The sequence below is a fragment of the Geodermatophilus ruber genome (assembly GCF_900114385.1).
GTDB lineage: Bacteria > Actinomycetota > Actinomycetes > Mycobacteriales > Geodermatophilaceae > Geodermatophilus > Geodermatophilus ruber.
This window is the reverse complement of the sequence record NZ_FOSW01000003.1, coordinates 171674-228019: the sequence shown is the minus strand read 5'-3', so window position 1 is coordinate 228019 and position 56346 is coordinate 171674. Positions and strand designations below refer to the sequence as shown.

Annotated in this window: 56 protein-coding genes (2 of these 56 only partly in view); 31 read left to right on the top strand and 25 right to left on the bottom strand. The window is 75.3% G+C overall.

The genetic code is table 11. The annotated features are described in order from the left end of the window. From dop to pafA, 5 genes are all read left to right on the top strand, one after another. A protein-coding gene (gene dop, locus BMZ50_RS06200) for a depupylase/deamidase Dop (RefSeq protein WP_091322384.1) crosses the window boundary here: on the top strand, positions 1 to 1120 show its 3' portion. The gene continues 386 nt to the left of window position 1, outside the view; only the last 1120 of its 1506 coding nucleotides appear in the window; the start codon falls outside the window, past its left edge; it ends in the stop codon at positions 1118 to 1120. A 108-nt stretch (positions 1121 to 1228) separates the two neighbouring features. Then, entirely contained in the window at positions 1229 to 1438 is a 210-nt protein-coding gene (locus BMZ50_RS06195; RefSeq protein WP_091322381.1) for a ubiquitin-like protein Pup, read from the top strand. A gap of 761 nt (positions 1439 to 2199) precedes the next feature. Next, positions 2200 to 3042 (top strand): proteasome subunit beta, encoded by an 843-nt coding sequence (gene prcB / locus BMZ50_RS06190; RefSeq protein WP_091322380.1) that lies wholly within the window; start codon positions 2200 to 2202, stop codon positions 3040 to 3042. 3 nt (positions 3043 to 3045) lie between these two features. After that, positions 3046 to 3915 carry a proteasome subunit alpha gene (prcA, locus tag BMZ50_RS06185; protein WP_091322379.1) on the top strand — a complete coding sequence of 290 codons (870 nt, stop codon included), beginning with the start codon at positions 3046 to 3048 and terminating at the stop codon, positions 3913 to 3915. Between the two features lie 137 nt (positions 3916 to 4052). Beyond that, on the top strand, positions 4053 to 5411 hold the full coding sequence (gene pafA, locus BMZ50_RS06180) for a Pup--protein ligase (RefSeq protein ID WP_091322372.1): 1359 nt from the start codon (positions 4053 to 4055) through the stop codon (positions 5409 to 5411). Positions 5412 to 5459: 48 nt separating this feature from the next. Here the strand turns inward: pafA and BMZ50_RS06175 are convergent, their stop codons facing one another. After that, a complete protein-coding gene (locus tag BMZ50_RS06175; protein WP_177212669.1) occupies positions 5460 to 6593 on the bottom strand; it encodes a DUF3866 family protein in 1134 nt (377 codons plus the stop codon). 55 nt (positions 6594 to 6648) lie between these two features. Here BMZ50_RS06175 and BMZ50_RS06170 point away from each other — a divergent pair, with 55 nt between their 5' ends. The 8 genes from BMZ50_RS06170 to BMZ50_RS06135 all read left to right on the top strand — a co-directional run bounded on the left by BMZ50_RS06170 (position 6649) and on the right by BMZ50_RS06135 (position 14929). Beyond that, on the top strand, positions 6649 to 7617 hold the full coding sequence (locus BMZ50_RS06170; protein WP_091322370.1) for a helix-turn-helix transcriptional regulator: 969 nt from the start codon (positions 6649 to 6651) through the stop codon (positions 7615 to 7617). Positions 7618 to 7690: 73 nt separating this feature from the next. Then, positions 7691 to 8686, top strand: a complete 996-nt coding sequence (locus BMZ50_RS06165; protein ID WP_177212668.1) for a helix-turn-helix transcriptional regulator — start codon at positions 7691 to 7693, stop codon at positions 8684 to 8686. Positions 8687 to 8695: 9 nt separating this feature from the next. After that, entirely contained in the window at positions 8696 to 8893 is a 198-nt protein-coding gene (locus BMZ50_RS06160) for a hypothetical protein (RefSeq protein WP_091322369.1), read from the top strand. A gap of 85 nt (positions 8894 to 8978) precedes the next feature. Continuing rightward, positions 8979 to 9299 carry a Sec-independent protein translocase subunit TatA gene (tatA, locus tag BMZ50_RS06155; protein WP_091322365.1) on the top strand — a complete coding sequence of 107 codons (321 nt, stop codon included), beginning with the start codon at positions 8979 to 8981 and terminating at the stop codon, positions 9297 to 9299. A 21-nt stretch (positions 9300 to 9320) separates the two neighbouring features. After that, entirely contained in the window at positions 9321 to 10289 is a 969-nt protein-coding gene (gene tatC, locus BMZ50_RS06150) for a twin-arginine translocase subunit TatC (protein ID WP_245753417.1), read from the top strand. 7 nt (positions 10290 to 10296) lie between these two features. Then, complete coding sequence (locus BMZ50_RS06145; protein WP_091322363.1) at positions 10297 to 11202, top strand: diacylglycerol/lipid kinase family protein; 906 nt, start codon at positions 10297 to 10299, stop codon at positions 11200 to 11202. Positions 11203 to 11376: 174 nt separating this feature from the next. Continuing rightward, positions 11377 to 14238 (top strand): DEAD/DEAH box helicase, encoded by a 2862-nt coding sequence (locus tag BMZ50_RS06140; protein ID WP_091322361.1) that lies wholly within the window; start codon positions 11377 to 11379, stop codon positions 14236 to 14238. Positions 14239 to 14338: 100 nt separating this feature from the next. Beyond that, the gene (locus BMZ50_RS06135) at positions 14339 to 14929 is read left to right on the top strand and encodes a DUF4333 domain-containing protein (RefSeq protein ID WP_091322355.1); all 591 of its coding nucleotides are present in this window, start codon (positions 14339 to 14341) and stop codon (positions 14927 to 14929) included. A gap of 14 nt (positions 14930 to 14943) precedes the next feature. Here BMZ50_RS06135 and BMZ50_RS06130 read toward each other — a convergent pair whose 3' ends face one another. Then, on the bottom strand, positions 14944 to 15861 hold the full coding sequence (locus BMZ50_RS06130) for a 5'-3' exonuclease (protein ID WP_091322722.1): 918 nt from the start codon (positions 15859 to 15861) through the stop codon (positions 14944 to 14946). Between the two features lie 77 nt (positions 15862 to 15938). On the opposite strand from BMZ50_RS06130, the gene BMZ50_RS06125 reads away from it, so the two are divergent. Together BMZ50_RS06125 and BMZ50_RS06120 are read left to right on the top strand one after the other, a co-directional pair. After that, the gene (locus tag BMZ50_RS06125; protein WP_245753416.1) at positions 15939 to 17078 is read left to right on the top strand and encodes a M24 family metallopeptidase; all 1140 of its coding nucleotides are present in this window, start codon (positions 15939 to 15941) and stop codon (positions 17076 to 17078) included. A gap of 22 nt (positions 17079 to 17100) precedes the next feature. Further along, complete coding sequence (locus tag BMZ50_RS06120) at positions 17101 to 17550, top strand: Lrp/AsnC family transcriptional regulator (RefSeq protein ID WP_281245403.1); 450 nt, start codon at positions 17101 to 17103, stop codon at positions 17548 to 17550. A gap of 251 nt (positions 17551 to 17801) precedes the next feature. On the opposite strand, the gene BMZ50_RS06115 is transcribed toward BMZ50_RS06120, so the two are convergent. Beyond that, positions 17802 to 18659, bottom strand: coding sequence for a hypothetical protein (locus BMZ50_RS06115; RefSeq protein WP_091322352.1), 858 nt, complete (start codon positions 18657 to 18659; stop codon positions 17802 to 17804). A 251-nt stretch (positions 18660 to 18910) separates the two neighbouring features. On the opposite strand from BMZ50_RS06115, the gene BMZ50_RS06110 reads away from it, so the two are divergent. After that, on the top strand, positions 18911 to 20092 hold the full coding sequence (locus tag BMZ50_RS06110; protein ID WP_091322351.1) for a carboxylate-amine ligase: 1182 nt from the start codon (positions 18911 to 18913) through the stop codon (positions 20090 to 20092). 44 nt (positions 20093 to 20136) lie between these two features. Further along, positions 20137 to 21009, top strand: coding sequence for a lysophospholipid acyltransferase family protein (locus BMZ50_RS06105; protein WP_091322718.1), 873 nt, complete (start codon positions 20137 to 20139; stop codon positions 21007 to 21009). Between the two features lie 7 nt (positions 21010 to 21016). On the opposite strand, the gene BMZ50_RS06100 is transcribed toward BMZ50_RS06105, so the two are convergent. Together BMZ50_RS06100 and BMZ50_RS06095 are read right to left on the bottom strand one after the other, a co-directional pair. Next, positions 21017 to 21547: a GNAT family N-acetyltransferase gene (locus BMZ50_RS06100; protein WP_091322350.1), complete on the bottom strand. Its 531-nt coding sequence runs from the start codon at positions 21545 to 21547 to the stop codon at positions 21017 to 21019. A gap of 50 nt (positions 21548 to 21597) precedes the next feature. Continuing rightward, positions 21598 to 22980, bottom strand: coding sequence for a KamA family radical SAM protein (locus BMZ50_RS06095; RefSeq protein WP_091322349.1), 1383 nt, complete (start codon positions 22978 to 22980; stop codon positions 21598 to 21600). 100 nt (positions 22981 to 23080) lie between these two features. Here BMZ50_RS06095 and kdd point away from each other — a divergent pair, with 100 nt between their 5' ends. The 8 genes from kdd (at position 23081) to BMZ50_RS06055 (ending at position 31782) form a co-directional block, all read left to right on the top strand. Next, positions 23081 to 24118 (top strand): L-erythro-3,5-diaminohexanoate dehydrogenase, encoded by a 1038-nt coding sequence (gene kdd / locus BMZ50_RS06090; RefSeq protein WP_091322346.1) that lies wholly within the window; start codon positions 23081 to 23083, stop codon positions 24116 to 24118. Further along, the gene (locus tag BMZ50_RS06085) at positions 24115 to 25629 is read left to right on the top strand and encodes an amidohydrolase (protein ID WP_091322345.1); all 1515 of its coding nucleotides are present in this window, start codon (positions 24115 to 24117) and stop codon (positions 25627 to 25629) included. Before kdd ends, BMZ50_RS06085 begins: the two co-directional genes overlap by 4 nt. A 31-nt stretch (positions 25630 to 25660) precedes the next feature. Then, the gene (gene kamD, locus BMZ50_RS06080; RefSeq protein WP_091322344.1) at positions 25661 to 27256 is read left to right on the top strand and encodes a lysine 5,6-aminomutase subunit alpha; all 1596 of its coding nucleotides are present in this window, start codon (positions 25661 to 25663) and stop codon (positions 27254 to 27256) included. Continuing rightward, positions 27249 to 28019, top strand: a complete 771-nt coding sequence (gene kamE / locus BMZ50_RS06075; RefSeq protein WP_245753414.1) for a lysine 5,6-aminomutase subunit beta — start codon at positions 27249 to 27251, stop codon at positions 28017 to 28019. Before kamD ends, kamE begins: the two co-directional genes overlap by 8 nt. Continuing rightward, a complete protein-coding gene (gene kal / locus BMZ50_RS06070; protein ID WP_091322343.1) occupies positions 28016 to 28417 on the top strand; it encodes a 3-aminobutyryl-CoA ammonia lyase in 402 nt (133 codons plus the stop codon). The genes kamE and kal overlap by 4 nt, the downstream gene beginning before the upstream one ends. Positions 28418 to 28800: 383 nt before the next feature. Further along, positions 28801 to 30438, top strand: a complete 1638-nt coding sequence (gene lnt, locus BMZ50_RS06065) for an apolipoprotein N-acyltransferase (protein WP_245753412.1) — start codon at positions 28801 to 28803, stop codon at positions 30436 to 30438. After that, the gene (locus BMZ50_RS06060) at positions 30435 to 31226 is read left to right on the top strand and encodes a polyprenol monophosphomannose synthase (protein WP_091322341.1); all 792 of its coding nucleotides are present in this window, start codon (positions 30435 to 30437) and stop codon (positions 31224 to 31226) included. The genes lnt and BMZ50_RS06060 overlap by 4 nt, the downstream gene beginning before the upstream one ends. A 40-nt stretch (positions 31227 to 31266) precedes the next feature. After that, positions 31267 to 31782 carry an FxsA family protein gene (locus BMZ50_RS06055; RefSeq protein ID WP_091322340.1) on the top strand — a complete coding sequence of 172 codons (516 nt, stop codon included), beginning with the start codon at positions 31267 to 31269 and terminating at the stop codon, positions 31780 to 31782. Between the two features lie 86 nt (positions 31783 to 31868). Here BMZ50_RS06055 and BMZ50_RS06050 read toward each other — a convergent pair whose 3' ends face one another. From BMZ50_RS06050 to BMZ50_RS06030, 5 genes are all read right to left on the bottom strand, one after another. Further along, complete coding sequence (locus tag BMZ50_RS06050; RefSeq protein WP_091322337.1) at positions 31869 to 32213, bottom strand: RNA polymerase-binding protein RbpA; 345 nt, start codon at positions 32211 to 32213, stop codon at positions 31869 to 31871. Between the two features lie 182 nt (positions 32214 to 32395). Further along, positions 32396 to 33130 carry a thymidine kinase gene (locus tag BMZ50_RS06045; RefSeq protein ID WP_091322336.1) on the bottom strand — a complete coding sequence of 245 codons (735 nt, stop codon included), beginning with the start codon at positions 33128 to 33130 and terminating at the stop codon, positions 32396 to 32398. Then, the gene (locus tag BMZ50_RS06040; RefSeq protein WP_091322335.1) at positions 33127 to 34479 is read right to left on the bottom strand and encodes an MFS transporter; all 1353 of its coding nucleotides are present in this window, start codon (positions 34477 to 34479) and stop codon (positions 33127 to 33129) included. Before BMZ50_RS06040 ends, BMZ50_RS06045 begins: the two co-directional genes overlap by 4 nt. A gap of 64 nt (positions 34480 to 34543) precedes the next feature. Continuing rightward, a complete protein-coding gene (locus BMZ50_RS06035; RefSeq protein ID WP_091322334.1) occupies positions 34544 to 35440 on the bottom strand; it encodes a lysophospholipid acyltransferase family protein in 897 nt (298 codons plus the stop codon). Continuing rightward, positions 35437 to 36213, bottom strand: coding sequence for a glycerophosphodiester phosphodiesterase family protein (locus tag BMZ50_RS06030; RefSeq protein WP_218146120.1), 777 nt, complete (start codon positions 36211 to 36213; stop codon positions 35437 to 35439). The genes BMZ50_RS06035 and BMZ50_RS06030 overlap by 4 nt, the downstream gene beginning before the upstream one ends. 174 nt (positions 36214 to 36387) lie before the next feature. On the opposite strand from BMZ50_RS06030, the gene BMZ50_RS06025 reads away from it, so the two are divergent. Continuing rightward, complete coding sequence (locus BMZ50_RS06025) at positions 36388 to 36807, top strand: hypothetical protein (protein ID WP_245753410.1); 420 nt, start codon at positions 36388 to 36390, stop codon at positions 36805 to 36807. 517 nt (positions 36808 to 37324) lie between these two features. On the opposite strand, the gene BMZ50_RS06020 is transcribed toward BMZ50_RS06025, so the two are convergent. Together BMZ50_RS06020 and BMZ50_RS06015 are read right to left on the bottom strand one after the other, a co-directional pair. Then, the gene (locus tag BMZ50_RS06020) at positions 37325 to 37699 is read right to left on the bottom strand and encodes a type II toxin-antitoxin system VapC family toxin (protein ID WP_091322331.1); all 375 of its coding nucleotides are present in this window, start codon (positions 37697 to 37699) and stop codon (positions 37325 to 37327) included. After that, a complete protein-coding gene (locus BMZ50_RS06015) occupies positions 37696 to 37941 on the bottom strand; it encodes a type II toxin-antitoxin system Phd/YefM family antitoxin (protein WP_091322329.1) in 246 nt (81 codons plus the stop codon). The genes BMZ50_RS06020 and BMZ50_RS06015 overlap by 4 nt, the downstream gene beginning before the upstream one ends. A gap of 129 nt (positions 37942 to 38070) precedes the next feature. Between BMZ50_RS06015 and BMZ50_RS06010 the strand changes: the two genes are divergently transcribed. Both BMZ50_RS06010 and BMZ50_RS06005 read left to right on the top strand, forming a co-directional pair. Next, positions 38071 to 38433: a VOC family protein gene (locus tag BMZ50_RS06010; protein ID WP_091322320.1), complete on the top strand. Its 363-nt coding sequence runs from the start codon at positions 38071 to 38073 to the stop codon at positions 38431 to 38433. A gap of 343 nt (positions 38434 to 38776) precedes the next feature. Continuing rightward, positions 38777 to 39481: a M50 family metallopeptidase gene (locus tag BMZ50_RS06005; protein WP_091322318.1), complete on the top strand. Its 705-nt coding sequence runs from the start codon at positions 38777 to 38779 to the stop codon at positions 39479 to 39481. Positions 39482 to 39490: 9 nt separating this feature from the next. Here the strand turns inward: BMZ50_RS06005 and BMZ50_RS06000 are convergent, their stop codons facing one another. Beyond that, positions 39491 to 41857, bottom strand: a complete 2367-nt coding sequence (locus BMZ50_RS06000; RefSeq protein WP_091322311.1) for a glycoside hydrolase family 65 protein — start codon at positions 41855 to 41857, stop codon at positions 39491 to 39493. A gap of 267 nt (positions 41858 to 42124) precedes the next feature. Between BMZ50_RS06000 and BMZ50_RS05995 the strand changes: the two genes are divergently transcribed. Beyond that, positions 42125 to 42670, top strand: coding sequence for a YbhB/YbcL family Raf kinase inhibitor-like protein (locus tag BMZ50_RS05995; protein WP_091322286.1), 546 nt, complete (start codon positions 42125 to 42127; stop codon positions 42668 to 42670). 246 nt (positions 42671 to 42916) lie between these two features. Next, complete coding sequence (locus BMZ50_RS05990) at positions 42917 to 43750, top strand: serine hydrolase (RefSeq protein WP_177212667.1); 834 nt, start codon at positions 42917 to 42919, stop codon at positions 43748 to 43750. A 4-nt stretch (positions 43751 to 43754) separates the two neighbouring features. On the opposite strand, the gene BMZ50_RS05985 is transcribed toward BMZ50_RS05990, so the two are convergent. Then, positions 43755 to 44564 (bottom strand): GNAT family N-acetyltransferase, encoded by an 810-nt coding sequence (locus BMZ50_RS05985; RefSeq protein WP_091322282.1) that lies wholly within the window; start codon positions 44562 to 44564, stop codon positions 43755 to 43757. A gap of 100 nt (positions 44565 to 44664) precedes the next feature. Between BMZ50_RS05985 and coaA the strand changes: the two genes are divergently transcribed. Further along, positions 44665 to 45627 (top strand): type I pantothenate kinase, encoded by a 963-nt coding sequence (coaA, locus tag BMZ50_RS05980; RefSeq protein ID WP_091322280.1) that lies wholly within the window; start codon positions 44665 to 44667, stop codon positions 45625 to 45627. Between the two features lie 154 nt (positions 45628 to 45781). Here the strand turns inward: coaA and gcvP are convergent, their stop codons facing one another. From gcvP to BMZ50_RS05925, 11 genes are all read right to left on the bottom strand, one after another. Then, positions 45782 to 48763 carry an aminomethyl-transferring glycine dehydrogenase gene (gene gcvP / locus BMZ50_RS05975; protein ID WP_091322278.1) on the bottom strand — a complete coding sequence of 994 codons (2982 nt, stop codon included), beginning with the start codon at positions 48761 to 48763 and terminating at the stop codon, positions 45782 to 45784. A gap of 95 nt (positions 48764 to 48858) precedes the next feature. Continuing rightward, positions 48859 to 49434 (bottom strand): MerR family transcriptional regulator, encoded by a 576-nt coding sequence (locus BMZ50_RS05970; RefSeq protein ID WP_091322276.1) that lies wholly within the window; start codon positions 49432 to 49434, stop codon positions 48859 to 48861. A gap of 268 nt (positions 49435 to 49702) precedes the next feature. Then, a complete protein-coding gene (locus tag BMZ50_RS05965) occupies positions 49703 to 50191 on the bottom strand; it encodes a bifunctional nuclease family protein (RefSeq protein ID WP_091322274.1) in 489 nt (162 codons plus the stop codon). 115 nt (positions 50192 to 50306) lie between these two features. Continuing rightward, positions 50307 to 51032, bottom strand: a complete 726-nt coding sequence (gene ftsR, locus BMZ50_RS05960) for a transcriptional regulator FtsR (protein ID WP_245753408.1) — start codon at positions 51030 to 51032, stop codon at positions 50307 to 50309. A gap of 58 nt (positions 51033 to 51090) precedes the next feature. After that, positions 51091 to 51606 carry an oxoglutarate dehydrogenase inhibitor Odhl gene (gene odhI, locus BMZ50_RS05955; protein WP_091322272.1) on the bottom strand — a complete coding sequence of 172 codons (516 nt, stop codon included), beginning with the start codon at positions 51604 to 51606 and terminating at the stop codon, positions 51091 to 51093. 253 nt (positions 51607 to 51859) lie between these two features. Beyond that, entirely contained in the window at positions 51860 to 52279 is a 420-nt protein-coding gene (gcvH, locus tag BMZ50_RS05950; RefSeq protein WP_091322270.1) for a glycine cleavage system protein GcvH, read from the bottom strand. A gap of 45 nt (positions 52280 to 52324) precedes the next feature. Next, on the bottom strand, positions 52325 to 53293 hold the full coding sequence (locus BMZ50_RS05945) for a DUF881 domain-containing protein (protein WP_091322268.1): 969 nt from the start codon (positions 53291 to 53293) through the stop codon (positions 52325 to 52327). Next, on the bottom strand, positions 53290 to 53622 hold the full coding sequence (locus tag BMZ50_RS05940; RefSeq protein WP_091322266.1) for a small basic family protein: 333 nt from the start codon (positions 53620 to 53622) through the stop codon (positions 53290 to 53292). Before BMZ50_RS05940 ends, BMZ50_RS05945 begins: the two co-directional genes overlap by 4 nt. 3 nt (positions 53623 to 53625) lie before the next feature. After that, positions 53626 to 54558, bottom strand: a complete 933-nt coding sequence (locus tag BMZ50_RS05935) for a DUF881 domain-containing protein (protein ID WP_091322264.1) — start codon at positions 54556 to 54558, stop codon at positions 53626 to 53628. Beyond that, entirely contained in the window at positions 54555 to 55220 is a 666-nt protein-coding gene (clsA, locus tag BMZ50_RS05930) for a cardiolipin synthase ClsA (protein ID WP_091322262.1), read from the bottom strand. Before clsA ends, BMZ50_RS05935 begins: the two co-directional genes overlap by 4 nt. Positions 55221 to 55364: 144 nt before the next feature. Further along, on the bottom strand, positions 55365 to 56346 hold the end of the coding sequence (locus BMZ50_RS05925; RefSeq protein WP_091322260.1) for an elongation factor G-like protein EF-G2. The gene runs 1109 nt beyond the window's last position; the window shows 982 of its 2091 coding nt (coding positions 1110-2091); the start codon falls outside the window, past its right edge; it ends in the stop codon at positions 55365 to 55367.

Sequence of the window (56346 nt, the reverse complement as noted above, 5' to 3'; positions counted from 1 at the left end):
GCGGGCCGCGCGGATCCCGGGTGCCGCGCCGATCCAGCTCTACAAGAACAACACCGACGGCAAGGGCGCCTCCTACGGGTCGCACGAGAACTACCTGATGGACCGGCGGACCCCGTTCCTCGACATCATCCGCGGGCTGATCCCGTTTTTCGTGACCCGGCAGGTCGTCGCCGGCTCCGGGCGGGTCGGGATCGGGGCGGAGGGGCGCTCCCAGGGTTTCCAGCTCTCCCAGCGGGCCGACTTCTTCGAGGTCGAGGTCGGCCTGGAGACGACGCTCAAGCGGCCGATCATCAACACCCGCGACGAGCCGCACGCCGACGCGGACAAGTACCGGCGGCTGCACGTGATCATCGGCGATGCCAACCTGGCGGAGCTGTCGACCTACCTCAAGGTGGGGACGACGTCGCTCGTGCTCGCCATGATCGAGGCGCGGGCGCTGCACCAGGACATGTCGCTGGAGGAGCCGGTCGAGGCGCTGCAGGCGATCAGCCACGATCCGTCGCTCACCCACAAGGTGCGGCTGCGCGACGGGCGGCAGATGACCGCGCTGGAGGTCCAGTGGGCCTACCTGGAGATGGCCCAGCGGTACGTGGACCGGTCCGGCACCGGTGACGAGCAGACCGCCGACGTGCTGCGCCGGTGGGCGGAGGTGCTCGAGGACCTCGGCACCGACCCGATCCGGCTCGCCGACCGGCTGGACTGGCCGGCCAAGCTGCGGCTGCTCGAAGGATTCCGGGCCCGCGACGGGCTGGGCTGGGGTGACTCGCGGCTGCACCTGGTCGACCTGCAGTACTCCGACGTCCGACCGGAGAAGGGCCTCTACCACCGGCTGGTCGCCCGCGGCGCGATGCGGCGGCTGCTCACCGACGAGGAGGTGTCCCGGGCGATGGTGCACCCGCCGACCGACACGCGGGCCTTCTTCCGCGGGGAGTGCCTGCGCCGCTACCCGGCCCAGGTCGCGGCCGCCTCCTGGGACTCGGTGGTCTTCGACCTCGGCCGGGAGAACCTGGTGCGCATCCCGACCATGGAGCCCCTGCGTGGCACCCGCGACCACGTCGGCGAGTTGTTCGAGGCGACCTCGTCGGCCCAGGAGCTGGTCGACACCATCACCGGCGGCTGAGCCCCCGCTCCACCGTTTCCACGGCCCCGTCGGGCGAGCGCCGATCGTCGGCATCTGCGGGTAGCTTTCTGCTCAGCACCACCGTGCAGCAACGACCTGGAGGGATCGATGGCCACGAGGGACACCGGCGGGCAGCAGCGGGCGACCCGGACGCGCGAGGAGACCGACGAGGTCGAGGCCTCGGTCGACACCGAGGCGGCCGAGCGCCACAAGGAGATGACCGAGGACGTCGACTCCCTTCTCGACGAGATTGATGACGTCCTCGAGGAGAACGCCGAGGAATTCGTGCGCAGTTATGTACAAAAGGGCGGGGAGTGAGCAACTTCTACACAACGTGAGTGCAGTCGACGTTCTCCAGGGACTGCCGCGAACACCGGCCCGTTCCTGAGTTCCCCGGGAAGGCGCGTTCACGAGACGGCCCGGCGTTCTGCTGTCGGAAGCACCCGGCCGAGCGGTCGGCGAGGAGTCGCGACGCTCTTCGGACGAAGCCCCGTGTCCATCGCCGGTCGACCGTGAGGTGCCACCCGGCCACCAGTTGTGGGCCGGCGGCGAGCAAGTCGCGCCGCTCGCAGAATTCGTGCGGACCGTGCGCACCAGCAGTGGCGACCACGCGCACTGCACGCCCCGCCAGAACGAGCGGGAAGGATCTCCCGCGACAAGGTCGCCGGCTCCGGGAGGTATCACGTGAGCAACCGTCACGGGATCTCGGCGCACGCAGCGGATCTGCTGGAGGCGCAGGGAGGGTTGTGCGCGATCGGCCGGTCGGCGCCTGCGGTGCACGCCGAACATGACCGCACGACGGGCGCCGTTGGCGCATGGCTGTGCGTCAACGGCAACGGTGGGCGGCCAGTTCCGGGACGGCCCGTTCCTGCTGCACGTGGCAGCTCGCTAGGTGGAGCCTCACCGGGAGGTCAGGAGCTCGAGAAGCTGCACCGGGCCGTTGGCGCGCCCGAGGCGCTCAGCCGGCCGGGGAGCCCGCCGGTAGGGTCGCAGCGACGTCCTGGCAGCTCCCGCCGCACGCGGGGGACCGGGCGGAACAGCGGGTCACGCCGGCACGAGACGGCGGGAGAGGCGGATGGGTGAACGAGTCGTCAGCAGGCCGGAGCGGGTTCCCGCCCGCCTATCTGGACCGTGTGGGCTCCTCGTTCACCGACTTCCTGGCGGCCGCCGCACCCGACCTGCTGCCGGGCCGCCGCCCGCACCCGCAGCTGCCGGTCGGTGACCTCACGCCGCACGGCACCACGATCGTCTCGGTCGCCTACGACCGCGGCGTCCTCATGGGCGGCGACCGCCGGGCCACGATGGGCAACCTGATCTCCAGCCGGGACATCGAGAAGGTCTACCCGGCCGACGCCTGGTCGGTGATCGGCATCGCCGGCGCCGCGGGCATCGCCATCGAGATGGTCAGGCTCTACCAGGTCGAGCTCGAGCACTACGAGAAGATCGAGGGCCTCACGCTCTCCCTCGACGGCAAGGCGAACCGGCTGGCGCAGATGATCCGCGGCAACCTGGGCGCCGCGCTGCAGGGGCTGGCCGTCGTCCCGCTGTTCGCCGGCTACGACCTCGACGCGGCCCCGGGGGCCAGCCCCGGCCGGATCTTCAGCTACGACGTCACCGGCGGGAACTACGAGGAGCGCGGCTACGCCGCCGTCGGCTCCGGTTCGCTGTTCGCCCGCAGCTCGCTGAAGAAGACCTGGCGGTCCGGCCTGTCCGGGGACGCGGCCACCCGCAGCCTGCTCGAAGCGCTCTACGACGCCGCCGACGACGACTCCGCCACCGGCGGCCCGGACCCGGTGCGCAAGCTGTACCCGATCGTCTACCGGGTCGACGCGGAGGGCTCGGTGCGGCTCACCGACGACGAGGTCGCCGCCGTCACCGACACCATCATCGCCGAGCGGGCCGCCGCGGACGGGCAGGGCTGAGCCATGACCATGCCGTACTACGCCTCGCCCGAGCAGCTCATGCGCGACCGCTCGGAGTACGCCCGCAAGGGCATCTCCCGCGGCCGCAGCGTCGCCGTCGTCACCTACGCCGACGGCGTGCTCTTCATCGCCGAGAACCCCAGCTCCACGCTGCACAAGGTGGGCGAGCTCTACGACCGCATCGGCTTCGCCGCCGTCGGCCGGTACAGCGAGTTCGAGAGCCTGCGGGTGGCCGGCGTGCGGCTCGCCGACGTCCGGGGGTACTCCTACAACCGCCGCGACGTCACCGGCCGGGTCATCGCGAACGCGTACGCGCAGACCCTCGGGGAGATCTTCACCCAGCAGATGAAGCCCTACGAGGTCGAGCTGTGCGTGGCCGAGGTGGGCGAGACCCCCGAGGCCGACCAGCTCTTCCGGCTCACCTTCGACGGGTCGATCGTCGACGAGCCGGACTTCGTGGTCATGGGTGGGCAGGCCGAGGCGGTCACCGGCCACCTGCGCGAGCACTTCCTGCCCGGCATGGAGCTGGCCGAGGCGCTGAAGGTCGGCGTGCAGGCGCTCTCGGCGGTCAGCCCGGCCACCGGCGGCGCCAACGGCGGCTCCCCGGCGCTGCTGACCGCCGAGCAACTGGAGGTCGCCGTCCTCGACCGGCGCCGCCCCAAGCGCGCGTTCCGGCGCGTCGTGGGCGCCGCGCTGCGCAGCCTGCTCGACAGCGGGAAGGCGGCCGTGGGCGCCGAGGAGGAGCCCACCCACACCGCCGCGCACGCGCCCAGCGCGCCGGCCCCGGGTACCCCCGCCGGCCTCGGCGAGCCCAGCGCCCCGGACACCGGCGGCACGGCCGGGGGCGGGCAGCACCCCCCGACCACCACCTGACCGGCGGCCGTTCGCCGAGGTCACCGACGACCTCGGCGACGGCCCGGGCCCACGCCGGGCGGGGACCGCGCGGATCGCGGCGCGGCACGAGGCGCCGAGAAGGGGCTGCCGTCGGCAGCCGCGCCTAGGCTCGGTGCGTGGAACGACGGATCTTCGGCATCGAGACCGAGTACGGCGTCACGTGCACCTTCCGCGGCCAGCGCCGGCTTTCCCCGGACGAGGTCGCCCGGTACCTGTTCCGCCGGGTCGTGTCGTGGGGGCGCAGCTCGAACGTCTTCCTGCGCAACGGCTCCCGGCTCTACCTCGACGTGGGCAGCCATCCCGAGTACGCCACCGCCGAGTGCGACGACCTGACCGAGCTGGTCGTCCACGACAAGGCGGGGGAGCGGATCCTCGAGGGCCTGCTGGTCGACGCCGAGCAGCGGCTGGCCGAGGAGGGCGTCACCGGCGACATCTACCTGTTCAAGAACAACACCGACTCCGCCGGCAACAGCTACGGCTGCCACGAGAACTACCTCGTCGGCCGGCACGGGGAGTTCAGCCGGCTGGCCGACGTGCTCATCCCGTTCCTGGTCAGCCGGCAGGTCGTCGTCGGCGCCGGCAAGGTGCTGCAGACCCCGCGCGGCGCCATCTACTGCCTCAGCCAGCGGGCGGAGCACATCTGGGAGGGGGTCTCCAGCGCCACCACCCGGTCCCGGCCGATCATCAACACCCGCGACGAGCCGCACGCCGACGCCGAGCGCTACCGGCGGCTGCACGTCATCGTCGGCGACTCGAACATGAACGAGACGACGACCCTGCTCAAGGTCGCCATCACCGACCTGGTGCTGCGGATGATCGAGGCCGGCGTCCCGATCCGGGACATGGCGCTGGAGAACCCGATCCGCGCCATCCGCGAGATCAGCCACGACATGACCGGACGCCGCAAGGTCCGGCTGGCCAGCGGCCGGGAGATGTCGGCGCTGGAGATCCAGTCCGAGTACCACTCCCGGGCCGCGGAGTTCGTCGACCGGGAGGGCTTCGGCCTGGTGCACCGGCAGATGCTCGAGCTGTGGGGGCGGGCGCTCAAGGCGGTCGACTCCGGTGACCTGTCGCTGATCGACCGCGAGATCGACTGGGCCACCAAGTTCAGCCTGATCGAGCGTTACCGCGCCAAGCGGGACATGCCGCTCTCGCACCCGCGCATCGCCCAGATGGACCTCGCCTACCACGACATCAGCCGCCGGCGGGGCCTGTACTACCTGCTGGAGCGCAACAACCAGGTGGACCGGGTGGCGCACGAGCCGCGGGTCTTCGAGGCCAAGAACGTGCCCCCGCAGACCACCCGCGCCCGGCTGCGCGGGGAGTTCATCCGCCGGGCCCAGGAGAAGCGCCGCGACTTCACCGTCGACTGGGTGCACCTCAAGCTCAACGACCAGGCCCAGCGCACCGTGCTGTGCAAGGACCCGTTCAAGGCCGTCGACGAGCGGGTGGACAAGCTCATCGCCAGCATGTGAGAAAGGGCCCCGCCGCGAGCGTGCGAGGGGTGGGGGGCAGCGGGGCCGTCAGGTCGTCTCGGTCTCCGGCCCGCCGACGGCCTCGGGCAGCGGCACCTGCAGGGCCGCGTACCGGCCCGCGGCCGCGGCGGCCAGGAAGTAGGCGCGCTCCTCGGGGTAGCCGCGCCCCATCGTCGACAGCGGGACGGGGGAGAGGCCCAGCGCCTTCTCCAGGCCCTCGACGTCCATCCAGACCACCGGGTTGCGCTCGGGCTGCCCCGCCAGATCCGCCTCGACCTGGCCGCCCAGCTCCGAGCCCAGCCCGCGCGGGGCCACCAGGGTCACCCCGGCCAGCGCCACCCGGCCGAACGCGGTGAGCGAGTGGTGGGAGACGCCGCGGTGGCGGGGCCGGGGATCGGCGTCGGAGATCCGCAGCGCCCCGATCGGCTGCCCACCGAGCACGCTCACCGCGTTGCAGGCCTCGCCCGCGGCCACCCCGGAGAAGCCCCACGGCGTCCCGGTGCCGAGGTTGCCCGGCCCCTGCGTCACGATCGCCACGTCGGCGCCGAGCACGTGCCGGGCCGCCAGCAGCCCGGTGTGCAGGGTGACCGCCTCGACGTCGCCGCCGAACGCCTGCCCCACGGTGACCACGCCGGCCAGCGACGGGGCCAGCGCCGACAGCGTGCGGGAGAACCCGGCGACCAGGGCGCCGCCGTCGGTCATCACGTAGGCCACCTTCAGGTCCGGGTCGGTGGCCAGCACCCCGATCAGCACCGCCGGCAGCGCCGAGTGCAGGTCGGCGACGACGACCGGCATGCCGGCGAGGTCCTCGGCCTCGGCGATCGTCGCGTGGTGCTCGGTGTCCTGCTCGTCCACGCCCCGCACGGTCACCTGCAGCGGCGTGTACCGGGCCTTGACCAGGTGCCCGGGGCCGGTCGGGTCCGGGGGCAGCCGGTCGGGGACGGCGACCACCAGCGCGTAGCCCCCGGTGCCCAGCCGCTGCGCCCAGGCGGTGGTGTTGAGCAGCACCTCGTCGCCCACCTCCGGGAGGCCGACCAGCGAGGGATGGGCCAGCGCCCGCAGCTCGCCGTCGCCCTCCACCAGCACGGTCAGCTCCTGGGCATCCCGCCAGGACCGGCCCAGGGCCGTCACGGTTCCTCGGCGCCACCGGATCCGGTGCACCGGCGTCTCGTTCTCCCCCACGCGGGCAGGCTAGCCAGCGCGCTCGCCGACCCCGGCACGTGACTAGCCTGGGCGCGTGGCGGCGAAGCGGGCAGAACGGCTGGTGAACCTGGTCATCGCCCTGCTCGGCACCCGGCAGTACGTGACCGCGGCCAGGATCCGGGCCACCGTGCCCGGCTACGAGCCCGACGACGGCACCGCCCGCGCCGACGAGGCGTTCAAGCGGATGTTCGAGCGGGACAAGGCCGAGCTGCGCGAGATGGGCGTGCCGCTGGAGACCGGGCGCACCAGCGTCTTCGACACCGAGGACGGCTACCGCATCGCCCGGGCCGACTACGAGCTGCCCGAGATCACCCTCACCGGCGAGGAGGCCGCCGCCGTGGGCCTGGCGCTGCGGCTGTGGGAGTCCGCCCAGCTGGCCGGCGCCGCGCACAGCGCCCTGGTGAAGCTCAAGGCGGCCGGGGTGGACGTCGACACCGGCCGGGCGATCCCGCTGCAGCCCCGGCTGGACTCCGACGAGCCGGCCTTCGAACCGGCCTACGCGGCGGCCCGCGACCGCCGCGCGCTGGAGTTCGACTACCGCCGTCCCGACGAGGAGGCCCCCGCCCGCCGGCACGTGCAGCCCTGGGGCGTCGTCGCCTGGCACGGCCGCTGGTACCTCGGCGGGCTCGACCTCGACCGTGGCGCGCCGCGGGTCTTCCGGCTGTCCCGGGTGGTCGGCACCCCCCGGGCGGTGGGGCCGGCCGGGGCGTTCGAGCCGCCGCCCGACGTGGACCTGGCCGCGATGGTCGCCGGGCAGATCCGGGGCGAGGAGCAGCTCGTCGTCGTCCGGGCGCGCCCGGGCGCCGCGATCGGGCTGCGCCGGCACGCCGTGCCGCTGGGCCCCGCCGAGGACGGCGACGACCGGTTGCAGCTGTCCACCACCGAGCCGATGCGGCTGGCCGACCAGCTGGCCGCCTACGGTGCCGACGTGCTGGTCGAGTCGCCCACCGCGGTCCGCGAGGCGGTCGTCGAGCGGCTCACCCGGCTGGCGGGGATGACGTGACCGCGCTCGCGAGGTCATGCAGGAGCGGCGCACCGGCGGGCACCGGCCCGACGGGCGCCGGCGAGGAGATCCGGTGACCGCACCCACGACCACCGAGCGGATGACCCGGCTGCTCACCCTCGTCCCGTACCTGACCGCCCGCCCCGAGGGGGTGTCGCTGGCCGAGGCGGCGCGCGACTTCGGCGTCCCGGAGCGGCAGCTGCGCCGCGATCTGGAGCTGCTGTGGATGTGCGGCCTGCCCGGCTACGGCCCCGGCGACCTCATCGACCTGTCCTTCGAGGGCGACCGCGTGCGGGTCACGTTCACCGCCGGCATGGTGCGGCCGCTGCGGCTGACCACCGACGAGGCCGTCGCCCTGGTCGTGGCGCTGCGCACGCTGCTGGAGCTGCCCGGCCTCGCGGAGCGGGAGGCGGTCAACCGGGCGCTGGCCAAGGTCTCGGCCGTCGCCGGGCACGCCGGGGAGCGGGTCACCCCGGTGGCGCTGTCGGTCGACGCCCGGGAGCAGGCGCTGGCCGTCGTCCGGGAGGGGCTGGAGCGGCGGCGGGCGCTGCACCTGCACTACTACGTCCCCACCCGGGACGAGCGCACCGAGCGCACCGTCGACCCGATGCGGCTGCTGCTGGTCGACGGCAAGTGGTACCTCGAGGCGTGGTGCCGGCGGGCCGAGGGCGTGCGGCTGTTCCGGCTGGACCGGGTCGACGACGTCGTCGTCCTCGGGGAGCCGGCCGCCCCGCCGCCCGAGGCGCACGAGCGCGACGTCGACTCCGGCCTCTACCAGCCCGCGCCCGGCGCCCCGGTGGTGCGGCTGCGACTGGCCCGCAGCGCCCGCTGGGTGGCCGAGTACTACCCGGTCGAGGACGTCCGGGAGATCCAGGACCCGCCGGGCGGCCTGGCCGTGGCGGTGCGCACCGCCGACGTGGCCTGGGCGCGGCGGCTGGTCGCCTCCCTCGGCGGCGCGGCCACGGTGGAGGAGCCGGCCGGGCTGGCCGCCGCGGTCGCCGCCGAGGCCCGCGCCGCGCTGGCCCGCTATTCATCCGCCGATCACCCGGACGTCGGCTCCGGCGGCTAGGGTCGGCCCGTGCTGCTCCTGGTCGTGTGGATCGCCGTCGTCGTGCTGGCCGTGGTCGTCCTCGCGGCGCTGGCGCACGGGCTCCTCGGCGCGCTGCAGCGGCTGAACCGGGAGAGGCAGGCGCTGGACCGCGAGCTGCGGCCGGTGCTCGCCGAGTTCCGGGCGGCCGCGGCGCGGGCGGCGCCGCCCGGCGACCCGGCCCGCTGAGCGACGCCCCCAGTTCCGGGGGACGCCGCCGGGCCGACTCGGCACGTAGCATCGACGACGCCACCCCTGACTTCGGAGGACCGCCATGGCCGGACTCGGCCCGCTGGAGATCGGCCTGATCATCCTGGCCATCCTGCTGCTCTTCGGGTACAAGAAGCTGCCGGACGCCTCACGCTCCCTGGGCCGCTCGCTGCGGATCTTCAAGGGCGAGATGAAGGGCATGAAGGACGACGACGTGCGCACCAAGGACGCCGCGAAGACCACCCCGGTCCGCGGTGAGGTGCTGCCGCCGGCCGGTCCGGACGCCGCGGCGCTCGAGGCCGAGGCGCGGGCGGCGGAGGCCCGGGCCGCCGAGCTGCGGGCGCGCGCCGGCGGCCGACCCGGCGCGACCGACAGCACCCGCTGACCCGCTCTCCCCGGCACCACGATGAGCGACACCGGTCAGCGGCGGCCCCGCGTGCGGCGACGGCGGCCGCCGCGGGACGCCGAGGCGACGATGACGCTCATCGCGCATCTCACCGAGCTGCGCAACCGCATCGCCAAGTCGCTGCTCGCGCTGCTGATCGCCGCCGGCTTCGCCTTCTGGTGGTACGGCCACGGCCTCGGTGAGTTCATCCGGGCGCCGTACTGCGGACTGCCCGCCGACCTGCGGTTCGGGCAGGGGGCCGAGGACACCTGCGGCCTGCTGATCACCGACGTCTTCGGCGGGGTGTTCATCCGGCTCAAGGTCAGCCTGCTGGCGGGCGCGGTGCTGGCCGCCCCGGTCTGGCTCTACCAGCTGTGGGCGTTCATCACCCCGGGGCTCAAGCGCAACGAGAAGCGCTACGGGCTCTCGTTCGTCGCGGTGTCGACGGCGCTGTTCGCCCTGGGCGCCGTGCTCGCCTACGTCTCCCTCGCCAAGGGGTTGCAGCTGCTGCTCAGCCTGGCCGGGGACGGCGTCGTCGTCGCCCTCACCGCGCAGGACTACATCGGGTTCGTGCTCTCCCTGCTGGTCGCCTTCGGGGTCAGCTTCGAGGTGCCGCTGATCGCGATCGCGTTGAACCTGGTCGGCGTCCTGTCCTACGAGGCGCTGCGCACGGCCCGGCGGTGGATCTTCTTCCTGACCATCGTCTTCGCCGCGTTCATCACGCCCACCCAGGACCCGTTCACCATGCTGCTCATGGCCGGCCCGATGATCGTGCTGTTCGAGCTGGCCATCCAGATCGCACGGTTCGTCGACCGGCGCCGGGCCAAGCGGGCGGCCGCCGAGCACTTCCACGACCTGGCCGACGACGAGGCGTCCCCGCTGGACGCGAGCCCCTCGCAGCTGGACGCCACCCCGACGCCGGTCGACGACCTGCGCCGGCAGGACGCCCCGGCCCCCGTCGACGGCCCCGCCGCGCGTTCCCGCGGCTGAGCCGGGGGTGGCCACCCACGCTGCCGGGGACGTCGCGGTCCTCGTGAGCCCCGCCGCGGGCCGCGGTCGGGCCCGCGCGGCCGCCGCCACCGTCCTCGCCACCCTGCGCGCGGCCGGGCTGACCCCGGAGGTGCTGCCCGCGACCACCCGGGCCGATGCCGAGCGGCAGGCCGGGAAGGCGGTCGCCGCCGGCACCCGCGCCGTGGTCACCATCGGCGGGGACGGCGCCGCGCACGCCGGCCTGCAGGCGGTGGCCGGGACACTGACCCCGCTGGCCGTGGTGCCTGCCGGCACCGGCAACGACCTGGCCCTGGCCCTGGGCTGGCCGCGCGACCCGCTCGCCGCCGCCCGCGCGGCGGTCGAGGACCTGCTCTCCGGCGCGGTGCGCACCGTGGACGCCGGCCGCACCGGGGATCGCTGGTGGGCCACCGTGCTGTGCTGCGGCTTCGACTCCGCGGTCACCGACCGGGCCAACCGGCTGCGCTGGCCGCGCGGGCCGCGCCGCTACGACGTGGCGATCCTCGCCGAGCTGGCCCGCCTGCGCCCCCGGGAGCTGACCCTGGTCGTCGACGGCGTGGCGCACACCCTCCCGGTCACGCTGATCGCCGTCGGCAACACCCCCTGGTACGGCGGCGGGATGCGGGTCTGCCCGACGGCAGACCCGGCCGACGGGCGGTTCGACGTCACCGTCGTCGGGCCGGTCACGCGCCGGGAGCTGGTGCGCACCCGGCCCCGGTTGACCGCAGGCACGCACGTCGAGCACCCCGCGGTCTCGGTGCACCGGGCCGCCCGGGTCGAGCTGACCGGGGAGGGGCTGAACACCTACGCCGACGGCGAGCCGGTCGCGCCGCTGCCGGTGACCGCCGAGTGCGTGCGCGGCGCGCTGGGCGTCGTGGGCACCGGCCGGGCCTGAGCCCGGCCGGGCCGGCTCGCCTCCGGTCGACGCGCCGGCCACGGCCGCGATGCATCGGCCGCGGCCGCCCTGCACCGTGGACTCGGCGGATGCATGGCGGCTGTCGCCACCAGGCGGAGGACGCGCGGGAGGGCAGAGGGGCAGCGGTCGCCTGCCGGGCCTAACGTGGGAGGCATGTCCAGCCCCGCGGAGCGTTACGCCGCCGCCCGGCGACGGATCGCCCACCCCACCCTCGCGGAGTTCGCGGCTGAGCTCGGTTTCTCCCTGGACCCGTTCCAGGTGGAGGCCTGCGAGGCACTGGACGAGGGCGCCGGCGTCCTGGTGTGCGCGCCCACCGGGGCCGGCAAGACCGTCGTCGGCGAGTTCGCCGTCCACAAGGCGCTGGCCGAGGGGCGCAAGGCGTTCTACACGACGCCGATCAAGGCGCTGTCCAACCAGAAGTACGCCGACCTCGTGGAGCGCTACGGCGAGGGGAAGGTCGGCCTGCTCACCGGCGACAACGCCATCAACGGAGACGCGCCCGTGGTCGTGATGACCACCGAGGTGCTGCGGAACATGCTCTACGCCGACTCCCCGGCGATCCACGGGCTCGGCTACGTCGTCATGGACGAGGTGCACTACCTGGCCGACCGGTTCCGGGGCGCGGTGTGGGAGGAGGTGATCATCCACCTGCCGCAGTCGGTGACCCTGGTGTCCCTGTCGGCCACGGTGAGCAACGCCGAGGAGTTCGGCGACTGGCTGGTCACCGTCCGCGGCGACACCAAGGTCGTCGTCAGCGAGGTGCGGCCGATCCCGCTGTGGCAGCACATGCTGGTCGGCAGCCGCGTCTTCGACCTGTTCTCGCTTCGCCCGGCCGCGCACGCCGCCGAGCAGGAGGAGTCCCCGCGGGGGCGGTCCACCCGTGAGCGCGGCGCCAGCGTGGTCGACCCCGAGCTGGTCCGGTACGTGCGCGAGTACGAGCGGCGCGTCGACAGCTGGGGCGGGGGCAACGGCGGCTCCCGCCGGGACCGGGACTGGCACAAGCCCCGCTACCGGCCGCCCGCGCGCCCGGACATCATCGAGCGGCTCGACCGGGCCGGGCTGCTGCCGGCCATCACGTTCGTGTTCAGCCGCAACGGCTGCGACGCCGCGGTGAACCAGTGCCTGCGCTCCGGGCTGCGGCTGACCGACGAGCGCGAGCGGGCCGAGATCGCCCGGATCATCGACGAGCGCACCGGCTCGCTGCCGGACGAGGACCTGCACGTCCTGGGCTACTGGGAGTGGCGGGAGGGGCTGCTGGCCGGCCTCGCCGCCCACCACGCGGGCATGGTGCCGGCCTTCAAGGAGGCCGTGGAGGAGTGCTTCGTCCGCGGCCTGGTCAAGGCGGTGTTCGCCACCGAGACGCTGGCCCTGGGCATCAACATGCCCGCGCGCACCGTCGTCCTCGAGCGGCTGGTCAAGTGGAACGGCGAGGCGCACGTCGACGTCACGCCGGGGGAGTACACCCAGCTCACCGGGCGGGCCGGGCGCCGCGGCATCGACATCGAGGGGCACGCCGTCGTCGTCTGGGCGCCGGGCATGGACCCCTCGGTGGTGGCCGGACTGGCCAGCACCCGCACCTACCCGCTGAAGTCCTCCTTCCGGCCCAGCTACAACATGGCGGTCAACCTGGTCGGCTCCTTCGGCCGGGCCCGCGCCCGCGAGCTGCTCGGCTCCTCCTTCGCCCAGTTCCAGGCCGACCGGTCCGTCGTCGGGCTGGCCCGCGCCGCGACCCGGCACGAGAAGGACGCCGAGCGCTGGGCCGCGGAGATGCATTCGGAGCACGGGGACGTCGGGGAGTACGCCGCGATCCGGCAGCAGATCTCCGACCGGGAGAAGGAGCTCTCCCGCGACACCCAGGCCAAGCGCCGGATGGAGGCCGCCGACGCGCTGGCCGCGCTGCGGACCGGTGACGTCATCCGGGTGCCGTCGGGACGGCGGCAGGGGCTGGCCGTCGTCCTGGACCCGGGGGTGTCCGACAGCGGCATCGGGGGTGGGGCCGAGCCGCGGCCGCTGGTGCTCACCGAGGACAAGTGGGCCGGCCGGCTGAGCCCGGTGGACTTCCCGACGCCGGTGAGCGCCCTGTCCCGGGTGCGGGTGCCGAAGAACTTCAACCACCGCAGCCCGCACGCCCGCCGCGACCTCGCCTCGACCCTGCGCAACGCCCGCGTCGAGAACGACCTGGGCGCCCGGCGGGTCGGTCGGCGCTCGGCGGCCGCCGACGACCCGGTGCTGCAGGACCTGCGCGCGGCCCTGCGCGCGCACCCGGTGCACACCCTGCCCGACCGGGAGGAGCGGGTGCGCGCCGCCGAACGCTGGCTGCGGGCGGTCCGCGAGGCCGACGCCACGCAGCGGCGGATGGCCGACCGCACCGGTTCGCTGACCCGCCAGTTCGACCGCACCTGCGACGTGCTGGAGGAGCTGGGGTACCTCGTGCCCGAGGTGGCCCCCCTGGTGCCGGCCGACACCGAGGTGGCCGGCGCGGTCGACGACGTCCCGGTGGTCACCGACGACGGCCGGCGGCTGGCCCGCATCTGGTCCGAGGGTGATCTCCTGGTCGCCGAGTCGCTGCGGGCCGGCGCCTGGCGCGGGCTGACCCCGGCCGAGCTGGCCGCCGTCGTCTCCACGGTGGTCTTCGAGGCGCGGCGGGAGACGCCGGGGCAGCCGGCGGTGCCGGCCGGCAAGGTCGCCGCGACGATCGCCGAGATGCGCCGGATCCGCGGCCGGCTGCAGGACGCCGAGCTCGACCACGGGGTGCCGGCCACCCGCGACCTGGACCTCGGCTTCGCCTGGGCGGCCTACCGCTGGGCCGACGGGCAGAGCCTGGACCGGGTGCTGGCCGGCGCCGAGCAGGCGGGCACCGAGCTCTCCGGCGGTGACTTCGTCCGCTGGACCCGGCAGCTGATCGACCTGCTCGACCAGCTGGCGAAGCTGGACGACGAACCGGTGGCGCCGGTCGCCCGCAGGGCCGTCGAGCGACTGCGGCGGGGCGTGGTCGCGGCCGCGGTCAGCGGCTGACCTTCGGCGCGCACCGGCGTGCCGGCCGCGCCCGTGGGGCACAATCCCCACCGCCGCCGTGACGGGCGGTCACGGGGGCCCCTTCCGACCGGGAGCGACGATGATCCACCCACCGCACGGCGGCGACCAGCCGGGGCAGCAGCACGGGCAGCCGGGCCCGTACGGCCAGCCCGGGTACCCCGGCCGGCCCGCGCCCGGGGGGTACGGCGCCCCGCAGGCGCCGGTGCCCGGCCAGCCGGTCCCGCAGTGGGGCCAGGCCCCCCAGCAGTACGGCCCGCCCTACGGGCAGCCGCCGGGCCCGTACGGCCCGCCCTACGGGCAGCAGCCGTACCCGTACGGCCCGGGCGCGCAGCCGTACCCGTACGGGCACGGGCCGCAGCCGACCCGGTCGCGGACCGGCCTGGTCGTCGGTCTCGTGGCGCTCGCGGTCGTCGTGCTGGCCGCGGCGATCACCCTGCCGATCCTGCTGGGCGGGGAGGTGCTCGACCGCGGCGCCGTCGAGCGCGACGTGGCCACCCAGTTCGAGGAGGCCCACGACATCGGTCTCGACCTGTCCTGCGACCAGGAGATGGCCGTCGAGCACGGCGCCAGCTACGAGTGCACCGGCACCACCGAGGACGGCGAGGGGGTCACCGTCCGGATCGCCATCACCGACGAGGACACCGCCGCCTACACCTGGGAAGAGGTGTAGGCCGGCCGGCGGGCTCAGCCGACCGCGTCGGCCGGCCAGCCCAGCGCCGCACCGAGCCGCTTGAGCGAGGACTCGATGCCGTGCGCGGCGGCCAGGGCGGCGAGCGCGCCGGGGTCGGCCGGGCGGCGGGGGAGGGCGTCCTGCAGCGGCGGCAGGTCGATGTCGCGCGCGACCGCGACCACGACCGGGGCCGCGTCGAGGTACTCCGCCCCGGCGTGCAGCTTCTTCAGCACCGCCGCGGTCAGCGGGGCCCGCGGGACGACGGCGCGCCCCGCGGCCGCCCGGATGCCGGCGAGATCGCCGAACTCGCAGATCAGCGCCGCGGCGGTCTTCGCGCCGATGCCGGCCACACCGGGCAGGCCGTCGCTGGGGTCGCCGCGCAGCACGGCGAAGTCGGCGTAGGAGCGCCCCGGGATGCCGTACTTGGCGGTCACCGCCGCCTCGTCGACCCGCTCGATGTCGGTGATGCCGCGGGCGGTGTAGAGCACCCGCACCCCGCGCGCGTCGTCGACGAGCTGGAAGAGGTCCCGGTCGCCGGTGACGACGTCCACCGGGCCGGCGGCGCGGGTGGCCAGCGTGCCGATGACGTCGTCGGCCTCGTAGCCCGCCGCCCCCACCCGCGCGATCCCCGCGGCGGCGAGCACGTCGACGAGGACCGGCACCTGCGGGCCCAGCTCGTCGGGCACCTCCTCGCCGCCCTCCGGCGCCACCCGGTGCGCCTTGTAGGAGGGCAGCGCCGTCACCCGGAAGGCCGGCCGCCAGTCGTCGTCCCAGCAGGCGACGAGCCGCTCGGGGCCGTGCGCGGTGATCAGCCGGGCGGTCATGTCCAGGAAGCCCCGGACGGCGTTGACCGGCCGGCCATCGGGCGAGGTCACGCTGGTGGGTACGCCGTAGAAGGCCCGGAAGTAGAGGCTGGCCGCGTCCAGCAGCATCGTCGTCACAGCCGGGCACGGTAGCCGTGCGGCCGGGCGGGCGAGCAGCCCCGCCGGGCCTGGATAGTCTGCGGACCGTGCCGACCTCACCCTCCCCCCTGGTCACCCTCGATCGCGTGCACGCCGCGCGGGAGGGCGCCGCGGAGCTGGGGATCGACCTGCTGGTGGTGACCCCGGGGTCGGACCTGCGCTACCTCTGCGGCTACAACGCCCACGCGATGGAGCGGCTGACCGCGCTGGCGGTGCCCCGGCGCGGCGAGCCGTTCCTCGTCGTCCCCCGGCTCGAGGCGCCGATGGTCGCGGCCGGCCCCGCCGGCGCCCTGGGGCTGCAGGTGCTGGCCTGGGACGAGACCGACGACCCGTTCGCGCTGCTCGCGCGGACCGCCGTCGACCGGCTGGGTGCCGCGCCGGCCCGCGTCGCCGTCGGCGCCCGCACCTGGGCCGAGCACGCCCTGGGCGTGCAGCGGGCCCTGCCCGGGGCGGCGCTGGAGCTGGCCGGCCCGGTGGTCGACCGGCTGAGGATGGTGAAGTCCCCGGCCGAGGTCGCCGAGCTGGCCGCCGCCGGTGCCGCCATCGACCGGGTGCACGCCCGGATGGGGGAGTGGCTGCGGGTGGGGCGCACCGAGCGGGAGGTCGGCGCCGACGTCGCCGCGGCGATCCGCGCCGAGGGGCACGTGGGGGTGGACTTCACCATCGTGGGCTCGGGGCCCAACGGCGCCAGCCCGCACCACGAGCTCTCCGACCGGGTGATCGAGGCCGGCGACCTGGTCGTGGTCGACATCGGCGGGGAGACCGCCACCGGCTACCGCTCGGACTGCACCCGCACCTACGCGGTCGGCCGGGCACCCGGCCCGGACGTCGCCGACTGGTACGGGGTGCTGCACGAGGCGCAGCGGGCCGCCACCGCCGCCGTCCGCCCCGGGGTGACCGCCGAGCAGGTGGACGCCGCCGCCCGCGACGTCATCGCCGGCGCCGGCTGGGGGGAGTACTTCATCCACCGCACCGGGCACGGCATCGGCCTGGACACCCACGAGGCGCCCTACGTCGTCGCCGGCAACGACCTGCCGCTGGCGCCGGGGATGGCGTTCTCCGTGGAGCCGGGCATCTACCTGCCCGGCCGCTGCGGCGCCCGGATCGAGGACATCGTGGTCTGCACCGAGGACCGTGCCGCGATCTTGAACAATGGTCCCCGTGAACTCGCCATCCTCGCCGGCTGAGGCCGGGGGCGGAGCGCCCGCCGTGCCCGGGAGCTCCGCCGACGTCGACCGGGCGCTGCTGGCCGCGCTGGCCCGCGACGGCCGGGCCAGCTACACCGAGCTGGCCGAGCGGGTGGGCCTGTCGGTGTCGGCGGTCCACCAGCGGGTGCGCCGGCTGGAGCAGCGCGGGCTGATCACCGGCTACCACGCCAAGCTGGACGCGAGGTCGCTCGGCCTCGGGCTGACCGCGTTCGTCTCGATCACCCCGATCGACGTCGCCCAGCCCGACGACGCCCCGGCCCGGCTGGCCCACCTCACCGAGATCGAGGCCTGCCACTCGGTGGCCGGGGTGGAGAGCTACATCCTCAAGGTGCGGGTCCCCTCGCCGGACGCGCTGGAGGCGCTGCTGCAGAAGATCCGCGCGGCGGCCAACGTGACCACCCGGACGACGGTGGTGCTCTCCACCTTCTACGAGGACCGCCCACCCCTCTGAGCGGCGCGCGCGCCGGACACCGCTTCGAACGCCCGTCCGGATGGCGGCCGGGATGGGATGCCCGGCGGCTCGATGCCGACGGGCCCGGGACGCGCCCGGCCTGCCCCCGAGGCGCGGGCTCTCCCCGTGGCCGCCGGGGCGCGACGATCGACCGCTATCCCCAGAACTACCGTTATCCCCAACAGTGGCGCCGGCCGAGCCGGAGAGCACCCCCGGCAGCGGGGGAGGGGGCCCCGCGCTCCGCCCGCGCGTCAGGGCCGCCGCGGCCGGCCCTGACGCGCGGCCTTGGCCACGCTGCGCTCGGCCCGCACCGCCCCGCGCGGGCTCACCGGGGCGGCCCCCGCGGCGAGGGCCAGCCGGCGGTAGGAGTCGTAGGAGAGGGTCAGGTAGGCCGCGGCGAGCGCCTCGGCCTGCTCCCGCCGCGACGGCGGGGCGGTGTGCCGCAGATGGTGCGCGGTGCGGACGGCGTGCTTGGCGAAGGTCACCTGCAGCGCCTGGGTGGACAGCTGCCCGCCGACGACGGAGCCCGGCCCCGGGCCGCGGCGCAGCGCGGGCAGCACCCACGGGCTGTCGGCGAGCGCGGGGAACTGGGCGCGGCGGTCCTCCCAGGCGTGCCACGCCGTGCGCGCGCCGGGCACCGACCACTCGCCGTCCTCGGTCGCGACGATCAGCCGGCGCGTGGTGCTGTGCACCTGGTCCCGGCGCAGGGCGCGGAACTGCCCGACGGTGGCGGGCCAGTTCAGCGCCAGCGCGCACCAGGCCACCGTGCGCAGGTGCTCCGGGGCCTCGCTGCGGATCTCGGTCAGCGGCCGCAGCTCGAGGACCGGCGGGTCCGGCTCGGGAGTGCGCACGGTGGGCAGCGCCACCCCGCCGTACCGGGCGACCTTGCTGTAGAGCGCCACCGTCGCCGGCTTCCAGCCGCGGGCGGCGGCGATCGTGTCGAGGCCGCCCGCGACCAGGTCATCCGGGCCCAGGCCGAGCTCGAGCGCGGCCTCCACGAGCCGGCGCCACTGGGGCCCGTACCCCTCCGGCGCGGTCAGCCGGCGCCAGGCGCGCGCCGCGGGCGGGCCGGGCATCGCCGGCAGCGGGGCCTGCCATCCACCTGCCATGACCCAATTCTACCGTTATCCCCAACAGAAGGGAACCCGACTCCGCCGGGCCGACCCAGCCTCGGGGCGGCGCCTCCGGCGCCGGGGCACCAATCGCGGGAGGCCAGGTGTGTCCGGTGGGGACGGCTGTGAGGGGCACGGGAGTGCTCCTCGGACAGTTGTGACGAAACAGTTGGGGGTAACGGGTGGGAGTGTCCGGGGTCTCGCCGGTTCGGCGCGCGCAGCCGCCGGACTTTGGTGATCATGAACCGGTGCGGACGGTAGGCGTCGAGGAAGAGCTGCTGGTCGTCGATCCCTCCGGTCGGCCGGTGCCGCTGGGCCCCGCCGCGCTGGAGGTCGCCGCACGACGCGGCGAGGGCGAGACCGTGGCCGAGCACGAGCGCGCCGACCGGGAGAGGGCCGGCAAGCAGCCCGCTGATGATGCCGCCTCCGGCGCCGCCGACGGCGGCGACCCGCCGGGGCTGCTGGTCCCCGAGCTCAAGGCCCAGCAGCTGGAGTTCGGCACCCGCATCTGCACCGCCCTGGCCGAGGTCGAGGCGGAGCTGCGGCACTGGCGCGGCCGGGCGGACGCCGCGGCCCGCAGCGTCGGCGCCCGGGTCGCCGCCCTGGCCAGCTCGCCGGTCCGGGTCGAACCGGTCACCACGCCGGGGGAACGCTACGAGGTGATGACCGACGCCTTCGGGCTGACCGCGCTGGAGCAGCTGACCTGCGGCTGCCACGTGCACGTGTCGGTGGCCGACGACGAGGAGGGCGTCGCCGTGCTCGACCGGATCCGGGTCTGGCTGCCGGTGCTCACCGCCCTCACCGCCAACTCCCCGTTCTGGCTGGGCCGGGACAGCGGGCACGCCAGCTTCCGCTCGCAGGCCTGGAACCGCTGGCCCTCGGCCGGCCCCACCGAGCCGTTCGGCGACGCCGCGGCCTACCACCGGCTGATCGACCGGCTGCTGGCCACCGAGACGATCGTGGACGCCGGGATGGTCTACTTCGACGCCCGGCTCTCCGCGCGCTGGCCCACCGTCGAGGTGCGCATCGCCGACGTCGCCCTGCGCGCGCAGGACGCGGTCACCCTGGTCGGCCTGGTCCGCGGGCTGGTGGCCACCGCCGCGGCCGAGTGGCGGGCCGGGGTGCCGGCGCCGGCGGTCCGCACCGAGCTGCTGCGCGCGGCCGGGTGGCGGGCCGGCCGCTCGGCCCTCACCGGCGACCTGGTGCATCCCGGCACCGGCCGGCCCGCCCCGGCCGCCGTCGTCGTCGCCGCGCTGCTGGAGCACGTGCGGCCGGCCCTGGCCGAGGCCGGGGACGCGCAGCGGGTCGAAGCCGGGATCGCCGCCGTCCTCGCCCGCGGCACCGGCGCGGACCTCCAGCGGCGCATCCACCGGGAGACCGGGGACCTCGGCGCCGTGGTGCGCGCCGCGGTCGAGGTCACGCAGCAGTGACCGGCACCGCGGCGGCATCCCGCGACGGCGGCTATCGTCCGGCCATGTACACCGCCAGGTGGGTCGACGTCGTCCGGAAGGACCTCCTCGGGCCGCGCCCGGACCCGCGGGACCGGCCCTACCGGCTGATCATCCGGCTGGCGCTGCTGGTGTTCCGGCTGCTCGGCTTCCGGTTCGACGTGCGGGGCGCCGAGCACGTGCCGGCCAGCGGGGGCGCGGTCCTCTGCAGCAACCACGTCAGCTACCTGGACTTCACCTTCCTCGGCCTGGCCGCGCTGCCCCGGCGGCGGCTGGTCCGCTTCATGGCCAAGGCCTCGGTGTTCCAGCACCGCTTCTCCGGCCCGTTCATGCGCGCGATGCAGCACATCCCGGTCGACCGGAAGGCCGGCGCCGCCGCCTTCGAGCACGCCGTCCGGGCGCTCAAGGACGGCCAGGTGGTCGGCGTCTTCCCCGAGGCGACGATCAGCAGCAGCTTCATGGTCAAGGACCTCAAGGCCGGCGTCGCCCGGATGGCGATCGACGCCGGCGTGCCGGTCATCCCGGCCGCGGTCTGGGGCGGGCAGCGGATCGCGACCAAGAACCTGCCGGTCCACCTCCGGCGGAACGTGGCCATCACCGTCGTCCTCGGCGAGCCGATCGTCCCCGGGCCCGGGGAGAAGACCCAGCAGCTGCTGCGGCGCATCCGGGCGGCGATGGAGGCGCTGGTCGACGAAGCCCAGCGCAGCTACCCGCAGCAGCCGGCCGGGCCGGAGGACCGCTGGTGGCTGCCGGCGCACCTGGGTGGCTCCGCCCCCACGCCGGAGGACGCGGCGCAGCTGGACGTCCACGACGTGCGGGGCGCGGCCCCCCGGCCGCCGCGGCGGCGGCCCCTGGCCCGCCTCCGGGCGGGCCTGGCCCGACGGCGCGCGGCGCGCTGACCCGGCCTCACTCCACCACGGCCGGCGCCATCAGCCGGTGGACCTCCAGCTCGACGTCGTACCAGCGCCGCATGCGGCCCAGCGGCTGCATGCCCAGCCGGCGGCACACCGCCAGGGAGCGGGTGTTCCCGGGCCGGACGACGGCGTAGACCTCCGGCAGGCCGGCGGCGAACCCGCGCTCGATCACCGCGCGCGCCGCCTCGGTGGCGTAGCCGTGGCCCCACGCGTCCGGGTGCAGGTGCCAGCCCACCTCGACCTCGCCGACGCCGTCCGGGAGCGGCTTGAGCAGCACGGTGCCGGCCACCACCCCGGAGCCGAGCACCTCGATCGCCCGGACGGCGAACCGGGTGTCCGCGGGGTGCACGGCCGCCCAGCGGGCCACCAGCTCCAGCGGGGTGACCGCCGGGGTCCCGCCCAGCCAGCGGGTGACCTCCTCCCGGCTGTAGAGGTCGATGAGCCGGGCGAGGTCGTCGCGGCGGGTGGTCCACGGCCGCAGGCACAGCCGGGCGGTGCGCAGCTCCGAGCCCCCGGCCGTCATCCGTCCTGCCTACCGCCGCGCCGGGGGAGCGGCCACCCGGGCCCGCGGGGTCAGCCGGCCGGCGCGGTGACCCGGGAGGCGGCGACCGGGTCGACGGCGCGCGCCCGCCACCACGCCCGGCCGCGGGCGGGCAGCGTGTCGATCGGGTCGTAGTAGGTGTACCGGCGGTCGAGGGCGTCCTCGTCGGCGCGCTCGATGCCGGTGCGGTAGTTCTTCGTCCAGTAGCTGATGCCGCGCTCGCGGTCGTACTCGGCGACCTGGTGCACCCAGCGCTTGCCGACGTAGGGCACGTCGCAGACGATCCGCGGCGTCGCGAAGCCGGGCAGGTAGCCCATGAGGTCGTGCTGCAGGGTCTGCGCCTGGGCCAGCGAGACCCGCCAGTGCTCGGCGCTGGGGATCATGTCGCACATGTAGAAGTAGTAGGGCGTGACGCAGGCGCCGTCGAGCAGCGCGAAGCACAGGTCCAGCAGCTCGGGCGCGGTGGCGTTGACCCCGCGCAGCAGCACGCCCTGGTTGCGCACGTCGCGCACGCCGGCGGCCAGCATGGCCCGCGCCGCCTCGGCCACCAGCGGGGTCACCTGCTGCGCGGCGTTGACGTGGGTGTGCACGGCGAGGGAGACCCCGCGGGCGCGGGCGGTCGCGGCCAGCCGGCCCATGCCCGCCACGACGTCGTCCTGCAGCCAGTGCTGGGGCAGGCCCATGAGCGCCTTGGACGCCAGCCGGATGTCGCGGACCGACTCGATCTCCAGCAGCCCGGCCACGAAGGCCTCCAGGGTGCGGAAGGGCAGGTTGGCCACGTCGCCGCCGGAGACGACGACGTCGCGCACGCCCGGCGTGGCCCGCAGGTACTCGAGCATCGCCTCCTGCCGGTCGACCGGCCGGAGCTCGAACCTCAGCTTCGGGACGGCGGGGGTGGAGTTGCCCACCAGGTCCATGCGGGTGCAGTGACCGCAGTACTGCGGGCAGGTGGAGAGCAGCTCGGCCAGCACCTTGGTGGGGTAGCGGTGGGTGAGTCCCTCGACCGCCCACATCTCGTGCTCGTGCAGCGAGTCGCGGGTGGCGTAGGGGTGGCTGGCCGCGTCGCCGGGCAGCCGGTCGGAGGCGACCGGGAGCATGTAGCGACGCACCGGGTCGGCGCGCATCGCGGCGGTGGTGGGCACCGCGCCGGGCACCATCGTGTTGAGCATCTGCGGCGGCAGCAGCAGCGACATCGTCGCCCGGCCGGCCTGGTCGGCCTCGACGTCGGCGTAGAAGGATTCGTCGAGCAGGCCCCCGTACACCCCGCGCAGCTGCCGGACGTTCTTCACGCAGTGGGCGCGCTGCCACTGGGCGCTGCGCCATTCCTCGTCGGTCACGCCGGCGAAGCCGGGCAGCCGACGCCAGTCGGGCTCGACCAGCTCCCGGGCGGTGTACTCGTAGGGCTGTTCCAGCACGGCCGGCACCTCCTCGGTCTTCGCGACATCGGCGACCTTACGGGAGGATCTTCGGCAGAACAGCTGTTGGACGCTAAGTTCTCCGTCGATGAGGGGTCCGATGGCAACAGACGTCGCGCCGGCGCAGCGGGCGCTGGGGGTGCACCGCGTCCTCGAGCCGCCCGGGGTGCTGCCCCAGGCCGCCCGGCGGCTGGACCCCGACCCGGCGATCGGTCCGGACGAGGTGCGCCTGGCGGTACAGCGGCTGAACCTCGACGCCGCCTCCTTCCGGCAGCTGCGGGAGTCCTGCGGCGGGAACGGCGCCGCGGTGCGCGCGGCCGTGCTCGGGATCGTCGCCGCGCGCGGCAAGATGCAGAACCCGGTCACCGGCTCGGGCGGCATGCTCATCGGCACCGTCGACGCCGTCGGGCCGGAGTCGCCGCTCGGCCTGCGGGTCGGGCAGCGCGTGGCCACGCTGGTCTCCCTCACCCTGACCCCGCTGGCGCTCACCGACGGGCTGGCGGGCTGGGACGGGCGTACCGAGCAGGTGCCGGCCGAGGGGACGGCGATCCTCTTCGCCCGGTCGATCGCCGCCGTCCTCCCCGACGACCTGCCCGACCCGGTGTCCCTGGCCGTGCTCGACGTGTGCGGTGCGCCGGCCGCCACCGCCCGGGTGGTGCGCCGGACGGCCGCGCGCTCGGTCGCCGTGCTCGGCGCAGCCGGCAAGTCCGGCTGCCTGAGCCTGGCCGCCGCCCGCGCCGCCGGCGCCACCGACCTCACCGGCCTGGTCCGGGACGAGCCCGAGGCCGCCGCGCTGACCGCGGCGGGCCTGGCCGACCGGGTGGTGGTCGCCGACGCCACCGACCCGCTGGCCGTCGCCGCGGCCGTGGGCGCCCCCGCCGAGGTGACCGTGGTCTGCGTCGATGCGCCCGGCGCCGAACACGGGGCGGTCCTGGCGACGGCCGCCGGCGGCACCGTGGTCTTCTTCTCCATGGCCACCTCCTTCCCGGCGGCGGCCCTGGGCGCGGAGGGGATGGCGGCGGACGTGACGATGCTGATCGGGAACGGCTACACGCCGGGGCACGCGGCCCTGGCCCTGGACCTGTACCGGTCGACCCCGGGCGTGCGGGCGCTGATCGACCCGCGGGTGGCCGCATGACGCTCCTCGTCACCGGCGTGACCATCGGCGATGCACCCGGCCGGGCGGTGCAGGTGCGCGACGGGCGGATCGCCTGGGTCGGCGCGGCCGCCGACGCCCCGCCGAGCGACCGGGTCGTGGCGGGCGAGGGGGCGCTGCTGACGCCGGCCTTCGTCGACGCGCACGTGCACGCCACGGCGACCGGGCTGGCCCTCACCGGTCTCGACCTCCACCCGAGCCCGAGCCTGCGCGCCGCCGTGGAGTCGATCGGCGGCCACGTCCGGTCGGCCCCGCCGGGCATCGTGCTCGGCACCGGCTGGGACGAGACCGGCTGGCCGGAGGGCCGCGGGCTGACCCGGCACGACCTGGACGCCGTCGTCGGCGACCGGCCGGCCTACCTGGCCCGGGTCGACGTGCACTCGGCCACGGTGTCCACCGCGCTGCTGGACCGGGTGCCGGGCATCGCCGACCTCCCCGGCTTCGCCCCCGAGGGGTGGCTGCGCCTCGACGCCCACCACGCCGTCCGCCGGGCCGCCTACGCTGCCGTGGGCGCCGGCCGGCGGCGCGCCGCGCAGCGGGCCACGCGGGCCGCGGCCGCCGCCCTGGGCATCGGCAGCCTGCACGAGATGGCCGGGCCGGAGGTCTCCGGCGCCGAGGACCTGGCGGGCCTGCTGGAGCTGGCCGCCGCGGAGCCCGGCCCGCAGGTGGTCGGCTACTGGGGGGAGCTGGCCGAGCGCGGCGGGCTGGAGGTGGTCCGCGACCTCGGCCTGGCCGGCGCCGGCGGCGACCTGTTCTGCGACGGCGCGCTCGGCTCGCACACCGCCGCGCTCAGCCGCCCCTACGCCGACCGGCCGGGGACCTCCGGGGCGCTGCGGTTCGACACCGCATCGCTGGTCCACCACGTGCGCGCCTGCACCGTCGCGGGCATCCAGGCCGGCTTCCACTGCATCGGCGACGCCGCGGTGCGCCAGGTGCTCGACGCGGTCGGCGTCGTCGTGGCCGAGCTCGGCGGCGCCGCCGTCCGGGCCTGCCGGCACCGGCTGGAGCACCTGGAGATGGTCGAGGACGAGGCGATCTCCCGGATGCGGGCATGGGGGATGGTCGCCAGCGTGCAGCCGGCCTTCGACGCGGCCTGGGGCGGCGACTCGGGCATGTACGCCGAGCGGCTGGGCGTCGAGCGGGCGCGGGCGACCAACCCGTTCGCCGACCTCTCCGACGCCGGGGTCGCGCTGGCCCTCGGCAGCGACGCCCCGGTCACCCCGCTGGACCCGTGGGGCGGGGTGCACGCCGCCGTCGACCACCGCACCCCGGCGTCGGGGCTGCGGCCGTTCGACGCCTTCGACGCCGCCACCCACGGCGGCTGGCACGCCGCCCGCGCCGAGCACCCCGTCGGGCCGCTGGCCGTCGGCGCCCCGGCGTCCCTCGCCCTGTGGGAGACGCCCGCGACGCTGTCGGCCGTCCTGGCGGAGCGCGCCCGCCCCGCCTGCCGGCTGCTGCTCGTTGCCGGCGAACCGATCGCAACGATGCCGTGACGGCCACCGTGGCCGCGGAGGAGGAGGGCTCGTGACCGCGCTGCAGCTCGATCCGGTGCTGGTGACCCGTGCGCGGGAGCTCGCCGCGCGGGCGGCCCGGCCGGTCGTCGACCTGGCCCGGACGCACACCACCGTCTCGGTCGAGCGCGCGGTGCTGCGGCTGGCCGGGCTGACCGGCACCGACCCGGTGACCGGGGACGGCGCGGCCACCGACCGGGTGCCGTGGGTGAACCGCGTGGTCGACGCCGTCCGCGACCAGGTCGGGCTGGAGGCCGGCGTCGCCCTGCCGGTCTGGCACGCGCTCGCCTCCGGGGCCGCGCCCTCGTTACAGGCACTGGCCGAACGGGTCGGGGCCGGGACGGCGCGGTTCACCGTGCCCACCGGCGCGGACGCCGAGCGCGCCCGGGCCGCCGCCCGCGCCGCGGTGGCCGCCGGCCTGGCCCGCATCGACGCGAACCGGGCCCGCCGCGAGGAGCTGGTGGCCACCCACGGCGACCCGCCGCGCCGACCGTGGATCTACCTGATCGTGGCCACCGGTGACATCCACGAGGACATCCCGCAGGCCCGGGCCGCCGCCCGCGCCGGGGCCGACGTCATCGCGGTCATCCGCTCCACCGGGCAGTCGCTGCTGGACTACGTGCCCGAGGGCGCCACCCGCACCGGGTACGCCGGCACCTACGCCACCCAGGAGAACTTCCGGCTGATGCGGGCGGCGCTGGACGAGGTGAGCGCGGAGCTCGGCCGCTACGTGCGGCTGACCAACTACGCCTCCGGGCTGTGCATGCCCGAGATCGCCGTCCTCGCCGGGCTGGAGCGGCTGGACATGATGCTCAACGACGCGATGTACGGGATCCTCTTCCGCGACATCAACCCACGGCGGACCTTCGTCGACCAGCGGTTCAGCCGGATGGTGCACGCCCGCGCCGGGATCATCATCAACACCGGCGAGGACAACTACCTCACCACCGCCGACGCCGTCGACGAGGCGCACACCGTCACCGTCAGCCAGCTGCTCAACGAGACCCTGGCGAAGGAGGCCGGGCTCCCGGACTGGCAGCTCGGGCTCGGGCACGCCTTCGAGATCGACCCGGACCGGAAGGAGTCCTTCCGGCTGGAGCTCGCCCACGCCATGCTGGCGCGCTCGCTGTTCCCGGACGCGCCGCTGAAGTGGATGCCGCCGACCAAGCACATGACCGGCGACGTCTTCCGCGGTTACCTGCTCGACGGCTTCTTCAACCTCGCCGGGGCGCTCACCGGGCAGGGCATCCTGCTGGTCGGGATGATGACCGAGGCCGTCGTCACCCCGTGGCTGTCCGACCGCGACCTGGCGCTGCGCAACGTCCGCTACGTGCTCGACGCCGCCGGCGGCCTCACCGAGGACTTCGCGCCGCCGCCGGGCGGGTTCATCGACCGCCGGGCCGACACCGTCCTCCGCGAGGCGGTGGGCCTGCTGGAGAAGATCGCCGACCACCCCGAGGGGCTCATCCAGGCGATCGCTGACGGCACGTTCGGCATCACCCGGCGGCCGGCCGACGGCGGCAAGGGCCTGGACGGCGTCGTCGCGCTCGCCCCCGACGCGTACAACCCGGCGCTGGAACTGCTCGAGCAGGAGACCGCCCGTGCCTGAGAACCGCCAGAATGGCCATGTCGGCGCGACCGTGATCCGGCCGTACGGCGACACCACCGGCGACGGCATGGTGCAGCTGTCCTTCACCCTGCCGGTCGCCCCCGGCCCGCGGGCGGACGGCGCCGCGCTGCAGCTGGCCAACAAGATGGGCATCGACCCGGCGATGGTCGTGCACAGCCATGCCATCGGCGAGGGCTTCACCTTCTTCGTCGTCTACGGCAGCGTGCGGCACCCGGTCGACCTCGACGCCGTGCGGGTGGAGGAGCGCGCCTACCCGCTGCTGTCCCCGGCGGAGGTGAACGCGGCGATCAAGGGCCGGCTGCGGCGCACGCTGGTCGTCCTGGGGGCGTGCATCGGCACCGACGCGCACACCGTCGGCATCGACGCGATCCTCAACCTCAAGGGCTTCGCGGGGGAGAAGGGCCTGGAGTACTACCGGGAGATGAGCGTGGCCAATCTCGGGGCCCAGGTCGGCGTCCCCGAGCTGGTCGCCCGGGCCCGGGCCGGGCGCGCCGATGCCGTCCTGGTCTCCCAGGTGGTCACCCAGCGCGACGCCCACCTGCGCAACACCCGTGAACTGGCCGCCGCCTTCCGCGAGGCGATGGGGGAGTCCCGCCCGCTGCTGGTGGTCGGCGGCCCCCGGTTCGACCCCGGCATGGCCGCCGAGCTCGGCGTCGACAAGGTCTTCGGCCGGGGGACGACGCCCGGCGAGGTGGCCAGCTACCTGGTGCACGCCCTGATCCCCTCGGAGGAGACCCCGTGACCGACGCGCGCCTGGGGCTGACCGTCACCCACCGCCGGTACGTGCCGCACGCGCACGCCCACTACGGCGGCGCGCTGGTCGATGGCGCCTACACCCTGGGCCTGTTCGGCGACGTCGCCACCGAGGTCGCCATCCGGATGGACGGCGACGAGGGGCTGCTGGCCGGCTACTCGGAGGTCCGCTTCCTGGGGCCGGTGCGGGCCGGGGACGTGCTGGAGGCCAGCGCCGAGGTGGTGCGGGTCGGGCGGCGCAGCCGCGAGTTGCGCTGCTGGGCGCAGGTGGTGGCGCGCGCCGAGCCGGCGCGGGGCCCGTCGGCCGCCCGGATGCTGGAGCCGCCGCTGCTCGTCGTCGAGGCCGCTGCCACGCTGGTCGTCCCCGGGCCAGCAGGCGCGCCGTAACGAACAGGTCACAGTTCGCCACGGCCCCCTCGGGGGTGCCGGTCGGTGCCGGCGCGCTTCCTACAGTGCCTGCAGTTCCACTCCGGGGGCGCCGGTGGGACCGGCCCGGACCCGCGCCACCAGACAACGGCCCGCCGCTCGCCGCCAGCGACCGGCCGGCCGGCCCGAAGGCGCGGCTCGCGGGCGCAGGCTCCCGCCGGCGGCTCCGGGAGCCGCCGCGGCCACGCTTCCCGCCGCCGCCGTGCGGCGGCCGGGAGCCCGGCCGGGATGGGATGCTGGGGAGCGGGCCGCGGCGAGGACGCCGCCGGTCCGCCCCCCCGTCCGACCGGCTCGGGGCAGGCAGCGCCCGGGACGCCCCGAGCGCCGGGCACGGGAGGCGATGGGTGCCGCCAGCAGCAGCCACCGGCACCGTCGCACGACCGGCCGGGCGGCCCGGGTCGACCCCCGCGGCGGGGTCCCGGCGACGGTGGCCGTGGCGCCCGCTGCTGGCCGCGGTCGGCGGCCTGCTGCTCCTCCTCGCCTTTCCCGGCTACGGCCTGGCCGCCCTGGCACCGCTCGGCCCGGCCGCGCTGGCGCTGGCCGTCCGCGGGCAGCGGGCCCGCTCCGGGGCCTGGCTCGGCCTCGTCCTCGGGCTGGCCTTCTTCGTGCCGCTGCTGTCGTGGACCGGGGTCTACGTCGGGCCCGTCCCCTGGCTGGCCCTGGCCGTCGCCCAGGCGCTGTTCGTCGCCCTGCTGGGGGCGGCCGCGGCGGCCACCTCCCGGCTGCCCGGCTGGCCGCTGTGGGCCGCGGCCCTCTGGGTGGCCGCCGAGGCGCTGCGCGGCCGGCTGCCCTTCGGCGGCTTCCCCTGGGGCCGGCTGGGCCTGAGCCAGACCGACGGCCCGCTGCTGTCGCTGGCCGCCTACGGCGGGGTGCCCCTGGTCAGCTTCGCCGTCGCCCTGACCGGCACGCTGCTGGCCGCCGCGCTGGGCGCGCTGCACCGCGCCCGGCGGGCGACGCGGCCCCGCGGCCCGGTGCTGCGCACCGCCGCCCTCGCCGGGGCCGCGGTCCTGGCCGTCCCCCTGGCCGGCGGGCTGGCCTGGCTGCCGCTGCCCGGCCCGTCGCTCACCGCCGGGGGGCCGACGGCCACCGTCGCCGTCGTGCAGGGCAACGTGCCGCGGGCCGGGCTGGACTTCAACGCCCAGCGCCGCGCCGTGCTGGACAACCACGTCAGCCGGACGCTGGAGCTGGCCGCGGCGGTCGAGGCCGGCGAGCAGCCGCAGCCCGACGTCGTCCTCTGGCCGGAGAACAGCTCCGACATCGACCCCTACACGAACGCCGACGCCGCCCGGCAGATCGAGCGCGCGGCCGAGGCCGTCGGCGTGCCGATCCTGGTCGGCGCCGTCGTCGAGGGGCCCGGCCGGTTCATCAGCAACACCGCGATCGTGTGGGACCCCGAGGACGGGCCGGGCCGGACCTACGTCAAGCGGCACCCCGTGCCGTTCGGGGAGTACATCCCGCACCGGGACCTCTTCCGGCTCTTCAGCGACAAGGTGGACCTGGTGCGCCGCGACTTCGCCGCCGGGGACGCGGTCGGCGTGCTCGACATCGGCGGCGTCCGGATCGGCGACCTCATCTGCTTCGAGGTGGTCTACGACGGGCTGGTGCACGACGTCGTGCGGGGCGGCGCGGGCATGGTCGTCGTCCAGACCAACAACGCCACCTTCGGCTTCACCGACGAGAGCGAGCAGCAGCTGGCGGCCAGCCGGCTGCGCGCGGTCGAGTTCGGCCGCACCGTCGTCGTCGCGGCCACCAGCGGCATCTCCGCGATCGTCGCGCCCGACGGCTCCCTGGCGCGCCGCTCGGAGCTGTTCACCCCTGCCCTCTTCGTCGAGGACGTGGCCCAGCGGGACTCCACCACGCTCGCCGAGCGGCTGGGCGCGGCCCCGGAGGGGGCGCTGGCCGCGGTGGGGGTGGGTGCGCTGCTCGTCGTCGCCGTCCCGGGCGCCGCGCGCCGCCGCCGGGCCCGCCGGGGCCGGGCATGACCGCCGCGCGGGTGCTGGTCGTCGTCCCCACCTACGACGAGGCGGAGAACGTCGGGCCGATCCTGGACCGGCTGCACCGCAGCGTGCCCGGGGCGCACGCCCTGGTGGTGGACGACGGCTCGCCCGACGGCACCGGCGAGCTGGCCGAGGCGCTGGCCGCGCGGGACGAGCGGGTGCACGTGCTGCGCCGGACGGTCAAGGCCGGCCTCGGCCCGGCCTACGTCGCCGGCTTCCGCTGGGGCCGCGCGCGCGGCTACGACGTCCTCGTCGAGATGGACGCCGACGGCTCCCACCACCCCGAGCAGCTGCCCGCCCTGCTGGCCGCGCTGACGGAGGCCGACCTGGCCCTGGGATCGCGGTACGTGCCCGGCGGCCGGGTGGAGGACTGGCCGGCGCACCGGCTGCTGCTCTCCCGCGCGGGCAACCTGTGGACCCGGTGGGCGCTGCGGCTGCCGCTGGCCGACGCCACCGGCGGTTTCCGGGCGGTCCGCGGCGAGCTGGTCGACCGGCTGCCCTTCGACGACGTCGCCAGCCACGGGTACTGCTTCCAGGTCGACTGGGCCTGGCGCGCCGTCCGCACCGGGGCCCGGGTGGTCGAGGTGCCGATCACCTTCACCGAGCGGATCGCCGGCCGGAGCAAGATGACCCTCTCGATCGTTGGAGAAGCGTTGGTACGGGTCACCTGGTGGGGCCTGCAGGACCGGCTGGCCGAGCGGCTGCCGGGCCGGGTCCGCCGCCCCGTATCGGGACGGGTCCGCGAGGGCCGGCGATCGAACGCGGTCCGGTAGGCGGGCCGGGGCCGCCGGGCCGGACGGGCGGAGGAGAACCGTGGGACGCCGAGTACGCATCGCAGCCGGGCTGCTGGCCCTGGCCGAGGTCGTGGTCTTCGTGCTCGTCGCGCAGTGGATCGGGGTGGGCTGGACCCTCCTGGCCACCCTGGCCACCGGCGCGCTGGGCTGCGTGCTGCTGGCCCGGCAGGGCCTGCGGGCGCTCACCGAACTGCGCGAGCGGGCCCGCACGGGCCGGGCCCCCGGACGCGCCCTGGGCGACGCCGGGCTCATCGCCGTCGGCGGGCTGCTGATGGTGCTGCCGGGCTTCCTCGGGGACGCGGTCGGGTTGCTGTGCCTGCTGCCGCCCACCCGGTTCCTGGTGCGGGCGGCGCTGGGCGGCCTGCTGGCGGCCCGCCTGCCGGTGCAGCTGCGCGGCCCGGTACACGTGCGCAGCAGCCGCGTCGAGGGCGGGCCCGGGGCACCGGAGGCCGGACCGGGGGAGCGGCCGCGGGTGATCGAGGGCGAGGTCGTCGAGCCGACGGTCCTGATCACCGAGGAGCGGCCCCGGCCCTGAGCCCCGCAGCGGCTGGCCGGGCCCGGACAGCATTCGGCCCCGGTGGGGAATCCCCACCGGGGCCGAACACTGTGCGTGCGGGGCGCTCAGCTGGCGCGGGTCCGCCGACCGCGCAGGACCTCCAGGCGCTCGGCCAGGACCTCCTCCAGGTCCTCCACCGAGCGGCGCTCCAGGAGCATGTCCCAGTGCGTGCGCGGGGGCTTGACCTTCTTGGGAGCCGGCTCGGCGCCTCCGACCAGCTTGGCCGCGGAACCGTCGAACTTGCACTCCCACGTGTCGGGGAGCTCGGCGTCGTCAGCGAAGGGCACGGTGAACAGGTGACCCGAAGGGCACCGGTACTCCGCATACTGCCGCTCGATCGGCGCGGTGTTCCGCTCGGTCTCGTAGCTCACGCTGCCCAGTCGGCTGCCCCGCAGGGAACGCTCGCCCATGGCACACCGTCCTCTCGTGCTGGTGGTGTCGGTCGGAACTCGACGTCACAGGCGGGGGCTACCCACCGGACGAGGGAGTCGAAAGGACCAACGACAGAATTCGCGGAGAGATTCCGCAGACTCGGTTCAGGATCATCGCATGGGGTGGTATACGTCGCCCCACCGACCCCCTTCGGGGGGGATCAGGGCAGCGCGAGCTGCCCCGGGCCGGCCGCCACCGGGCCCAGCTGCCCGAGCACGTGGTGCCGCCGGCACAGCACCTGGTAGTGGACGTCGCCCGGGGTGGGCTCGCCGGGGGCCGGCGTCGGCGCGGTGTCGGCGACGACGACCGTCGCGCCCTCGCGCACCAGCGCGCCGTCCACCACGCGGGCGTTGAGCAGCCCGGGCAGCCCGCACCAGCACAGCACCTCCACCTGCACCCGCTGCACGTCGTCGGCGACCTCCAGCAGCCGCTGGGTGCCCGGGAACAGCCGGGTGCGGAAGTCGGTGGTCAACCCGAAGGCGTAGACGTCGACGTGCGACTCGTCGACCAGCTCGGCCAGCTGGTCGACCTGCCCGGCGGTGAGGAACTGGGCCTCGTCGACGATCAGGTAGTCCACCCGGTGCCCCGCGGCCCAGTGGCTGCGCACCAGCAGCCGCAGGTCGGTGCCGGGGCCGAACTCGAACGCCTCCCGGCACAGCCCCACCCGCGAGCTGATCCGGGGCTGCGCGGAGCGGTCCCCCTGGGTGAGCAGCAGGCCGCGACGGCCCTGCCGGCTCTGGTTGTGGTCCACCTGCAGGGCCAGGGTCGACTTCCCGCAGTCCATCGGCCCGTGGAAGAAGCGCAGGTGCGCGGGGGCCGGGTGGCTGCGGCGGTTGCCGGCCATCGGCACCGTGGCCGGCGACTCCCGGTCACGGTCGGCGGAGGGGGGCGTCACAGGCGCTCCGGCGGGGTGTTGCCGGCCGCGAGGACGGCGCGGCGGACGGGCAGCGCGGCCAGCGCGACGAACCCGGCCACGAAGAAGATCACCAGGCTGATGATCGCCAGCCGGTAGGAGCCGGTCAGCTGGAAGGTCAGCCCGAAGGCCAGCGGCCCGAGCCAGCTGGTGCCGCGGTCGCTGATCTCGTAGAAGCCGAAGTACTCGGCCTCCCGGCCGGCCGGGATCAGCTGGCTGAACAGCGACCGCGACAGCGCCTGCGTGCCGCCCTGCACCAGCCCGATCACCGCGGCGAGGGCGTAGAACTGGCCCACCGCCCCGGCCTGGAGGAAGAAGGCGGCGACCAGCACGCCGATCCAGGCCACCAGGCTGCCCAGGACGACCCGCTTGGCGCCGTACCGCGCCGCCAGCCGGCCCAGGCCCAGCGCCCCGGCGATCGCCACCACCTGCACCATCAGGATGGCCCCGGTGAGCACCGACTGCTGCAGGCCCAGCTCCTCGACGGCGTAGGTGGCCGACAGCGCGATCACGGTCTGGACGCCGTCGTTGAACAGCAGGTACGCGCCGAGGAACCACAGCGTCAGCGGGAAGGCCCGCATCTCCTTCAGCGTCGCGGCCAGCTGGCGGAAGCCGCTGCGCGGACGGGCCGCGGCCGCCGGCACCGGCCGGTCGCGCAGCCGGGAGATCGTGAACACGGTGAACGCGCCCCACCACAGGCCCGCGGTGGCCAGGCAGATCCGCACCGCCTCGCCGGTGGTCAGGCCCAGCGACTCCGCCCCCAGCACCAGCCCCAGGTGCACCGCCAGCAGCAGCGCCCCGCCGACGTAGCCGAACGCCCACCCGCGGCTGGACACCGCGTCGCGCTCGTCGGGCCCGGCCAGGTCGGGCAGCCAGGAGTAGTAGACGACCGTCGCCGCGCCGAAGCTGATGTTGGCCACGACGAACAGCGCTGCGCCCAGCAGGTAGCGCCCGTCGGCGACGAAGAACAGCCCGGTGGTGGCGACCGCGCCCAGCGCGGCGAACCCGCCGAGCAGCTGCCGCTTGCGACCGGTCCGGTCGGCGACCGCGCCGGTCAGCGGGAGGACGACGACCTGCAGGATCACCGACACCGACAGCACGTAGGAGAACCAGCTGCCCGGCGGGATGCCCAGGCCCAGGAACGGCAACCGGCCGTCGGGCCCGGCGGCCTCCTCGGCGACCGAGGTCAGGTAGGGCCCGAGGAAGACGGTGGTCACCGAGGTGTTGAAGACCGACATCGCCCAGTCGTAGGAGTACCAGCCGAAGCGCTCGCGGCGCAGCGCGCGGTCGGCGGGCGGGGCGGTCGGCCCGGCGGCGGGGGCGGTCGTCACGGGCGCAGGGTGTCAGCCGCGGCGGTGCGGGTCCAGCGCGGCACGGCGTCGGTCGTCGGCCCGGTCACGGGATGTTCTCGGGGACCACGCCGCCGGGGAAGGCGGCGGCGCCGGTGGTCGGGCGGGTCGGGTCGAGGAAGCGCGGGCACTCGGCCGGTTCCCCGGCGCGCAGGGGCGCCAGCCCGCGGGTGATGGCCGCGGCGATGCGGACGCGGGCCCGGTTGGCGTCGCCGACCCGGCCGGGTTGCAGGTCCTCGAAGAAGACCGGCGGCCCGATGTGCACCTTGAGCGCCGGCTGCCGCCAGAACGCGCGCACCAGGGTGCGCAGCTTGCCCCAGTCGTTGGCGTACTGCAGGACCTCGTGCGCGCCCCACTGGCTGACCGGGATCACCGGCACGTCGGCGGCCAGCGCCATGCGGGCCAGCCCCGTCCGGCCGCGCTCGGGCCAGCCGTCGGGGGCCAGGCCCACCCGGCCCTCGGGGTAGGCGACCACGTGCCCGTCGTGGGCCAGCGCCACCTGGGTCACCCGCAGCGCGTGCGCGGCGACGTCCGTGCCGCGGTCGACCCGGATGCCCCCGGCGCGCTCGAGCAACGGCCCGGCGACCGGTGCCCGCATGATCCCGCCGGTGGCCATGAACCGGGGCGTGACGCCCACCTTGGACAGTGCGGCGGCCACCACGAAGGTGTCGTAGTCGCCGATGTGGTTGACCGCCAGCAGCAGCGGGCCGTCCAGCCACTTCTCCGGGATCGACCCGGTCACCTGCATCCGGCCGAAGATGCCCGGCAGCCAGGCGAGCCAGCGCAGCAGGAACCGCCAGAACCACCACGGCGGGCTGGCGGCGATGGCCAGCTCCCGGGCGAACCACTCCGGGTCGTCGGGGCCGACCAGGTGCGCGACGTCGGCGGGCAGGGGAGGGGTGCGCGGCCGCCAGGCACGGATCCGCTCGCGCCAGGCGCTCACTGCCCGGTCCACTGGCCGCGCCGCTCGAGCACCTCGCGCAGCATGGCCGGGCGGTCGGTCATGATCCCGTCGACCCCGAGGTCCAGCATCGTCGTCGTGTCCTCCGGGGTGTCCACCGTCCACACGTGCACCTGCAGGCCCCGGGCGTGCGCCGCCGCGATGAACCGCTCGTCGACCAGCGCCCGGCCGCCGAGCTGCAGCGGCACCTGCGCGCAGCCTGCCTGGATGCGCACGAGCCCGGCCGCCTTGGGGGAGTACGACGACAGCCGCAGGGCCGCCACGCCGCGCGGGCCCAGCGAGGTGCACACCGAGGGCCCGAACAGCCGGCGGGCGGCGGCGATGCGGGCGTCGGAGAAGGAGGCCACGCAGATCCGGTCGGCGATCGACAGCCGCCGCACCGTCCGCACCAGCGGCGCCAGCACGCCGGCGGCCTTGATGTCGAGGTTGAACCGGACGTCCGGCCAGGCGCCCAGCAGCTCCTCCAGGCGCAGGATCGGCTCGCGGCCGCCGATCCGGGCGGTGGCCACCTCCGACCAGGGCAGCTGGTCGATCCGGCCGGTCCGGTCGGTGACCCGGTCCAGGATCGCGTCGTGGAAGACGATCGGCACGCCGTCGGCGGTCACCCGGACGTCGGTCTCCAGGTAGCGGTAACCGAGCTTCACGCTGGCCTCGAAGGCCGGCATGGTGTTCTCCAGGTGCTCGATGGCCCCGCCGCGGTGCGCCATCGCCAACGGGGTGGGCCCGTCGAGGAAGGCGTAGCGGACCGGAAGCACGGGCGCCACGCTAATCCCGCTCCCGTCGAGCCCGATCAGGGCCCCGCGCTCGTCGGCCGGCCCGATCCGGCCGACCGGGTCGGGCCCGCCGCCACCCCGTCGTCACCGACTGCGAACCGGCCGTGTCGGGCGTGTCCCGGGATGCTGTCGGTGCCGACGTCTACCGTGCGCAGCGTGGCAGAGCAACACGCGCCGGAGGCCATCCACGAGGAGGCATCCACCGACACAGGGCTCCCGGTTCCCCGCCGGGGGAGCGGGGAGCGTCGCTGCGGCTGGTGCCGCCGGGTGCTCCCGCAGCAGGGGTCGGTGGGCCGGCCCCGCCAGTACTGCGGGCAGGCCTGCCGGCAGCGGGCCTACGAGCAGCGCGCCGCGACGGCGAAGGCCGGGTTGTCCGGCGACGTCGTCCTGGTCACCCGCACCGAGCTCGACGGCCTGCAGGACCGGCTGTACCAGCTGCGCTGCGCGCTGGAGGACGTGCAGACCCTGCTGTCCGAGCGACCGACGAAGGCCGAGCTGGAACGGTCACTGGCCGACCTGGTGCGCTCGACCGGCCGGCTCGACCGGCTGTGGGTCTCGGAGCGGCGGGCCGGCTGACGGTCCGTCAGTCCGGGTCCTCGCTGCCGCCGTCGTCCTGCCCCTCCTAGGGGTCGCTGTTGTCGGGCAGGTTCTCCCGGTCGGTGCGCCCGGCGAGCGACGACACCCACGCGATCTTTCGTCACTGTGACGCAATAGAGGATGGATGGGCGGGGGTCGGAGAAGTGGGGAGCCGGCGAGACGGGGTGCTCGCGCCCCGGCGACCACGGTGCGATCGGGTCATCACGGGCCGGCAGTGATGGTCGTCGGGCGGCCGACCGGCGGGCCCGCGGCGCACGACACGGATGGACGGCCGGCGACGGCGGCGTCCGGGGCGGTCGCGGCACCGGTTCACGTCAGCGCCGGCTCGCGGAGTCGCCCAGGGGCCGGCGACCCGAGGCGACCGCCCGTGGTCCGGAGATCCCGGGCCGACCTGGCCGGCCCGCAGCCCGGGAATCGCCCCCGCCGGGCGCCCGATCCGGTGCGCCGATAATGCACATTATGTCAACCAACGAGGCGGACCCCGCTCCCTCGGGCGCTACGCCAGCGTGAGGACGTCGTAGTCGGCGAAGCGCCGATCCGCGGTGACCAGCACGAGGCGACGTCGCACCGCCTGGGCGATGAGCATGCGGTCGAACGGGTCCTCGTGGTGGCGCGGGAGCGCGCCGGCCGCCAGGCCGTCCTCCACGGTCACCGGGAGCTCGTCGAAGCCCTGACGCCCGAGCTCGTCGACCAGGCCGTCCGGGACCGACAGCTTGCCCAGGGCCGCCTTGATCGCCATCTCCCAGGCCGAGACCGCCGACACCGCGACGGATGCCCCCCGGTCACTGATCGCCGCCCGCATCGCCGGCGTCAGCCGCTGGTCGTCGGTCAGCCACCAGAGCAGGACGTGCGTATCCAGCAGCAGCGTCACGAGCCCGCGTCGCCGCGGAAGGCCGCCAGCACGCTCTCCGGCGTCTCGTCGAAGTCGTCGGCGATCACCACCCGCCCCCGCCAGGCCCCCGGCGTGCGCGCCTGGGCCGGGATTCCCGCCGGAACCAACCGGGCCACGGGCCGGCCGGCGCGGGCGATGACCACGTCCTCCCCCCGCTCGACCGCCTCGAGCAGGCGCGACAGATGCGTCTTCGCCTCGTGGACGTTCACCGTCTGCGCCATGCACCCAGGGTATGACTAAGTCGGACTAAGTCAATATTCGTCACACGGAAAAGGGGGGCACCGGGCCGATGAGTCCGGCAGGCTGCCACCGTCTGCACTCCGACACCCGCCGACCCGCGAGGAGCGCCCGTGCCCAGCACCGTCCGCCCGATCATCGTCACCTCCGACATCGACCGGCTGCACGCCTTCTACGTGGGCCTCGTGGGCGCCTCCGTGACCATGCGCTACCCCGAGGAGGGGCCGGCGTTCTACATCGGGCTGGCCGTCGGCGACTCCGAGCTCGGCCTCTCGGCCAGCGACGAGGTCCGGCCCGGCGCACCGGGGCGGATGCTGCTGAGCATCGACGTCCCCGACGTCGACGCCGCGCTGGCGACGGTGGAGACACTGGGCGGTGCGGCCGACGGGCCGGCCAACGACATGCCCTGGGGCCAGCGGGTCGCGCACATCAAGGACCCCGACGGCAACGTGGTCAACCTGACCCAGTCGCTCTGAGCTGCCCCGCCCGTCCGCCGGTGGACGCACCGACGACGGCGACGACCCGGGCCGGATGGTCTCAGTCGGTGACCCGCTCCACTCCCCCTCCCCCAGCTCGGCGGGCGGCTGCTGTGGGAGCGGCCCGCTGCTGCGCCGCTCCCACAGCAGCGCCACCTCGTCGGGCAGTTCGGTTCGATCTGTTCCCTGGATCGCTCGGGGTAGCTGCTGTCGGGTTGTGGTGGGTGGCTGCAAATTCTCAGCTTGTTGGGGATAACGGTTTGCCAGCACGGCTGCGGCTGGCTGGCGCGCCGCCCGGTGAACCTACGGCCGGCTCCCAGGTCGGTGCGGTTGACTCGCGGGCGTGGACGCGGTCGAGCAGTTCTGGCACCGGGTCAGCAGCCCGGTGCCGGAGCTGCCGGCGGCGGTGCTCCTGACCGCCCTCGCGGTGGCGGCGCTGGTGGTCCTCTCCCCCGTGCTGTGGCGCCCGGCCCGCGGCGTCGTGACCCTCGCCCACGAGGGCGCACACGGCCTGGTCGCCCTGCTGACCGGGCGGCGTCTCGCCGGGATCCGGCTGCACTCCGACACCTCGGGGCTGACCGTCTCGGCCGGGCGGCCGACCGGGCTCGGGATGGTGCTCACCTGCGCGGCCGGCTACCTGGGGCCGGGCCTGTTCGGGCTCGCCGCGGCGGCGCTGCTGGCCGCCGGGTACGCCGCCGGGCTGCTGTGGGCGCTGCTGGGGCTGCTCGCGCTGCTGCTGGTGCAGATCCGCAACTGGTTCGGGTTGTGGTCGGTGCTGGCCACCGGGGCGGTGGTGTTCGCGGTGACCTGGTGGCTCCCCCCGGCCGGGCAGGCCGCCTTCGCCGCGGTCGGCACCTGGTTCCTGCTGCTGGCCGCGCCCAAGACGGTCCTCGAGCTGCAGCGGTCCCGGCGCCACCGGGCCGCGCCGGACTCCGACGCCGACCAGCTGGCCCGCCTCACGCACCTGCCGGGGGCGCTCTGGGTCGGCGTCCTGTTCCTGGTTGACCTCGGCGCGCTGCTGCTCGGCGGTTGGTGGCTGCTCGGCTGATCCGGGCGGTCAGCTGCCGCCGCGACGGTGCCGGGGGGTCTTGCCCGCCGGTTGCTGGACCGGTTCGACGTGCCGTGCCGGCGGGATGTCCACGCTGACCGCGTCCAGGTCGACGGTGATCCTCCGGCCGTGGTGGTGGACGTCGAGCGGCTCGCCCGCGGTGAGCCGGTAGGTGGCCTGGGTGCGGCCGACCGTCACCTCCAGGTAGCGGCCCTGGTAGGTCAGCCGGAACCGCAGCCGGTCGATCCCGGCGGGCAGCCGCGGGGCGAACAGCAGGTGGCCGTCGTGGTCACGCATGCCCCCGAAGCCGGCCACCGCCACCGTCCACCCGCCGGCCAGCGAGGCGATGTGCAGCCCGTGCCCGGAGTTGCCGTGCAGGTTGTGCAGGTCGGTGAGGGTGGCCTCGCCCCAGTAGTCGTAGGCGAGGTCCAGGTGACCGGTCTCGGCGGCCACCACCGCCTGCTGGGTCGCCGACAGCGAGGAGTCCCGGACCGTGCGGGCCTCGTAGTAGGCGAAGTCGGCGCTCTTCTCCTCCGGGGTGAACGCGTCCCCGCGCAGGTGCAGCGCCATGACCAGGTCGGCCTGCTTGACCACCTGCGTGCGGTAGATCTCGAAGTACGGGTAGTGCAGCAGCAGCGGGTAGCAGTCCGGCGGGGTGTGCGCGAAGGCCCACTCCTGGTGGTGGGTGAACGCCTCGGACTGCATGTGCACGCCCAGCCGGGCGTCCCACGGCACCCGCATCAGCCGGGCCGCCCGCTCCCACACGGCGACCTCGGCCGGGCTCACGTCCAGCCGCTCGGCGACGTCGGGCTGCCGCGTGACCGCCGCGGCCGCCTCACGCAGGTTCCGCTGCGCCATGAGGTTGGTGTAGATGTTGTTGTCCACCACGGCGGTGTACTCGTCGGGGCCGGTCACCCCGTCGATGCGAAAGCCGTCCTCCTCGTCGAAGTGCCCGAGCGAGGCCCACAGCCGGGCGGTCTCGATGAGCAGCTCGGCCCCGTAGTCGCGGTCGAACTCCTCGTCCTGGGAGGCGTGGAAGTACCGGACGACGGCGTCGGCGATGTCGGCGTTGATGTGGAAGGCCGCGGTGCCGGCCGGCCAGTACCCCGAGGTCTCCTCGCCGCGGATGGTCCGCCACGGGAAGGTCGCCCCCCGCAGGCCCAGCTCGCGGGCCCGCGCGCGGGCGAGGTCCAGCGTCGAGTGCCGCCACCGCAGCGCGTCGCGGGCGGCGTCGGGCGCGATGTAGGTGAGCACCGGCAGCACGTAGGTCTCGGTGTCCCAGAAGGTGTGCCCGTCATACCCGGGGCCGGTGAGCCCCTTCGCCGGGATCGGCTGGCGCTCGGCCCGCAGTCCCGCCTGCAGGACGTGGAAGACGCCGACCCGGATGGCCTGCTGCAGCTCGTCGTCCCCGTCGATCTCGACGTCGGCGTGCGCCCAGTACTCGTCCAGCTCCTCCCGCTGTTCCGCCGCCAGCCGCTCGAATCCGGCCAGCTTCGCGGTGGCCAGCGCACCCTCCACCTGGTCGCGCAGCGCCGCCGCCGAGCGCCGGGAGGACCAGCCGTAGGCCAGGTACTTGACCAGGCGGACCGAGGAGCCCTGCGGCAGCAGGGCGGCGAGGGTGAAGCGGGCGAGGTCCTCCCCTGCCTCGATGTCCTCGGTGGAGCTGTCGGGGACGTCGACGATGTGCTCCATGCCGGCGGCCATCCGCAGGTGGCTGCGGCGGGTCCGGTGCACGAGCACCGCCCGGCGGCCACGGGCCACGGCCAGCTCGGAGACCAGCGGGCGGGCGAGCGCGGCGGTGGCACGCGGGTCCTCGGCCTCGGTGCCGCTGTCGACCGGCTCGTTGGCCAGCAGGTCCGACTGCAGGGCGACGTAGAGGTCGCCGCGGCCGTCCGTGCACTCCACGGTGTACTCGATGGCCGCGATGGAGCGGCGGCGCAGCGACACCAGCCGGGTGCTGGTGACCGTCACGACCCGGCCGTTGGGCGAGCGCCACTCGGTGACGCGGCGCAGCACCCCGCGGCGCAGGTCGAGGGTGCGACGGTGCTCGACGATCTCGCCGTAGTCCAGGTCCAGGGGGGTGTCACCCACCAGGAGGCGGATCAGCTTCCCGTCGGTCACGTTGACCACCGTCTGGCCCTGCTCCGGGAAGCCGTAGCCGGCCTCGGCGTAGGGCAGGGGCCGCTCCTCGAAGAAGCCGTTGAGGTAGGTCCCGGGAACGACGACCGGCTCGCCCTCCTCGAGCGAGCCGCGCATGCCGATGTGCCCGTTGGCCAGGGCGAAGACCGACTCGTGGACGCCGAGGGAGGCGTGGTCCAGGCCGATCTCGGTCAGCGACCACGGCTCGATCGGGAAGTGCGGGCGGCCCCCCGTCATGCCCGGCCCTCCCCCCACAGCTGCTCGGGGGCGGCGACGACGTCGGCACCGCAGTGCTGGGAGCGGAGCGACCCGAGGTCGACCTCCAGGACGGAGGCAGGCGGACCCAGCACGTCCCCGACGCTACCGGCGGGGAGCAGTCGCCGTCGGTTGGGAAAACCCGCAGTTCACGGGTGCAGCCGCCGCGCGCGGCGGCGACGCGCTGCCTAGGGTCGGCGCCCGGAGGGCTGCACCACGGCAGCCCCGGCCCGAGGAGGAAGGACCGCCATGCCCGATCGCCCGGCACCGCCCAGCCCCTACGACTACCTGCCCGAGGTCCCCGGCTTCGAGGTCACCAGCAGTGACTGGAGCGACGGCCGGCCGATGCCGATGCCGCACGTCAGCGGGGTCATGGGAGCCGGCGGGGAGGACCGCTCGCCCCAGCTGTCGTGGTCGGGGTTCCCCGCCGAGACCAGGAGCTTCGCCGTCACGGTGTTCGACCCCGACGCCCCCACGCACAGCGGCTTCTGGCACTGGGCGGTGATGAACATCCCCGCCTCGGTCACCGAGCTGCCCCCCGGGGCCGGTTCCCCGGAGGGCGACCGGCTCCCCGCCGGCGCCGTCCAGATGCGCAACGACGCCGGCTTCGCCGGGTACGTGGGCGCCGCTCCGCCGGCCGGGCACGGCCCGCACCGGTACTTCGTGGCCGTCCACGCGCTGGACACCGACGACCTCGGGCTGCCCGCCGATGCCCCCACCGCGCAGCTGGGCTTCAACCTGTTCGGCCACACCCTGGCCCGCGGCACGCTCATGGTGACCCACGAGCAGAGCTGAGCGCAGGCGACCCCGCACGGATAGCGACCGACACCGGGCAGGGTGCTTGAAACGGAAAGTTCCTGCCGGGATCGGCGCAACGATGTGGTCATGTCGACCGCCGCGCCGCGCCGGTCCCGGCGGCGCCGCACGGTGCTCCCCGCGGCCCGGTTGGCCGGGCTCAGGCCGGCCGGGCTCAGGCCGGCCGGGCTCAGGCCGGCCGGGCTCAGGCCGGCCGGGCTCAGGCGGGCCGGGCTCAGGCGGGCCGTGGCCCTGTTCGTGCTGCTGCTCGTGGAGCTGCCACCGGCCGGCCGGGCGGCCGCCGTCGGGCCACCGGCCGCCGACGTGGTCGCCGCGGTCACCGCCGCCTACGGGGACGTCGGCACGCTCGCCGTGGTCGTCACCCGCCGGGAGGCGCCGGTCACCGGGGTGTCGCCCCGCGCGCTGGAGGCCCGCAGCGCCCGGACCGCCGCGGTCACGGCCGACAACGGGCTGGCCGACCGGCCGTTCCCGACCGCCTCCCTGGTCAAGCTGTTCGTCGCCGAGAACCTCCTGCACCGGGCCCGCACCGGCGCGATCACGCTGACGTCCCGCGACTTCGCCCGCATGCAGGACATGATCCGGCGCTCGGACGACCCGGCGACCTCCGCGTTCTGGTCGCGCTTCGGCGGCGAGCAGATGGTCCGCGACGTCGCCGCCCGCTACGGGCTGACCGGCACCGCACCTCCGCGGGTCCAGGGCGAGTGGGGCGAGACGACGACGACCGCCCGCGACCTGGCCCGTTTCCTGTCGCTGCTGCCCGTGCAGGCCGACCCCGCCGACGCGGCGGCGCTGACCGTGTGGATGCGCACCGCCACCCCAGTGGCCGCCGACGGCTTCGACCAGCGCTTCGGCATCCTCGGCAGCGTGCCCGAGCTGCCCGCGGTCAAGCAGGGCTGGATGTGCTGCGTCGGCGGCCGGCGACACCTGCACTCGGTGGGCGTGCTCGGGCACCGGGTGGTCGTCCTGCTCAGCGAGGTGCCTCGGTCGGTGGGCTACGACACGGCCCGGTCGGCGCTCGCCGCCGCGGCGGCGGCCATCCCACCGCCGATGCACCCGTGAGCGCTCAGGACGCCGACTCCTCCGGGCGGCCGGCGATCCCCACCGTGGCCAGCCGGGCGAACCCGACCCGCTCGTAGATCCGCGCCACGTCGTCGTCCCCCGCGACCAGGAACACCACGTCCGCGGTCTCCCGGGCGTGCGCGGCCAGGGCGGATGCCAGGCCGGCCCCCAGCCCCCGCCCGCGCAGGCGCGGGAGGGTGCCCACACCGACGATCTCGCTGACCTCGGTGCCCCCGAGGTCGATCGGGTGGTGCGAGCCGACGGCCACCGGCTCGCCGTCCTCCACCGCGATCATCATCACCGTGCGACCGGTGGCGATCCGCTCCCGCAGCGCCGCCGTGCGGGACAGCTCCGGCACCGCACCGGCGGGGGTGTCGACGTCGGTCCGGGGCCCGGGATGGGCGAAGGCGATCGAGGCCAGCCGCTGGTAGCGGGGCAGCTGCGGGTCGTCGGCGCCGACCAGGTACAGGCGCACCCCCGGCGGCATCAGCAGCTCCACGGGGTCGACCGAGACCAGCAGCGGGGATTCCTCGAGCGCCAGCCCGGCCGCCCGGACCGCGGCGGGAGCGCTGGGCGCGCACTCGCAGATCCACTCCAGGCCCACCGGCAGGCCGGCCTGCTCCTGCAGGGCGACGGCCGCCCGCACGTCATCGGCGGTGACGGTCTCCCCTGTCCGGGGGCGGGCCGGGTAGGGCCACGCCGGGTCGCCCACCGGCACGTCGAGGGGGCCGGCGGCCACCACCCGCCCGTCGGGCCGCGGCGCGTGGGCGAAGTACCGCTCGATGCAGTCGAGCAGCCCGGAGGGGGTGGGCATACCGGCACCCTAGACCGGCCGCGGATCGCCGGCGGCGGCACGGCCGGTCCGGGACCGTCGGGCCACCCGGGCGGGTGAGGCCGACGGCGCGAACGGCACGATGGGAGCCGTGACGGCAGCCACCCGCCCCCACGTCTCGCCCTATGCGGCGTTCGACCGCGCCTCGTGGCGAGCGCTCGCCGCGGGCACCACACTCCCCCTGGACGAGACCGACCTGGGCGGGCTGGCGTCGCTGGGCGACCGCATCGACCTCGGCGAGGTCACCACGGTCTACCTGCCGCTGGCCGGCCTGCTGCGGCTGCACGTCGAGGCCAGCCGCCGGCTGTGGGCGGCGCGCAGCGAGTTCCTCGGCGACGACACGGCCAAGGTGCCCTACGTGATCGCCGTCGCCGGCAGCGTCGCCGTCGGCAAGAGCACCACCGCCCGGCTGCTGCAGACCCTCCTGGCCGCCGGCCCGGGCTCGCCGCGGGTCGACCTGGTGACCACCGACGGGTTCCTGCTGCCCAACGCCGCCCTCGAGGCGCGCGGACTGCTCGGGCGCAAGGGCTTCCCGGAGAGCTACGACCGCCGCGCGCTGGTGCGCTTCCTGGCCGACGTGAAGTCCGGCCGCGGAGAGGTGAGCGCCCCCCTCTACGACCACCAGTCCTACGACGTCGTCCCCGGAGCCCGCCAGGTCGTCGACCGGCCGGACATCCTCGTGCTCGAGGGGCTGAACGTGCTGCAGGCCGGCCGGCGCGCGGACGGGCGGGCGCCGGAGGTGTTCCTGTCGGACTTCTTCGACTTCTCCGTCTACGTCGACGCCGCGGAGTCCGACATCCGGGAGTGGTACGTCGAGCGCTTCCTCGCCCTGCGGCGCACGGCCTTCGCCGACACCTCCGCGTACTTCCACCGGTTCGCCAGCCTCACCGACGAGGAGGCCCGGCAGACCGCGCTGGACATCTGGTCGGCGGTCAACGGGCCGAACCTGCGCAGCAACATCGCCCCGACCCGCTCCCGCGCCGGGCTGGTGCTGCAGAAGGCCGCCGACCACGCGGTTCGCCGGGTGCTGCTGCGCAAGATCTGACCGCGCATGGTCCCCCGTCGGCGACCATGGCGGGCAGGCTCCCCGGTCACTGTTCGTTCCCCGGGTCATGGCGAGGCCGCCGATTTGTTAGGGATAACGGCAAATCTCGGGGCGCACTGGTGCGGCGCGCCGGGAGATCGTGCGGAGCCTCGGGTCAGGCCTGGGCGCCGGCCGGCTGCTCGTCCGGCACGACGTCGGCCACGGTGCCCAGGTCGTCCGCCGCACCCGCTGCGGGCGCGGCGTCGGCGTAGGCCGACAGCGGCGGGCAGGAGCAGACCAGGTTGCGGTCGCCGTACGCCTGGTCGATGCGGCGCACCGGGCTCAGGTACCCCCGGTCCCGCAGCCCCGGCACCGGATAGACCGCCGTCGACCGCGGGTACGGCCGCCCCCACTCCCCCGCCAGCATCTGCAGCGTGTGCGGGGCGTTGCGCAGCGGGTTGTCCCCCCGGTCGTACTCGCCGGTGGTCACCTTCTCGATCTCGGCGCGGATGGCGACCATCGCGTCCACGAACCGGTCCAGCTCGTCCTTGTCCTCGCTCTCGGTCGGCTCGACCATCAGCGTGCCGGCGACCGGGAAGCTCATCGTCGGGGCGTGGAACCCGAAGTCGATCAGCCGCTTGGCGATGTCGTCGTTGGTGACCCCGCTCGCCCGGGTCAGCGGCCGGATGTCGAGGATGCACTCGTGGGCGACCAGCCCGTGGCCGCCGGTGTAGAGGACCGGGTAGTGCTCGCGCAGCCGGGCGGCGAGGTAGTTGGCGCCGAGGATCGCGTGCTCGGTTGCCCGCCGCAGCCCCTCGGGGCCCATCAGCCGCAGGTAGGCCCACGAGATCGGCAGGATCCCGGCCGATCCCCACGGCGCGCCGGAGACGGCCGGGCCCGAGGAGCCGGTGTCGACCAGCGGGTGCCCCGGCAGGAACGGGACCAGGTGCTCCCGGACGCCGATCGGACCCACCCCCGGCCCCCCGCCGCCGTGCGGGATGCAGAAGGTCTTGTGCAGGTTGAGGTGGCTGACGTCGGAACCGAACCGGCCCGGCCGGGCCACCCCGACCAGGGCGTTGAGGTTGGCCCCGTCGACGTACACCTGACCGCCGGCGTCGTGCACCGCCGCGCAGATCTCCTGCACCTCGGCCTCGAACACCCCGTGGGTGGACGGGTAGGTGAGCATGATCGCGGCCAGCCGGTCGGCGTGCTGGTCGATCTTGGCGCGCAGGTCGGCGAGGTCCACGTTGCCGGCGTCGTCGCAGGCCACGACGCCCACCCGCATGCCGGCCATGACCGCGCTGGCGGCGTTGGTGCCGTGCGCCGAGGACGGGATGAGGCAGACATCGCGCTGCTCCTCGCCGCGCGAGCGGTGGTAGCCGCGGATGGCCAGCAGCCCGGCGAACTCACCCTGGGAGCCGGCGTTGGGCTGCACGCTCACCGCGGCGTAGCCGGTGATCTCGGCCAGGTCGGCGCACAGCTCGTCGATCAGCTGCCGGTAGCCCCGGGCCTGCTCGGCGGGGGCGAAGGGATGCAAGCCGGCGAACTCCGGCCAGGTGATGGCCGCCATCTCCACCGCGGAGTTCAGCTTCATCGTGCAGGACCCGAGCGGGATCATCGTCCGGTCCAGCGCGAGGTCCTTGTCCGCCAGCGAGCGCAGGTAGCGCATCAGGGCGGTCTCGGAGCGGTGGTCGGCGAAGACCGGGTGGGTGAGGAACGGCGTGCGGCGGCGCAGCTCCGGCGGAAGCGCGTCGACGCCGTCCTCGGCGAGCACCGCGTCGTCGGCGGGCACGCCGAAGGCGGCCGCGACCGCGCGCAGCGTGTCGGGGGTGGTGGTCTCGTCGCAGGCGACGCCGACGGTGTCGGCGTCGACCCGGCGCAGGTTGATCCGCCGGCGCGCCGCGGCGGCCACCACCTGGTCGGCCCGGCCGGGCACCGACGCCAGCACGGTGTCGAAGAACCGCTCGTGGACGACCTCCACCCCGCCGGCCCGCAGCCAGGTCGCCAGGGCCTGCGCGCTGCGGTGCACCCGCGCGGCGATCGCGGTGAGCCCCTCGGGGCCGTGGTAGACCGCGTAGGCACCGGCCATGATCGCGAGCAGGACCTGCGCGGTGCAGATGTTGCTGGTCGCCTTCTCCCGGCGGATGTGCTGCTCGCGGGTCTGCAGCGCCAGCCGGTAGGCGACATCGCCGTCGGCGTCCACCGAGACGCCGACCAGCCGGCCGGGCAGCTGCCGGGCCAGGCCCTCGCGCACCGACAGGTAGCCCGCGTGCGGGCCACCGAAGCCCATGGGTACGCCGAAGCGCTGGGTGGTGCCGCAGGCGACATCGGCGCCCCACTCCCCCGGCGCCTCGAGCAGCGTCAGCGCCAGCAGGTCGGCGGCGACGACGACCGACGCCCCGGCCTCGTGCGCCGCCTCGGCCAGCGCGCGGTGGTCACGGACGGCGCCGCTCGCGCCGGGGTGGGACAGCAGGACACCGAACGCGCCGGCCTCGGGCAGGTCGGTGGGCCAGCCCGCGGAGAGGTCGGCGACGTGCAGCGTGATGCCGAGCGGATCGGCGCGCGTCTCCAGCACCGCCAGCGTCTGCGGGAGCGTGTCGGCGTCGACGACGAAGACGGCGTCCGGCGTCACGCGGCCGGCCCGGCGGACGAGCGTCATGGCCTCGGCCGCGGCGGTGGCCTCGTCCAGCATCGAGGCGCCGGCCACGGGCAGGCCGGTGAGGTCGGCGACCACGGTCTGGAAGTTGAGCAGCGCCTCCAGCCGCCCCTGGCTGATCTCGGGCTGGTAGGGCGTGTAGGCCGTGTACCAGGCGGGGTTCTCGAGGATGTTCCGCTGGATCACCTGCGGGGTGACCGTGCCGGAGTACCCCAGACCGATCATCGAGGTGTAGACGTCGTTGGCCGCGGCGCGTTCCCGCAGCGCGGCCAGCACAGCGGTCTCGTCGGCGGCGGGGGGCAGGTTCAGCGGCGTCCGGTCGTGCACGCCCTCGGGTACGGCGGCGTCGACCAGTGACTGCAGCGTCGGGTGCCCGACGGCGGCGAGCATCTGCTCGGTCTCGGCCGCGCGCGGCCCGATGTGCCGGTCGGCGAAGGACCCGGAGGGGTCGAGGGCGGTCAGGGCGGGCAGCCGAGGGGGGCGAGGAGCCGGGTTCGCCATTGCCGCGACGGTACCAGCGGGTTCGCCGTCGTCGTCCTACCGGACGGCGCGCCGGGTGCCCGTCCCGCCCCGCGCCGGAGCGCGGGGCGGCGGTCCTACGCCGTCGCGGCGCGGCGGCGGCGGCGGAGCGAGAGCTCGTCGTCCGCCGGGACGACGGGGGCGCCGTCCAGCCGCTCCGCGGGCAGCTCGGCGAGCTCGCCGGACAGCTCCCGCAGCGCACCGGAGACGGCGATGCCGAAGACGCCCTGGCCACCGGCCAGCAGGTCGACGACCTCCTCGGCGGAGGTGCACTCGTACACGGTGGCGCCGTCGGAGAAGAGGGTGATGTTGGCGAGGTCCTTGATCCCGCGGTTGCGCAGGTGGTCCACGGCCTTGCGGATGTTCTGCAGGGAGACCCCGGTGTCCAGCAGCCGCTTGACGACCTTGAGCACCAGGATGTCGCGGAAGGAGTACAGCCGCTGGGTCCCCGAGCCGGTCGCGCTGCGCACGGAGGGGGCGACCAGACCGGTACGGGCCCAGTAGTCCAGCTGGCGGTAGGTGATGCCGGCAGCGGCACACGCCGTCGGGCCGCGGTACCCGACCAGGTCGGTGTCGACCTCGTCGTAGGACGGCGCCCCGACAGCGGCGTCGCTGAAGAGCTGACCCTGGGAGCCGTTGCTCTGGTCGCTCACGTCAGCGTCCTCCTCTGCGTCCCGCAGCGGTCGCCGCGTCGACTCCCGGATCGGGCACCTGGTCCCAGGTGTCACACCGGTGTTGTTCGCCGACCGTAAGCCGGGCCCTGGGGCCGGTCAACTGAGGCCGGCGGCGTGTCGCCGCACTCGACCCTTCCGGGTGGTATCGGCAGCCCGGGTGGAGAACTTCACCCGAAGCACGCACGCAGCCAGCAATCCTCGTCCCGCTTCCCGCTCGTCCCTCGCTGCGATGCTCCCGCGGCTCTCCTCAGGCGGGGCCGCCCGAACCCGATCCCGCGCCGAAGTCCTCCGGCGAGATCTGGTCGAGGAACTCGCGGAACTTCTCGACCTCGTCCTCCTGCTCGTCGGGGATCTCGATGCCCACCTCGTCGAGCAGGTCCTCCGCCCCGAAGATGGGAGCGCCGGTGCGGACGGCGAGGGCGACGGCGTCCGAGGGGCGGGCGCTCACCACCCGGTCGTCGCCGAAGACGAGCTCGGCGATGTAGATGCCGTCGCGCATCTCGGTGATGTTGACCGCCTCCAGCGTCGCCCCCAGGGCACGGACCACCTCGCGGAGCAGGTCGTGGGTCATCGGTCGGGCCGGCCGCACACCCTGCTGCTCGAACGCGATGGCCGCGGCCTCGACCGCGCCGATCCAGATCGGCAGATAGCGCTCCCCCTGCGTCTCCTTCAAGAGCAGGATCGGCTGGTTGCCGGGCAGCTCGACCCGGACCCCGACGACTCGAAGTTCCTGCACGGTGGGGCTCCCTCAGCTGCGGCCCCGACAGGGCCTTGGTTGTTCTGGGCGGCTGGTGGACGGTCGACCACGGACCCGCGCACTCGGGGCCCGACCCGTCCACGGTACGCCGGACTCATGGGCGCAGGAGGTCCCGGAGGCGTGCCTCCAGCAACGCGCCGTGCAGCTGAGCCGACAGCCCGGCCAGCTCGCGCAGCTTCTCCGTGGCCCGCGCGCGGGCCTCCTCCGAGCGGGCCCGCAGCACCGGCGCGACCAGCTGCTCGATCAGGCCGGCTTCCCGCTCCGCGCCGCTCTGGTAGATGCGCAGGTGCCGCGGCTCGATGCCGTGTCGCGCCAGCCCCGCGGCGGCCCGGGCGACCGGCAGGTCGGCGACCGGGTGCCGGCCGTCGCCGTCGGGCGCGAGCAGGCCGAACTGCACGCAGTCGGCCAGCTGCTCCGGCGCCAGCCCGGCCGCCTGGCCGAACTGGTCGGCCGGCAGGCTCCCCTCCTCCGGCTCCCCACCGCCGGCGGCGACCGCCGCCGGCGCCTGGCCGGGCAGTGGCTCGCCGCGGTCCAGCGCGTCGAGGTGCTCCTTGATGACCTTCAGCGGCAGGTACTGGTCGCGCTGGGCGGCCAGGACGTACCGCAGCCGGGCCACGTCGGCCGCGGAGAACTTCCGGTACCCCGACGGCGTGCGCTGCGGGTGGACCAGGTCCTCGGACTCGAGGTAGCGGATCTTGCTGATCGTCACGTCGGGGAAGTCCTCACGCAGGACGGTCAGCACCTCGCCGATGGTCAGGCGAGGTGCGTGCTGGCCGTCGCCGTCCCCGAACGCGCTCGCGCGCGAGGCCACCGCGGTCACGCCGCCGACGCTGCCGTCGGATCCGGCGCCGCCTCCCCGCGGAGGCCGGCCGGCCCGCTCACGAGCGAGCGGCGGGCTCGCTCGTGCGCGGACCAGCCAGGTACACGAGCCGGAACTTGCCGATCTGCACCTCGTCGCCGCCGGCCAGCGTGGCGACGTCCACCGGCTCGCGGTTGACGTAGGTGCCGTTGAGGCTGCCCACGTCGTGCACGGAGAAGCCGCCGCCCTCGCGGTGGAACTCCACGTGCCGGCGGCTGACCGTGACGTCGTCGAGGAAGATGTCGCTGTCGGGGTGGCGACCGGCCGTGGTCACGTCCTGGTCGAGCAGGAAGCGGCTGCCGGCGTTGGGGCCGCGCTTGACGACCAGCAGCGCCGAGCCCGCGGGCAGCGACTCGACCGCACCGGCGTGGGCCTCGGTCTCGCTGACCTCGGGGGCCTCGGTGGAGTCCTCGCCGCCCACCTTGGGGATGACGCTGGTGGACTCACCCACCCGCTCCTGGGACAACGCCGCGCCGCACTGCGCGCAGAAGCGACTGCCCTCGGGGTTGTTGTGGCCACAACGAGTGCAGTGCACGTCTGTCTCCTCCGGTGCAAGGGGGCACCGCCGTGGACCGGGGTGTCGGTCGCGGGCGGCCGGCGGACGACGGACCGGACGGCCCGTCGTAGGTCAGCCGCCGTGTGGGGCACGGCGGGCCGTGGTCATGGAACCAGCGGCTGACCCGAGGGTCAACCGGACGTTCAGGGTGAGGCCGCGGACGCCCTCGAGGGGGTCCGCGGGACCTCGCCCCAGCCGAGCATAGTGATCGAGCCCGGCGGGAGGAGCAGGGTCAGGCCACGTCGACGAGGGCCTGGTAGGCGGCGGCGTCCAGGAGACCGGCCGTGGGGTCCTCCTCGGCCCCGGCGACGGTGATCTCCACCAGCCAACCGGCCCCGTAGGGGTCGGCGTTGATCGTCTCGGGCGCGTCGGCGAGCGCCTCGTTCACCGCGGCGACCACCCCGGCCACCGGCGCGTACACGTCCGAGACCGACTTGGTGGACTCCACCTCGCCGATCGGGTTGCCCGGCGCCACCTCCGCCCCCACCTCGGGCAGCTGCACGTAGACGATGTCGCCCAGGGCGTCCTGCGCGTGATCGGTGATGCCCACCCGGACGACGGTCGCGGTGCCCGCACGCCCCTGGACGTCGCCGCCCTGGACGAGGGCCCACTCGTGCTGCTCGGTGTAGCGGCGGTCGTCGGGTGTGCTCATGCGGCGTGGTCTCCCGTCGGGCTGCGGCGGCGTGGTCGAGGGCGGTCAGTCGTCGCCGTCGGATTCCGGCGAAGCGTATTGAGGAGCGTCCAGGGGCCGCAACGCGTCGACCACGACGCGGTCGGACTGCGCGATCTCGACCGTGCCGCCCTGCCGGCCCACCCGGTCGACGACGCCGCCGGGGATGCTCATCGCCGTCTGCAGGTCCGGCGGCGAGCCGATCACGACGATCTCGTACGGGCTCTCGACCGCTCGCCCGTCGATGCGCAGGTCGCCGGGCTCGCCGGTCACCGCGGTGGACACCCCGATCCGGACGCCGTCGATCTGCATCGTCTCCGCCCCGGCGCCGCGCAGCTCCTGGATCGCATCGAGCAGGTCGGCGACGCGCACCCGGCCCTCGGGATCGAGGATCGTCATGTGCAGGCCCGGCCCCTCCGCGGCGACCGTGCCGTTGAGGATGCCGAGCGCCTCGGCCCGGCGCTGGGCCTCCGCCAGCGCCGTCGCCGACTGGCTGTCGGTGTTGGTCAGCTCGCGCAGGGCGCCGCGCTGCTCGGCGATCTGGTCCCGCAGGCGGTCCTCGCGGACGTCGAGCTCGTCGAGGATCCGGACCAGGTCCTCCTCCCGCGCGCCCACGAGGGCTTCCTCGGTGCCGGTGTTGCGCACCTGGACGGCGAAGGCGAACCCGAGCAGCACGGTGAGCAGGGCGATGAGGGCGGCCGCGAGGGGGTCGCGTCGGCGCCGCCAGAGCCGGCGACGCCCGCCGGGGGGCGGCTGCGGCGCCGGTGCGGGCACCTCGGCCGGCTCGTCGGGAGCCGGCTCCTCCGGGGCGGGCTCCGGCGCGGCCACCTCCGGGCCGGCCTCGTCGCCCGCCGGGGCGGGCTCCGGCGCGGCCGCCTCCGGGCCGGCCTCGTCGCCCGCCGGCACGGAGTCGTCGCCCGCCGGCACGGCGCCGGCACCCGGCTGCTCCCGGTCGGCGTCGGCGGGGCCGGCGGCAGGCCGCTGGTCGTCGCTCATGCGCGGAACACGTGCCGGCGGATGGCCGCGGCGTTGCCGAAGATGCGGATGCCGAGGACGACGACCACGGCCGTGGACAGCTGCGCGCCCACCCCCAGCTGGTCGCCCAGGAAGACGATCAGCGCCGCCACGACCACGTTGGACACGAAGGAGATGACGAACACCTTCGCGTCGAAGATGCCGTCCAGGCGGGCACGGGCGCCGCCGAAGACCGCGTCCAGCGCGGCGACCACGGCGATGGGCAGGTAGGGCTGCAGCCACAGCGGGACGGTGGGGTCGAAGACCAGGCCGAGGACGACGCCGACCGCCAGGCCGATGATGGGGATCACGGGTCAGCCTCCCGGGGACGGTTCGGGCGCCGGTGCGGCGGGTTCCTGGGACACCGGGGTGGCGGAGCGGAGCTCGAGCGAGCTCCCGGCGGGTAGAGACAGCTCGTCCTCCTGGGCGAACTCGAAACGCAGACCGAACGACTCGGAGATGACGGCGAGCGCGCCGACCTCGGGGCTGCCGAGAAACCGGGACCTCAGGGTGTCGGGGTCGCCGATGGCGCTCACCAGGTAGGGGTTGGTGACCGGCCGGAAGTCGACCAGGACCGCCTCCCCGGCGAACCGGATCGCCGTGGTCGGGCCCAGCCGCTGGCCGTTGATGCTCACCGCCTCGGCACCCGAGGCCCACAGGGCGTTGACGACCAGCTGCAGGTCGCCGTCGCGCACCCGGCCGCGGGGGTCCTCGGTGCCCCCGCCGACGGGGTCGGCGTCGGCGTCGGGCTCGGCGTTGGCGAGGGTGACCAGCAGCCCCGGGCCGGTGACCGGGAGGACGGCCGCGGCGAGCTCGGCGTCGGACAGCTCCTGGAGGGTCCGCTGCCCCTCGGCCGTGGCGGTCAGGGCGTCGTCCCGGGCCGCGGACAGCTGGGTGCGCAGCCGGTCGAGCTCGTCGGCCAGGGCGTCGGTGGTCTCCGCCCCCTGGGTGATGTCGGAGATCAGCGCCTCCCGGACCTTCTCCCGGCCCTGCGCACCGACCGCGGCCTGGTCGTAGGTGACGGCGGCGAGCACCCCGGCGACGGCCATCGTGAGCGCCACGGCCAGCGAGCCCCACCGGCGCCGCACGGGCGACAGCGGCCGGCCGGTGGCCGCGGCGGCCTTCTCCCGGGCGGCACGCGCCTCCGCGGCCTGCGCGTAGGCCGGGTCCAGCGTCTCGGCAAGGACCTGGTCGAGGAGGGAGGCCCCCATGGACCGCGGCCCCCCGCCGCGCAGGAGGGAAGTCACGGCGCCGCCCCGACCGACCGCTCGCCGCGCACGATCCCGGCCACCTGGATCACGTAGAACACCCCGGCCAGCACGTAGAGCGACCCGCCCCAGATGGTCAGCGCCCAGGCCACCGGCTGGGCGACCGCGACCAGCGGCCCGTCCCCGTCGGCGAGGAGCAGCAGCGGGAAGGCGTAGAGCAGGATGAAGGTGGCCGCCTTGCCCAGGTAGTGCACCTGCAGCGGCGGGTGCCCGTGGCGGCGCAGCACCAGCAGCATGACGCCGAGCACCAGCTCGCGGCCGACGAGGATCGCGACCACCCACAGCGGGACGACGTCCCGCAGCACGAACGCGACCAGCGTGGCGACGATGTAGAGCCGGTCGGCGGCCGGGTCGAGCAGGGCACCGAGGCGGCTGGACTGGCCCAGGGCACGGGCGAGCTTGCCGTCGGCCCAGTCGGTGAACCCGGAGACCATGAGCACGACCACGGCCCAGCCGTCGGCCTGCGGGCCGAGCAGCAGCCACAGGAACAGCGGCACGCCGAGCAGCCGCAGCACCGACAGGACGTTGGGGAGGGTCCAGACGCGGTCGGGCAGCTCGTTGCGGTCGGCGACCACCGGGGTGTCAGCCGCTGCGCCGCCCGCCGCTGCGGCCTCCGCCGACGGGACCGGGGCAGCCGGCAACGAACCATGGGACGACGTCACGAAACCTCCAGCCGCTGCACACCGCCTGCGAAGGCTAGTGTCCCGCGCCGGCGGTCCTCCGAGGGCGCACCGGCGGGCCTGCGCGGCCTGGTTCCGGCACCCCGCCGGGCCGGGCCGTGAGGTCTATGCGGGGACGGCGGTCAGTGACGGAGGTGCGGGTTCGTAGCCCAGGGGGCTGCGGCGGAAGCTGCCGGTGCCGTGGGAGACCGACCGCAGCGCGCCGGCATACGTGAGCAACTCCACCTCGGGCACCTCGGCGCCGACCGTCGTCCGGTCGCGGTCGGGGTCGGGGTCGGCCTCGCTGCCGGTCACCCGCGCGCGGCGGGCGGACAGGTCGCTCATGACCGAGCCGACGTACTCCGCCGGGACGACCACCTCCACCGCGCACCACGGCTCGAGCACCCGGGTGCCGACGGAGGCGGCGAGCTCGCGCAGGGCCAGCGCACCGGCGGCCTGGAAGGCCGCGTCCGAGGAGTCCACCGAGTGGGCCTTGCCGTCGACGAGGGTGAGGTGGACGTCGACCAGCGGGCGCTCCCCGTTGACGCCGCGGGCGGCCTGGGCCCGGACGCCCTTCTCCACGCTGCCGTGGAACTGGCTGGGCACGGTGCCGCCGACGATCCGCTGCTCGAACACGATGCCCGAGCCCGGCGGCCCGGGCGCGGCCTCGATCACCACGACCGCGTACTGGCCGTGCCCGCCGGACTGCTTGACGTGCCGGCCGGTGACCCGGCCCGGCTTGGCCAGCGTCTCGACCATCGGCACCCGCACCGGGACGGTGTTCACCGCGACGCCGTGGCGGGTGCGCAGCCGGTCCAGCAGCACCTCCGCGTGGGCCTCCCCCACGCACCACAGCAGCAGCTGCCCGGTGTCGGCCCGCCGCTCCAGCCGGACGGTCGGGTCCTCGGCGACCAGCCGGGCCAGGGCGGTGGCGAGCCGGTCCTCGTCGGACCGGGAGGCCGCCTCGAGCGCGATGGGCAGTTGCGGGGTGGGCAGGTCCCACGGCGCGACCAGCAGCGGGTCCTCGGGCGAGGAGAGGGTGTCGCCGGTCTCGGCGGTGTTCAGCCGGGCCACGGCGCAGATGTCACCGGCCAGGCAGGCCGCCACC

What these genes read in the sequence shown, in the direction of transcription:
- BMZ50_RS06195 (WP_091322381.1), top strand. Translation starts at nt 1,229, where the DNA reads ATGGCCACGAGGGACACCGGCGGGCAGCAGCGGGCGACCCGGACGCGC.
- prcA (WP_091322379.1), top strand. Translation starts at nt 3,046, where the DNA reads ATGACCATGCCGTACTACGCCTCGCCCGAGCAGCTCATGCGCGACCGC.
- tatA (WP_091322365.1), top strand. Translation starts at nt 8,979, where the DNA reads ATGGCCGGACTCGGCCCGCTGGAGATCGGCCTGATCATCCTGGCCATC.
- tatC (WP_245753417.1), top strand. Translation starts at nt 9,321, where the DNA reads ATGAGCGACACCGGTCAGCGGCGGCCCCGCGTGCGGCGACGGCGGCCG.
- BMZ50_RS06140 (WP_091322361.1), top strand. Translation starts at nt 11,377, where the DNA reads ATGTCCAGCCCCGCGGAGCGTTACGCCGCCGCCCGGCGACGGATCGCC.
- BMZ50_RS06135 (WP_091322355.1), top strand. Translation starts at nt 14,339, where the DNA reads ATGATCCACCCACCGCACGGCGGCGACCAGCCGGGGCAGCAGCACGGG.
- BMZ50_RS06130 (WP_091322722.1), bottom strand. Translation starts at nt 15,861, where the DNA reads ATGCTGCTGGACGCGGCCAGCCTCTACTTCCGGGCCTTCTACGGCGTA.
- BMZ50_RS06115 (WP_091322352.1), bottom strand. Translation starts at nt 18,659, where the DNA reads ATGGCAGGTGGATGGCAGGCCCCGCTGCCGGCGATGCCCGGCCCGCCC.
- BMZ50_RS06105 (WP_091322718.1), top strand. Translation starts at nt 20,137, where the DNA reads ATGTACACCGCCAGGTGGGTCGACGTCGTCCGGAAGGACCTCCTCGGG.
- BMZ50_RS06100 (WP_091322350.1), bottom strand. Translation starts at nt 21,547, where the DNA reads ATGACGGCCGGGGGCTCGGAGCTGCGCACCGCCCGGCTGTGCCTGCGG.
- kdd (WP_091322346.1), top strand. Translation starts at nt 23,081, where the DNA reads ATGGCAACAGACGTCGCGCCGGCGCAGCGGGCGCTGGGGGTGCACCGC.
- BMZ50_RS06085 (WP_091322345.1), top strand. Translation starts at nt 24,115, where the DNA reads ATGACGCTCCTCGTCACCGGCGTGACCATCGGCGATGCACCCGGCCGG.
- BMZ50_RS06060 (WP_091322341.1), top strand. Translation starts at nt 30,435, where the DNA reads ATGACCGCCGCGCGGGTGCTGGTCGTCGTCCCCACCTACGACGAGGCG.
- BMZ50_RS06050 (WP_091322337.1), bottom strand. Translation starts at nt 32,213, where the DNA reads ATGGGCGAGCGTTCCCTGCGGGGCAGCCGACTGGGCAGCGTGAGCTAC.
- BMZ50_RS06015 (WP_091322329.1), bottom strand. Translation starts at nt 37,941, where the DNA reads ATGGCGCAGACGGTGAACGTCCACGAGGCGAAGACGCATCTGTCGCGC.
- BMZ50_RS06000 (WP_091322311.1), bottom strand. Translation starts at nt 41,857, where the DNA reads ATGACGGGGGGCCGCCCGCACTTCCCGATCGAGCCGTGGTCGCTGACC.
- BMZ50_RS05995 (WP_091322286.1), top strand. Translation starts at nt 42,125, where the DNA reads ATGCCCGATCGCCCGGCACCGCCCAGCCCCTACGACTACCTGCCCGAG.
- BMZ50_RS05985 (WP_091322282.1), bottom strand. Translation starts at nt 44,564, where the DNA reads ATGCCCACCCCCTCCGGGCTGCTCGACTGCATCGAGCGGTACTTCGCC.
- coaA (WP_091322280.1), top strand. Translation starts at nt 44,665, where the DNA reads ATGGGAGCCGTGACGGCAGCCACCCGCCCCCACGTCTCGCCCTATGCG.
- gcvP (WP_091322278.1), bottom strand. Translation starts at nt 48,763, where the DNA reads ATGGCGAACCCGGCTCCTCGCCCCCCTCGGCTGCCCGCCCTGACCGCC.
- gcvH (WP_091322270.1), bottom strand. Translation starts at nt 52,279, where the DNA reads ATGAGCACACCCGACGACCGCCGCTACACCGAGCAGCACGAGTGGGCC.
- BMZ50_RS05945 (WP_091322268.1), bottom strand. Translation starts at nt 53,293, where the DNA reads ATGAGCGACGACCAGCGGCCTGCCGCCGGCCCCGCCGACGCCGACCGG.